Source organism: Mycolicibacter arupensis (genome assembly GCF_002086515.1).
In the GTDB taxonomy this organism is placed as follows: Bacteria; Actinomycetota; Actinomycetes; order Mycobacteriales; family Mycobacteriaceae; genus Mycobacterium; species Mycobacterium arupense.
Window position 1 is genome coordinate 57672 of sequence record NZ_MVHH01000009.1, and the last position, 57248, is coordinate 114919.

Genomic DNA, 57248 nt, shown 5'->3' on the forward strand with positions numbered 1-57248 from the left:
GCCGTCGGGTTGGCGCTGCTGCCGCTGCTGGCGTTGCTGGCTTGGTGGCCGGCTCGTCGGCGACGCGATCCCGGCCCGCCCGTGCAGCCCTGGCGGCCGAGTCGCAATGTGGCGGCAACCGGTGCGCTGACGGTCGGCTTCCTGATTGCCGGGGTCGTCGGAGCTGCCGTGTTCGGGGCCGCACTGGTTCTGCTGCTGACGTTGCGGAATCGGCAGCGCGCCTTCGATGCCGCACGACTCGGGTTGAGCTCCGGTGGCCTGATTTTCGCGGGCACGATGTTGTGCCGGCATCCCTGGCGGTCGGTGGACGGCTACGCCGGCCACTCCGCGGGGGTACAGCTTGCGGCGCTGGTGTCCGTGGCTGTCCTGGCTGCCACGGCGGTGGTCGCAAGCCCGACGGAGTCGGGCGACGCGGGCCAGCGCCCATAGACACGGCGGTGGTCACAAGCGGTGGTCGCAAGCTCGACGGAGTCGAGGGCAGCGAGCCACCGCCCTAGGCCAAGCCCGACGGAGTCGAGGGCAGCGGGCCACCGCCATAGGCCGAGCCGACCGCGATCGAGCTACTGCGCAGCCTCGAGCTTCTCGATCTGCGTGTTGAACAGCTTGACCAGGTCTTCTGCCTGTGCCTGCTCGTCCGATTCGCCGTCCTCCATCCGCAGACCGACGTTGTTGCTGGTCGCCACGACCAGCACACCGCGGTAATAGCCCGAGATGGTGGCGGCCGTGATCGAGATCGGCAATCGGCTAGCGGCCTTGCTCGCGCTGGTGATCACCGTCGCGACCGCCCAGGGCGGCACTCCCTCCGCATCGAGAGTGTTCAACTGGATGTCGGTGGTCACCGACCGACCGCCCTGCTCGAACGTCTGGGTGAACGTCTTGCACTTGTCCACGAATCGCTTCAGATTCGGGTGGTCCGGCGTGAGTGCCAGGCGCACCCGCATGGTGCGCAAGCCGCCGGGCTGCAGCTTCGCCAGCGTCGCCGTCGCCGTCTGCGTGGCGGTCGACGGACTGGAGTAGAAGTCCGCGCATTCCGGCGGGTCGACGGTCAGGTTGGGCATGTCCGGCGGAGCGTCACCGGCGCTGTCCACCCCGCTGATCCACTTGCCGCCGGTCGGGTCCGGGAACGCGGCCCGCTCGACCAACATCTCCGACGTCAAAGTCGTGATGTCGGGCTTGCGGGACGGCTTGTCCTCGGCGGTGAACCGGCCGCCGAGGCTCAGCACCAGCCCCAGTGCCACCACGATCGCCACACCGGCGGCCCCCAGCGACAGCCACAAACCCCTGCGCGACCTGGGCTCGGGGCCCGGAGGTGGCCACGGCGCGCCATAGGGCGGGTACACACCCGGGGGAACGTCGGCGCCGTCTTGCACCCACAACTGCCAGCCGGGCGGCGGGGGCGGCCACGTCGGATCTGGCGCCCAGTTAGCGTCCGGCGCCCAGCCAGGTGGCGCGGGCGGCCAGTTGGGCGGTGGGTTGAAACGCATCAGGCAACTCCCGTGATCGATCTAGTGACCCTGGCTCGTCGCGAGCCTACGCGGTCAGAAGATGGCAGGCTGGACATGCAGTCGTCCTATCGCAGCACCCCGTAGGAGGTTCCGCGTGCCCGCCACACCCATCGCCACCACCAACCCGGCCACCGGCGAGACGGTCAAGACGTTCCCCGCCGCCAGCGACGCGGAAGTCGACGCCGCGATCGCCCGCGCGGCGCATCGCTTCCTCGAATACCGGCGCACCGATTTCGCGCAGCGCGCCCGGTGGATGCACGCCGCGGCTGATCTGTTGGAGTCCGAAGCCGATGACGTCGCCGCCCTGATGACGCTGGAGATGGGCAAGACCCTGGTCTCGGCCAAAGCCGAGGCGCTCAAGTGCGTCAAGGGCTTCCGCTTCTACGCCGACCACACTGCGACGCTGCTGGCCGACGAGGAGGCCGACGCGTCGAAGGTGAACGCGTCCCGGGCATTCGCCCGCTACCAGCCGCTCGGGGTGATCCTGGCGGTCATGCCGTGGAACTTCCCGCTGTGGCAGGCGGTGCGGTTCGCCGCACCTGCCCTGATGGCCGGCAACGTGGGACTGCTCAAGCACGCGTCGAACGTGCCTCAGACCGCCCTCTACCTCGCCGACGTGCTGGCCCGCGCGGGTTTTCCCGACGGCTGCTTCCAGACCTTGCTGATCTCCTCGGGCGCCGTCGAGCGCGTCCTACGCGACCCCCGAGTGGCGGCGGCAACCCTGACCGGCAGCGAACCCGCCGGACGCTCGGTCGCCGCGATCGCCGGAGACGAGATCAAACCCACCGTGCTGGAGTTGGGCGGCAGCGACCCGTTCATCGTGATGCCCTCAGCCGACCTGGACTCCGCGGTACGCACCGCCGTCACCGGGCGAGTGCAGAACAACGGCCAATCCTGCATCGCGGCAAAGCGATTCATCGTCCACACCGATATCTACGACGAGTTCGTCACCGCATTCGTCGCCCAGATGTCCGCGCTTCGGGTCGGCGATCCGACCGACCCGGACACCGATGTCGGGCCGCTGGCCACCGAAGGGGGCCGGGACGAGGTCGCCCAGCAGGTCGATGCGGCGGCCGCCGGTGGCGCGGTGATCCGGTGCGGCGGCAAGCGGCTGAACCGGCCTGGCTGGTTCTATCCGCCCACCGTGATCACCGACATCACCCGGGACATGCCGATCTTCACCGAAGAGGTCTTCGGCCCGGTGGCATCGGTGTACCGCGCCCGCGACATCGACGAGGCCATCGCGATCGCCAACGACAGCCCGTTCGGGCTGGGGTCCAACGCCTGGACCCGCGACGAGGCCGAGATCAGCCGCTTCGCCGAGGAGATCGAAGCCGGTCAGGTCTTCATCAACGGGATGACGGTGTCCTACCCGGAGTTGCCGTTCGGTGGCATCAAGCGTTCCGGATATGGCCGAGAGCTCTCGGCGCACGGGATCCGCGAGTTCTGCAACCTCAAGACGGTGTGGGTGGGCTGAGGCCGGCGATCAGCCCGCCGTGAGTTTCGCGGCAACGCCCACCACCCGGGTGGCCAGGTGGTCCAGTGCTGCCAGGGTGGCATCGTCGAGCGAATTCTGGTTGTCCGGCCCGGTGATGTGCCCCACGCCATAAGGGTTGCCGTCGGCGAACTTGATCGGGTCGGTGTAGCCCGGCGGCACCAGAATGCCCCCGAAGTGCATCAGGGACACATAGAGGTTCAACAGCGTGGCTTCCTGCCCACCGTGAGCGGTCTGACTCGAGGTGAACCCGGCATAGACCTTGTCGGCGAGTTCGCCCTTGGCCCACAGCCCACCCAATCCATCGAGAAAATTGCGGAACTGCGCTGCGGGGGAACCGAACCGGGTGGGCGATCCGAAGATGACGGCGTCGGCCCAGACGATGTCGTCGCCGGTGGCCGCGGGCAGATCCTTGGTTGCCGCGTGGTTGGCGGTCCACGCCGGGTTTCCGGCGAAAGTCTCCGGATCGCGGGTCTCGGCGATGTGCCGCACCCGGACCTCCGCACCGGCCGCCTCGCCGGCCTGAGCCACCCGCTGCGCCATCGCGGTGCCGTGGCCGGTGGCCGAGTAGTAGATAACCGCCAACTTCGTCATTGCCATCTCTCCCTTGTCAGTTGTGTCAGTCAGCGCGTGCCGGTCAGCAAGCCCTGAATCTCGGTCAGTTCATCGGCGAACTGGTCTGGGTGCGGCCGAGGACCGCTCACTCGCACCAGGCGGGCGAAATCTCTTGCTGCGCTGGCGATTCGCTCAGACAACGCCGCTCCGGATCGATCCGCTCCGAAGTCCGAAGTGGCGGCGTACACCCCGGTAGGCGAAACCAGGGCGTGCAGATAGCTGAACATCGGCCGCAGCGCATGGTCAAGCACCAAGGAGTGCCGCTCGGTTCCTCCGGTGGCAGCGATCAACACCGGCAGCCCGTCGAGGGTCTGCTCGGGAAGCACATCGAAGAACGACTTGAACAGTCCGCTGAATGTGGCATTGAACGTCGGCGTCACCGCGATCACTCCGTCACTGCCGGCGATGGCGTCGAACACCTCGGCCAGCTCCGGCGAGGCGAACCCAGTCACCAGCGCATCGGTGATCGCACGGGCCAGCCGGCGCAGTTCGATGACCTCAACGTCAGCCTCGCCGAGCTCGGCACCTACTGCCGTAGCGAGCCGGTCGACCAGCAGTCGGGTGGTCGACGGCTCACGCAGGCCGCCGCTGATGGCAACCACTCTCATGATGCCTCCTGAATCTGTGGTTGCCGCGCCGCGGCGACCAGGGACTGATGCGTGGGCGCACCGGGAACATGCGCGGGCCGACCGACGGCGAATTCCTTGCGCAACACCGGAATGACATGCTCGCCCAGCAGATCGAGCTGCTCCAGAACGGTCTTGAGCGGCAGGCCTGCATGATCCAGCAGGAACAGCTGGCGTTGGTAGTCACCGACATAGTCCCGGAAGCTCAAGGTCTTGTCGATCACCTGCTGGGGCGACCCGACCGTCAGCGGCGTCTGGGCACTGAACTCCTCCAGGCTAGGGCCGTGCCCGTAGACCGGGGCATTGTCGAAGTACGGCCGGAATTCATTCACGGCGTCTTGACTGTTGGGCCGCAGGAACACCTGGCCGCCCAGGCCCACGATCGCCTGGTCGGCACCTCCGTGGCCGTAGTGCTCGAAGCGCTGACGGTAGAGCTGCACCATCGCCTTGGTGTGTGATGGCGGCCAGAAGATGTGGTTTGCGAAGAACCCATCACCGTAATGTGCTGCCAGTTCTGCGATTTCGGGACTGCGAATCGACCCGTGCCAGACGAACGGCGGAACTGAATCCAGCGGACGCGGCGCCAGGGTGAACCCCCGCAGCGGGGTGCGGTACTGCCCGCTCCAGTCGACGACGTCCTCGCGCCACAGCCGGCGCAGCAGCTGGTAATTCTCCACCGTCAGCGGCAGCGCGGCGCGGATGTCCTTGCCGAACCAGGGATAGACGGGGCCGGTGTTGCCGCGCCCCAACATCAGGTCCACTCGTCCGTCGGCGAGATGCTGCAGCACGCTGTAGTCCTCGGCGATCTTCACCGGGTCGTTGGTGGTGATCAGCGTGGTGGAGGTGGTCAGTTCGATCCGCTCGGTCTGCGCCGCGATGTAGCCCAGCAGGGTCGTCGGCGACGACGGCACGAACGGCGGGTTGTGGTGCTCGCCGGTGGCGAAGACGTCTAGGCCCACCTCTTCGGCCTTCTTGGCGATCGTGACGGTCGCCTTGATCCGTTCGGCTTCGGTCGGCACGCGACCAGTGGTGGGGTCGACGGTGACGTCACCGACGGTGAAGATGCCGAACTGCATACCGGTGCTCGTCACGGCGGGGCCTCCTTGGCTCGTTGCTGATCACTGTAGCTGATAGTTGCTAACGCAACTACTTTGTCCGGCATTCCCGACGGTATGCCCTGTTTAAACAGGTGACGCGCCTGGCAGATCGACACGTCGTCAACTATATTTAGGGCATGGCGACCCAATGGCTCAGCGAGGAGGAGCAGCGGATGTGGCGCGGTTACCTCGACAGCACACGACTGCTGCTGCGCAGCCTGGACCGGCAACTGTCCGCCGACGCAGGCATCAGCCTGGCCGATTTCGAGATCCTGGCACTGCTGTCGGAGGCTCCGGCGCACCGACTGCGAATGAACGAGTTGGCCGATATGACCGTGACCACGCGCAGCGGTGTCACCCGCGCGGTCAAGCGATTGACCGATGCCGGCTGGGTCCAGCAGGTCAGGTGCGAGCAGGACAAGCGCGGCTTGTTCGCCGAGCTCACCGGATCGGGCGCCGACAAGCTGCGGGCAGCCGCGCCCGGACATGTGCACGCGGTGCGTGCGGGCCTGTTCGATTCACTGAGTCCCCGCGAAGTGGAGTTGTTCACCCACTCCTACGCGCGAATCCGCGACAACCTGTTGGAGCACTAGGCGATTCTCTGCGAACGCGACCGGCCGTCGGGGATGCTCCCTACGATCGGGCCATGTCGCAATGCCATACCGCGCGCGGGCCGATCGACACCGCAGATCTGGGCGTGACCCTGATGCACGAACACGTGTTCATCATGACCACCGAGATCGCCCAGAACTATCCGGAGGCCTGGGGCGACGAGGATGCCCGGGTGGCCGATGCGATCACCCGGCTCAACGAGTTGAAGGCCGCCGGAGTCGACACGATTGTCGACCTGACGGTGATCGGGCTGGGCCGCTACATTCCCCGGATCGCCCGGGTGGCGGCGGGTACCGCACTCAACATCGTGGTCGCCACCGGCATCTACACCTACAACGATGTGCCGTTCTTCTATCACTATCGCGGCCCCGGCACCCTGCTGGACGGCCCAGAGATCATGGCCGACATGTTCGTTCGCGACATCGAGTCCGGCATCGCAGACACGGGGATCAAAGCGGGAATCCTCAAGTGCGCCACCGACGAACCCGGCGTGACTCCCGGGGTGGAGCGGGTGCTGCGCGCGGTGGCGCAAGCCCATCGCCGCACCGGGGCCCCGATATCCACCCACACCCACGCCGGCTCCCGCCGCGGCCTCGAGCAACAGCGCATCTTCGAAGAAGAAGGGGTGGACCTGTCCCGGGTGGTGATCGGGCACTCCGGGGACAGTACCGACCTGGGCTACCTGGAGGAGCTGATCGCGGCCGGCTCCTATCTGGGCATGGACCGATTCGGCATCGACGCGATCCTGCCGTTCGAGGACCGCGTCAACACGGTGGCGCAGCTCTGCGAACGCGGCCACGCCGACAAGATGGTGCTCTCCCACGACGCAAACTGCTACTTCGATGCGTTACCAGGCGAACTGAGTTCGGTGACCGCCCCGAACTGGCACTATCTGCATATCCACAACGACGTCATCCCCGCCCTTCGCCAACGTGGCGTCACCGAAGCGCAGCTGCACACCATGCTGGTCGACAACCCGCGCAGAATACTGGCGCACAACGGCGGCTACTGACCCCTCGCCGTCACCGCACCGGGGTGCCGGCACGCAACGCCAGCGACCCGGCCAGCGCGTGCAGCCGCTCGCGGGTGGCGGCGGCAGGATCGCGGAGCCGCAACTGCAGGAGTTCGCGCGCGGCCGCCTGCAGCACCCGGGCGGTGTAGTCGGCGTCGGGTTGGTCGGGGTAGCTGCGTAGCAACTCACTGACCAAGTAGGCGTGCACGATCTCTTGGGCCTGCCCAAGTCGCTGGTGCAGTTCCGGCGGCGCGCCTTGGGGCGGGAACAGGAAGAGTCGCCAGGTCGCGGGATGCGCATCGGCGGCCTTGATCACGCTGTCGAATCTGTCGACCAGGTCGTCATCCCCGCCGGAATCCGCCCCCGCGGCGATCACCTCGGCGAACTGGGCGCCCGCCCGAGCGATTTCGCGATCGATCAGGGCGACGAAGAGGCCCGCCGGGTCGCCGAACTGCTGATAGATCAGGGAGCGGTTGATCCCCGCCTCGCCCGCTATCCGATTCGGGGTGGCCGCGTGGAAACCCTCGGCATCCACGATCGCGTGGGTGACGTCGAGAATCTGACGCCGCCGGGCCTCGGCGGTCAAACGCCGCCGCGACTGCCCTGAAGACATGGTTGACATCCTAACTAACAATCTGTTACTTGTGTCACTTACAATGTGTTAGTTATCTGGAGACTCGCGATGCCGACGTACTACCCCGAGCTGGCCCACCGTGTGCGCAGTCAGCGCGAATTGCAGCCGAGTCTCTACGGCGACATCGACTTCGAGAAGCAGCCCTTCCGCACCACCACCGATCCAGCTGACCAGTCCTCACTCCCGGAGTGGGTCGCCGATCGAGCTCCCTACCTGACCGATGAACGGGCCGTCGAGCTGATCTGCACCGCGACCCTGCTGGGCGACGTGGTGGCAGACCCCTACGCGAGCCTGATGTCCGAATACAGCGTCTCTGCCCTGATCGGCATGCTTCAGTCGGCGTGCCGGAACGGCATCGATGCGGTCGCCGACGCACCGCCGGAGTTGGTGGCATTCATCGCCGACATGGAGACGACACCGCCGTGGCTGGACATGGAGCTGGTGCGTGAGGGCGCTCGGCACTCGCGAGTCCCGGCGGCCCTGATCGCGCCGTTCGTCACCCGGGGCGCGTTCATCGCCACCTTCGTCAACACCTACGCTGCGCTGCCGATGGCCCTGACCGGCGCCTTGTCCGGTCGCCGCTCGGCGCGTCGGGTCAACGAGACCGCCAGCTTCTTCGCCGTGACCACGCTGCCCGGAGCCTTGGAGCGCCACGGCCCCGGCTTCGAAGCGGCCGCCATGGTGCGCCTGATGCACTCGATGGTGCGCTACAACGCGCTCAAACGCTCGGAGAAGTGGGATGCCGACGTCTACGGCATTCCGGTGCCGCAGGTCGACCAGATGCCGGCCGGCATGATCAATCTCTACCTGCTGGCCACCGACGCCCAGCGCGCCGGGCGCACCGAATTCACCCCACGTGAGCGCGCCGTGGTCGAATTCACCCGCTACCGGGCGTTTCTTCTGGGCCTGCCCGAGGAGCTGCTGCCCACCACCGCGGGCGAGATCATCCACCTTTTCCACACCCGGGCGGCGCTGCTGCGCGACGACTTCGACGACGCCACCTGCGGGGAGATGGTGCGCTCGACCATGGCCGCCTACCTGCGACCGGTCGACACCCGGTGGGAACGTATCGCCGATGCGGTCGAGAAGAGCTACAGCAAGACAGCATTCACCAAGGCGTTCTGCAACGGCGACCGCGCGGCCGCCAAGACCAAGGGCGTCTCGATAGGCCTGGGCGACTACCTGCGCGTCGGTATCACGGCACCGTTCATCATCGGGCGTCTGATGGTTGTGCGGTGGGCCAACCGGGTCCCTGCGCTGCGTCAGATGACCGACGACTACATGGTGCGGCTCGTCAAACTGCGGCTGAAGACCTACGGCAAGCCCGAATTCACCAGCGACGCAAACGACTACACGCCCGCAGGTCAGCTGGCCTGACGCACCGTCACCAGACCAGGCGGGCGAGGTAGGTCTGCGCGTACTCGCGGACGGCGGCGGTGTCGTTGATGTCGAGGACCCCCGCCCGGTTAGTCAGCAGCGATCCCACCAGGCGCACCAGGATCTCCGCTGCGGGCAGAACCGTGTCGTCGGGCATGGTCACGCCGCACAACCGCAGCGTCGCGGCAACCAGGTGACTGGCACGCAGCAGTGCCTTCTCACCGCTGGGCGTGTTGATGCCGACAAGCAGTTCCGGCTCGGTTTCGATGATGGCGGTCGCCAGCGGGCTCTCGGTGATGCGGCGCATGGCCAGGGTGAAGCACTCCACGATGGCGCCCGCGGCATCCTGCGCCCGGGCGGCCTGTGCCAGCTCGAGGAAGAGGGCCTGGGTGTCGGTCTCCACGAGCTGCTCGAACAGCGCTTCCTTGGTGGGGAAGTGCCGGTACAACGTTCGCCGGCTCACGCCGGCACGCTGGGCGACGGCATCGATGTTGGCTCGGCGAAAAGCATGCCGCGCGAACTCCACGCGGGCGGCGTCGAGGATGGCGCCCGCCGTGCCACTCATGGGCTCACCGACATTGACTGCTGCCGGTCCGGCCATGTCGTTCATCCTGTCATGTTGCGGTTGAGCTGGGCCGACGCGCAGACCGCGGCCGGCTCGCACCCACGTGTTATCGTGGCACAAATACGCGAATTTGTGCCATTGCGCAGAGGATCCGCTCACTACCGGAGGTCTTTGGATGCCCACGCACTACCCCGAGCTCTACGAGCGCGTCCGCCGTCAGGCCGAACTGCTGCCCGAGCTCTACGCGGGCCTGGACTTCGATGTGCAGCCCTACCGCACCACGACCGACCCCAATGACGTCGCGTCGCTGCCGGGCAAGCCCGAAACCCGAGCAAAGCTGCTGGCCGACGAGGCCGCCGTCGAGCTGATTACCACGGCCACCTGGCTGGGCGACGTGGTGTCGGATTCCTATGCGGCATTGATGGGCCAGTACAGCGTCAGCACCCTGATCGGCATGCTTAAGCAGGCGTGCCGTCACGGCATCGATGCGGTGCCGGACGCGCCACCGGAGCTGGCCGCGTTCATCGCCGACATGGAGTCCACGCCGGACTGGCTGGACATGGACCTGGTGCACAAGGGCGCCGAGCACTCCCGGCTGCCGATGGCGCTGCTGGCCCCGTTCGTGGTCCGCGGCGCGTTCATCGCGACATTCCTGAACACCTATGCCGCGCTGCCCATGGCACTGACCGGTGCACTGTCGGGTAAACGCGCGGCCGGCCGGGTCAACGAGACCACCAGTTTCTTTGCCGTCACCACCCTGCCCGGCGCGCTGGATCGGTACGGACCCGGCTTTGAGGCCGCGGCCATGGTGCGGCTGATGCACTCGATGGTGCGGTTCAACGCGCTCAAGCGCTCCCCGAAGTGGGACATCGGCATCTACGGGCTACCGATTCCGCAGATCGACCAGATGCCGGCCGGGATGATCAACCTCTTTGTGCTGGCGATGGACGCCCGCCGCCAGGGACGTACGGAGTTCACGTCGAGCGAGCGCGCGCAGGTCGAGTTCACCCGCTATCGCTGCGTTCTGCTCGGGCTTCCCGAGGAGATGCTGCCGACCACACCCGACGAGATCATCCGCGTGTTCAGCGCACGCGCCGCGCTGCTGCGCGACGACTTCGACGACTCCACCTGCGGAGAGCTCGTCCGCTCGACGATGGCCGCCTACCTGCGGCAAGAGCACACCGTGAGCGAGCGCATTGCCGACGCGGTCGAAAAGAGCTACAGCAAGGCCTTCTTCGTCAAGACCTTCTGCGGCGGCAAACGCGACGTGGCCGCCAAGATGAGCGTCACCCTCAGCGCGGGCGACTATCTGCGGATCGCCCTGACGGCACCGTTTGTCACCGGCCGCCTGCTGCTGGTGCAACAGGCCGTACGCATCCCCGGCCTGCGCGGCCCGACCAACGCCTACGTGCTCCGGCTGCTCAAGAAACGGCTCAAGGCCTACGGAACGCCCGAATTCACCAGCGACGCGGCCGAGTACACCCCGTCCGGCAAGGCCGCCTGAGCGCCCTGGCCGCCTGCTTTCGGGTGGCGGGTCTCCCAGCCCCGCAACTTCTCGCGGCAGGGCTGCTCCACCAGGGCGTAACTGACCGCGGCGATCGCGACGGTGAACACCATCGTCAGCGCCAGCACCACCGCCATGTCCCCGGTGAAGGCAAATCTGCCGATCACCGGGAACACCATGTCCAGGGCCGCCAGGTGCCAGATGAAGATCCCATAGGACCATCGACCCAAGGTCACCATCGGCGCGCTGGCTAAGAACCGGTGCCGCGCGTCGGGTCGGTCCAGCACCAGCGGGGCCAACAGGGACCACGCCAGCACACCGCCCATGGCGGTGCGCACGATGAACTGGCCCACGGTCGCCGAGGTCAGCCCCTCGGGCCCCGCCAAGGGTGACGCCGCCACGACGAACGCCACCAGGGTCACGCATGCCATCGGCAGCCGTCGACGCGCCAGCCGGTGCACCCAGCCGACCGGGGTGTAGACCCACTCGGCGAGCAACATGCCTGCCCCGAACCAGCAGCCGTATGCCGGTGCCCAGTTCAGCGGGTTCACCCCGACGGGTGTGTGGATCCGCAGGAACCCCCACCCCAGGCTCAGCAGCGCCAATCCCGCGATCGCCGGTATCCGGGCACGAACCGGTAGTCGCCGTGCCCCCCAGGCCAGCAGCGGCAGCATCAGGTAGAAGCTGACCTCGACCGCCAGGCTCCACATCTGGGTCAGTCCCGGTGTCAGCGTCAGCGGCACGTATATCTGCGTCAGCGTCAGATTCGCCAGCCAGACGGTCAGGCTGGCCCCGCCCGCATCGGGCAGCAGCGCCAGGATCACCACCACGGCCACCAGGTAGGCCGGCAGAATTCGCACCACCCGCGACCGCAGGTAATGCCCGGCGGCCGGGGCGGGGCGCAGACCGCGGGCGGCCGCGGCATGCCCGCGCCACAACAGGAATCCGCTCAGCGCGAAGAACACCGCCACCGCCATGTCGAAGCGGCCCCACAGCCGTCCGCTGATGCCCGAGGAATGCCCGGTCTGAAACGCCACGTGGGTGATGACCACCCCGATCGCCGCGCAGGCCCGCATACCCTCGACAGCAGGCAGGAAGCCACGTGCGCCACCCACCTGCTGTTTCATCTCATTTCCGACCGGGGCATCGATGGACACACAGTAGCTGCTTCACCTAGTGCTGTTAGGGTCGAACAGATTTAGGTACGGATTGAAGGAGGAAGCGGCGACGTGAACCGAGCAATCATGATGCGTATCGCGGCATGCGCAGTCATGGGCCTCGGCGCCGCCCTGATGGTCGCGGCACTGTTGCTGTCCACCTACACGGTGGGCAAGATCGCGAAGATCCCGCTGGATATCGACGTCACGCTGATCGGCAACGGCAGCGGAGCGGCGTTGGACCCGGAGTCCCTCGGCGGCGAACACGCCATCGTCGACCAGGACGTCCCGCTGGTGTCCCAGCAGCAGATCACCGTCGAGTCGCCCGCCAATGCCGACGTCGTGACCCTGCAGGTCGGCTCCTCGCTGCGGCGCGCGGACCGGCAGAAGGACTCCGGCCTGCTGTTGGCGATCGTCGACACGGTCACCTTGAACCGCACGACCGCGCAGGCCATTTCGGACGACACCCACCCGGGTGGCTCGGTGCAGCGACCGCGCAATTTCGAAGACGAATCGCCGCCCACCAACATCGCGCTGCCCCACGAGGGGTTGACCTACCGGTTCCCCTTCGACACCAAGAAGCAGTCCTACGAGTACTTCGACCCGATTGCGCAGAAGGCGTACGAGGCCAACTATGAGGCCGAGGACGACGTCAACGGGCTGACCACCTACCGATTCGTGCAGAACGTCGGCTATGACAGTGACGGCAGCCTGGCCGAGCCGGTGCGCTACCCCTCGCTCTACGGCCACGACGAAGACGGTGAGATCACCGCCCCGGGCAGGATCTGGAACATCGAGGGCGCCGACCCCGACGAGGACGTCACCATGACGCGGTACTACGCCGCGCAGCGGACCATGTGGGTGGACCCGGTCTCGGGCACCATCGTGAAGTCCAAGGTGCACGCCAACCACTACTACGCCCGCGACCCGCTCAAGCCGGAGGTCGCGCTGGCCGACTACACGGTCACCAGCGCTGAAGAGACCATCGAAGCGCAGGTCAACGCGGCCCGCAACGAACGCGACCGATTTGCTCTGTGGTCGCGCATCCTGCCGATCACCTTCACCGCCGCGGGGTTGATCTGCCTGATCGGCGGCGTGCTGATCGGCTGGTTCAGCCTGCCCGCCGAGGCGGCACTGGGTCGTGCCGGGCGGGACGACGGTGGATTCTTCGGCGGTTTCGCACCCAAGGCACCCACGGCCGAACGTCCTTCGGGCGCTGAGGCCGAGACCGAAAAACTGCCGACGCAACGTCCCCAGCTGGACCGCCCGGCGGGGCCACCGGAGTCGAGCCCCCCGGATCGCGGAACCCCGGATTCGGCTCCCGACCAGCCGTAGTTCCGCGGTGGTGCGAGCCAGGCGCTGGGCTCCGCCGTGCTATGCACTTGGACTGACTCTGCTCATCCTGGCGCCCCTGCTGCGCCCGGGTTACCTGCTGCTGCGCGACGCCGTCTCGACACCGAGGTCGTATCTGACCGGATCGGCCCTGGGTCTGGGCGAAGCGGCGCCGCGCGCGGTGCCGCAGGACTTCGCGGTGGCGCTGGCATCGCGGATGTTCGACGGCGGCTCCGTGGTCAAGGCGTTGCTGTTCGCGGGCCTCTGGCTGGCCGGCTGCGGTGCCGCTCGGCTGGTCGCGGAGACGCTTCCCGAGGCCGGGCTACCCGGTCAACTGGTGGCGATCACGGTGGCGATCTGGAACCCCTATGTGGCCGAGCGCCTGCTGCAGGGCCATTGGAGCCTGCTGGTCGGGTACGGCTGCCTGCCCTGGGTGGCGGTGTGGATGCTCAGGCTGCGCTCCGGCGCCTCCGGACTGTGGGGATTGGTCTTCTTTCTGGCACTGGCCGGGCTGACCCCGACCGGACTGATTCTGGCCGCGGTGGTGGCGCTGGTCTGCGTGGCAGGGCCAGGCTGTGGACCGCCACGCTGGTGGTGCGCGGTGAGCACGGTCGCGATCGCGGCAACGGCCGCGCTGCCCTGGCTGATGGCGTTGGCCCTGAGCTCGGGGTCCGCGCGCGGCGAGGCGCTCGGGGCGACGGCGTTCGCGGCCCGTGCCGAACCCGGACTGGGCACGCTGGGCAGTCTGGCCGGGCTCGGCGGGATCTGGAACGCCGAGGCCGTGCCCGGCTCACGGCGAACGGCTTTCGCACTCGTGGCGACGGCAGTGTTCGTCGGCGTGCTGGCTGCGGGGTGGTCGGCGGTCCGAGACCTGCCCGCGGTTCGCCCACTGCTGATCCTGGCGGGCTCGACGGTGCTGCTGTTCGCGCTGTTGGCCACCGGGCCGGGCCTGGTCCTGCTGCGCTGGGCCACGGACGTCGCGCCCGGGCTCGGGATGCTGCGCGACGGCCAGAAGTGGGTTGCGCTGGCGCTGCCCGGCTACCTGCTGGCCGGGGCCGGCGCGGTCCTGCGACTGCGGGATCGGTTGCCGCCGGCGCGGGCGGCCCTGGTGTGCTGTCTGGCTCTGATCCTCGTCCTGCCCGACTTGGCCTGGGGAGTGGCAGGTCGAGTCGCTCCGGTGCACTACCCCCCGGGGTGGGCAACGGTGGCCGCCACGATCAACGCTGATCCCCGGCCGGTGGCGGTGTTGCCGGCCGACACCATGCGCCACTTCTCCTGGGCCGGAACGGCTCCGGTCCTCGATCCCTTGCCCCGCTGGGTGCGCGCCGAGGTGCTCAGCACCGGTGATCTGACGGTCGGTGACCAGAGGGTGCCCGGCGAGGGCACGCACGCCCGCGAGGTGCAGGAAGCACTGTTGTCGGGGGCCGACCCCGCCACGCTGGGCGTGAAGGGGGTGGGCTGGGTGGTCAAAGAGACGGATGTGGACGGCCAGATCGGCTCGGCGGCCAAGACACTGACGCGACTGCCGGTGTCCTACCGCGACGCCGACCTCACCGTGTACCGGGTCGGTGGTCGCGCGCCCAAGGCCGCGGCCGGCGCGCGCCGGGCCGCGATCGCCGCCCACCTGGTGTGGCTGGCCATGCTGCTGGTGGGCGCGGGAGGTCTGGCGGTGACGTCGATACGCCGACGCGTACGCGACTGGAACTAGATGCGAAGTTCGCCGCGCAAGACGGTCACGGCGCGCCCGATCAAGATGACCCGATCGCCGTCACACCGAACCCGCAGCTCCCCGCCTCGCTCGGAGGCCTGCTCGGCCGAGAACTCCTCGACACCCAGACGCTGCGCCCACAGCGCGGCAAGGGTGCAGTGCGCCGAGCCGGTGACCGGATCCTCGGGCACTCCGAAGCGGGGCGCGAAGACCCGGCTCACGATGTCGGCCCCGCCGTCACCGGCGGCCGTCACCACGACCGCGCGTGCCTCGACCTTCGCCAGCGACGCCGTGTCCGGCCGCAGAGCACGGACCTCGGCGGCCGATCCGGCCTCCACCATCACGTCCAGGCCGCCTCGCCACACCGACCGGATGCTCACCCCGGGCAAGCCCGCCACCAGCTCCGGCGTCAGCGACTCGCTGCGCACCGGGTCCGCCGGAAAGCCCATGCTGATCGCACCGTCAGCACCCGTCGTGCAGGACAGCAGCCGGGAGCCCGCCTGGAAGCACTGATCCCCACCCAGGACATGAGCACTGGCCAAGGTGCCCGAACCGCACAATGCCAGTTCGGCAATCGGGCTGAACCACCGCAGCACCCGTGGACCAGCCTCAGCGTTGACCGGACCGATGAAAGCTGTTGCCGGCTGGTTGAACTCCGCTGCCAGCGCCTGCATCCATGAGGTGTCGGCCGGACCGTCCAGCAGCACCACCCCGGTGGGGTTCCCCCGGAACCCCACCGCGGTGAACGTGTCGACTAGATATGCCGCGACAGGCACCTAGGCGTCCAGGAAGCGGGCACGCACGCCGGGAGCCGGCAGCGGGCAGGTGTCATGCCTGCCGCCGAGCCGGTAGCGGATCGCCGCGAAGCGGTCATAGAGCCGGTCGCGCAGTCCTGCCGGAATGAGGCGCAGCGCCAGCAGCAGCCGGAAGGAACCACCGAGATAGCTCAGCACCTGCAGAGCCGCCGCCGAACGCACATCGATCCGCTCATCGGGCCAGCCTGGATTCTGGACGAAGACCATCGAATCGAGATCCTGCAGCCCCGGATGGCGCTCAATGACGGCGCGTGCGAAGTCGCTGTCCAATGCCGCGAATCGCAGCGTGCCGCGCCGGTCGAACCGCAGAATCGTCTGGACCGATCGATTGCAGATTCCGCAGACGCCGTCGTAGAGCAACACCGGCGTGGCCTGATCGTCGGGCATCGATGCACCTCCCGCTGTCTGCGCACTTTTGGGCCAGTATGCCCCGGTCCGACGCCCGAGGCCGAGATAGGGTCACGGTGTGGAGCACACGGCGACCGAGATCGCGGCTGCGGTTCACCGCGGAACGCTGACGGCCCGAACCGCGACGGAGCAGGCGCTGCACCGCATCGAGCAGACGCAGCCGGAGTTCAATGCGTGGCAGGTGATCCGCCATGACGCGGCGTTGGCCGAGGCGGATGCCGTCGATGAGCGCGCGGACCGCGGTTCGCTCCCGCTGGCGGGCGTTCCGATCGCCATCAAGGACAACATCGCCGTCGCCGGCGAACCGATGCGCGACGGCTCCCTGGCCACGATCGCCACACCGCAGACCTCCGATCACGAGATCGTTCACCGACTCCGCGCGGCCGGTGCAGTGATCGTCGGTCTTACCCGCGTCCCCGAGCTCTGCGTTTGGGGCGCAACCGATTCCGCCTTCGGCGTCACCCGAAATCCGTGGAACCTCCAGCGCACCCCCGGAGGCTCTTCCGGCGGATCCGCGGCCGCGGTCTCATCGGGGGCGGTGCCCATCGCCCACGGAAACGACGGCATGGGCTCGATTCGGATCCCCGCGGCGTGCTGCGGCTTGGTCGGCCTCAAGCCCGGTCTGGGGGTGGTGCCGGTCGGCGATCCACAGGCCTCGTGGGGCGGCATGTCGGAGAACGGACCGCTGGCGACCACGGTCGCCGACGCCGCACTGATGTTCTCGGTGATGGCCGATGACCCCGGCGCGGCGGTACTGAGCGAACCGTCCGCGCTGCGCATCGCCGTGTCGACGTCGGCTCCCGGACCGGCGACGCCGGTGGCGCGCGCGTGGGCCGAGGCGGCCCGTCGCAGCGCTGATCTGCTGCGCGCCGTTCACGTCGTTCGGTCGGCGACCCCGCGTTACCCGGCCACGCTGATGAGTACCACCGCCCTGGCGTTGTGGACCGCGGGCGTCGCCGCCGACGCACATGCATCGACCGATGTCTCGCAACTGGAACGGCGCAACCGTGTCCATGTGCGGATCGGCGATGCGGTCTACCGGCGCGGCCTTGCCCACCCCAAGGGACGCGAGGTGTGGCGGCGCCGCGCGCTGGATTTCTTCACCGACACCGATGTCTTGATCACACCGGCCCTGGCTCAACCTCCGATCAGGTCGCGACGCTGGTCCGAGCGCGGCTGGCTCGCCTCCATACTCGCCAATGCGCGCTACGCCCCCTTTGCCGCGCCCTGGAACATGGTCGGGTGGCCCGCAATGACGGTGCCCGCCGGACTCGATCATCACGGCCAACCCGTCTGCGTGCAGTTGGTCGGCAGACCAGGATCGGAACGGACTCTGCTGGGCCTCGCCGCCCAACTCGAGCAACTCCAACCCTGGCCGCGCACGCCCTGAGGAGACGTCCCGGGCTGGTCATGGGGCTCGCGCGTCAGATCACGCCGTTGACGTAGCGGCGCTCCCGGACGGCCTCCAACACCGTGTACAGGCCCTCGGCGCTCTGGCGCCAGGAGAATTCGGCGCTGCGATCCTGCGCCTTGGCGCCGAGCTGCTCACGCAGCACCGGATCGGTGAGCAGCCGGTGCAGTTGGGCGACCAGCTCGTCGCGGTCATCGACCAACACCCCGGTGACACCGTCGACAATCGAATCGGTCAACCCTCCGGAGGCCCGGTAGCCAATGGTGGGGACGCCGTGTTGGCCCGCTTCGATGACCGCCAGGCCCCAGCCCTCTTTGCGAGAGGGCAGCACGTGCACCCACGCCCGTTGCACCAGTTCATGCTTGGCGACCTCGTCCACGTGGCCGTGGAAGGTGACCGCGTCGGTGATCCCCAGCTCCGCGGCGTGCTCCCCCAGGCGTTCATCCCACCAGCCGCCGCCGATCACGTCGAGATGCAGGCCGGGCACCCGGTCCCGCAGCGCGGCGACTGCGTCCAGGGCGTCCTCGATCTGCTTGTGCGGCACCAACCGCGACAACACCACCACGCGCGGCGTCGGCGAGCGAGAGGAGGTCAGGGTGGCCGACGGCGCCTCGTCGAGGCCGTTGCGCACCACCGCGATGCGTTCGGCGCCCACCCCCAACTCGATCAGGTCACGCACCGAAGGCAGCGAGACGGTCAGGTACTGGTTGCGCCGGTTCAGCCGGGGCGACAACCGTGACTCCACCAGCCAGCCGATCCGGCTGAGCACCGGCCCGGCCACCGGCCACTGCTCACGGTGGCAGTGGTGCACCAGCACCGCCACCCGTCGGCCGTAGGCCAGCCGCGCCAGGAATGGAAGGCCGTTCTGAGTGTCGATCACCGCGTCGGGCCGTACCGCCCGCAGCGACCCGAGACCGACCCGGGCGGCGACCATGGCCGCGCCCGCCCAGAGGTACACCGTGTACGGGCCGCCGCGGCGGCTGATCCGCACCCCGTCGACGACTTCGGTTCGGGGGGCTCCCGGATAACGCGCGGTGCGCAAGGTGACCGCGACGCCGGCGGCGGCCAGCTCGGCACCGATGCGCTGCAGGTAGGTCTCGCTGCCGCCGCCCTGTGGATGCCCGGTGTCACGCCAGCACAGCAGCAGGACCGAACGCACAGCAGACACGCCCACCAGGGTAGTCGGCCGTCTCCCCTCTCCGCCGAGCGTGAAGCCAGCTGCACGTTCGGCCCGCCGGCGTGAAGCCACGTTCACGTTGGGCGGCCGACATCTAGGCTGGCTCGGTGGCCGCCACCGATTTGTTCGCGCGCCGCGCGACACTGACCCGGTCGGTGCGCCTGCTGTCGCAGTTCCGCTACGAGCAGACCGCTCCGGCCCGGTTTTACGGCGCACTGGCCAGCGACACGGCCACCATGATCACCGACCTGTGGCGGGGCACGCGCAGCGACGACCCGGCCGGCAGGACACTGCTGGACGTCGGCGGCGGGCCCGGCTACTTCGCCAGCGCGTTCGCCGCGGCGGGACTGCGCTACATCGGCGTGGAGCCCGACGCGAACGAGATGCACGCAGCGGGACCTCGACCAGCCGACGCCACCGGCAGTTTTGTCCGGGCCTCGGGTATGGCGCTGCCTTTCGCCGATGCCAGCGTCGACATCTGCCTGTCGTCCAACGTCGCCGAGCATGTGCCGCGGCCCTGGCAGCTCGGCGGCGAGATGCTGCGCGTCACCCGGCCGGGCGGGCTGGTGGTGCTGTCCTACACGGTGTGGCTGGGTCCGTTCGGCGGCCATGAGATGGGCCTGACGCACTATCTGGGTGGGCGGCGCGCCGCCCGGCGTTACACCCGCCGCCATGGCCATCCGCCGAAGAACAACTACGGCTCGTCGTTGTTCGCGGTGTCGGCCGCTGAGGGGCTGGACTGGGCCCGCCACACCGGCGCCCTGGTCGCCGCTTTCCCCCGCTATCACCCGCGATGGGCATGGCCGATCACTTCCGCGCCGGGCATTCGCGAGTTCGGCGTGAGCAATCTGGTGCTGGTTCTGCAGCCCAACCGAACCCATTGACTGCAACGTGTTCTAATCCGCCCGTCCGCTAGGTAGGGTGACGCCCATGGACTCCAGCATCACCGAATACGACACCCTCTTCATCGGCGGCAAGTGGACCGCCCCCGCGACCGATCAGGTCATTGAGGTGCACAGCCCGGCCACCGGCAAGTACGTCGGCAAGGTGCCGCTGGCCACCAAGGCCGACGTCGACAATGCCGTCGCCGCCGCCCGCGTCGCCTTCGACTCCGGACCGTGGCCGTCCACGCCGCCGGCCGAACGAGCCAAGGTCATCGCCGCCGCCATCAAGCTGATGGAAGAGCGCAAGGACCAGTTCACCGCGTTGCTGGGCGCCGAGACCGGCCAGCCCCCGCTGAGTGTCGAGACGATGCACTGGATGAGCTCGCTGGGCGCGCTGAACTTCTTCGCCGGCCCGGCCGCCGACGAGGTCACCTGGGAAGAGATCCGCACCGGCGCCTACGGCCAGACCATCGTTCGACGCGAACCGATCGGCGTGGTCGGTGCGATCGTGGCGTGGAACGTGCCGCTGTTCCTGGCGGTCAACAAGCTGGGGCCGGCGCTGCTGGCCGGGTGCACGGTGGTGCTCAAGCCGGCCGCCGAGACGCCGTTCAGCGCGAACCTGCTGGCGCAGACGTTCGCCGACGCGGGCCTGCCCGAAGGCGTGCTGTCGGTGGTGCCGGGCGGCGCCGAGACCGGCCAGGCCCTGACCTCCAACCCGGACGTGGACATCTTCTCCTTCACCGGCAGCTCCGGGGTGGGCAAGGAGATCGGCAAGCGCGCCGCAGACCTGCTCAAGCCGTGCACGCTGGAGCTCGGCGGCAAGTCGGCCTCCATCGTGCTCGAAGACGTCGACCTGGCCTCGGCCATCCCCATGCTGGTGTTCTCCGGGATCATGAACACCGGGCAGGCCTGCGTGGCACAGACTCGCATCCTGGCGCCGCGGTCCCGCTACGAGGAGATCGTGGAGGCAGTCAAGAACTTCGTCACCGCGCTGCCGGTCGGCCTGCCGGATGACCCGGGCGCCCAGATCGGTTCGCTGATCAGCGAGAAGCAGCGCGAGCGGGTTGAGGGCTACATCGCCAAGGGCATCGAGGAAGGCGCCCGGCTGGTGTGCGGCGGCGGCCGGCCCGAGGGACTGGACAGCGGCTTCTTCGTCGAGCCGACGGTGTTTGCCGACGTCGACAACTCCATGACCATCGCCCAGGAGGAGATCTTCGGGCCGGTGCTGTCGATCATCGCCTACGACACCGTGGACGACGCGATCGCGATCGCCAACGACTCGGTGTACGGACTGGCGGGCAGCGTGTGGACCGCCGACGTCCCGCGCGGGATCGAGATCGCGAGCAAGATCCGGACCGGCACCTATGGAATCAACTGGTACGCCTTCGACCCGTGCTGCCCGTTCGGCGGCTTCAAGAACTCCGGCATCGGCCGGGAGAACGGCAAAGAGGGCGTCGAGCACTTCACCCAGCAGAAGAGCGTCCTGATGCCGATGGGCTACACATTGCAGGGCTGAGAACGTCGCTCAAGGAGCAAGGCCACCGGCGGCGCGGGAGAGATCTCGATCGCGCCCGCCGGTGGCCTTACCTTTCGGCGGTGCTCAGAAGGCGTCCTCAGCCAGGTCCATCACCGCGAGGTCCTCGCTCTCCACGATGAGCCGATCCGACCCCAGCCGGGGTAGGACGTTGGCTGCGAAGAACCGTGCCGCGGCGACCTTTCCGCGGTAGAAGTTCTGTTCGTCGCCGGATGCCCCTTGGTCCAGCGCGGTCATCGCGATCTCGGCCTGCCGCAGTAACAGCCAGCCGATCACCAGGTCACCGACCGCCAGCAGAAACCGCACCGAGCCCAAGCCCACCCGATAAAGCTCACGGGGTTCCTGTTGCGACCCGAGCATGTATCCGGTCATAGCTGCCACCATGGCTCGCGCGTCGTCGAGCGCGGTCGCCAGCAGTTTGCGTGAGTCGGCCAGTTCCGGGTGACCGTCGGCGCTGTCCAGTAAGGCCTCTATCTGGCCGACCAGATGAGCCAGCGCCACACCACGATCGCGGGCGATCTTGCGAAAGAAGAAATCCTGCGCCTGGATCGCGGTGGTGCCCTCGTAGAGCGAGTCGATCTTGGCGTCGCGGATGTACTGCTCGATCGGGTAGTCCTGCAGGAAGCCCGAGCCACCGAACGTCTGTAGTGACTCGGTCAGGTATTGATAGGCCCGTTCCGAGCCGACCCCTTTGACGATGGGGAGCAGTAGGTCATTGACGCGTTCGGCCATCTCGGAGTCGGCGCCGGACACGTGCATGGCGACCTGCGGGTTCTGGTGGGCCGCGGTGTAGAGGTACAGCGCACGCATGCCTTCGGCGTAGACCTTCTGCATCATCAGGGCCCGCCGCACATCCGGGTGGTGGATGATTGTCACCCGCGGCGCGGTCTTATCTGTCATCTGCGTCAGGTCGGCCCCCTGGATGCGGGTCTTGGCATACTCCAGAGCATTGAGATACCCGGTGGACAACGTGGCGATTGCCTTGGTACCGACCATCATTCGCGCGTACTCGATGACATGGAACATCTGCGCGATCCCGTTACGGGTGTCGCCGACCAGCCACCCCTTGGCCGGGACGCCGTGCTGACCGAAGGTGAGTTCGCACGTGGTCGAAACCTTCAGCCCCATCTTGTGTTCCAACCCGGTGACGAACACGCCGTTGCGCTCGCCCGGCTCCCCGGTCTCGGGATCGGGCAGGTACTTGGGCACCAGAAACAGGCTGAGGCCCTTGGTTCCCGGCCCGGCGCCCTCGGGGCGGGCCAGGGTCATATGCATGATGTTCTCGAAGAGGTCGTCGGTGTCACCGTTGGTGATGAAGCGCTTGACACCGTCGATATGCCAGCTGCCATCGGGCTGCTCGACGGCCTTGGTGCGGCCCGCACCGACGTCCGAGCCCGCGTCGGGTTCGGTGAGCACCATGGTGGCGGCCCAGTTCCGGTCGATCGCCATGGCGGCCCAATGCCGCTGCTGCTCGTTACCCAGGTGGTAGAGGATGTTGGCGAAGATCGGGCCGGCCATAAAGATGAACACCGCGGGGTTGGCGCCCAGCGCCAGTTCGTTGATGGCCCAGGACACCATGGCAGGCGCCGGCACTCCGCCGACCTCTTCGGCCAGCCCGATTCGGAACCATTCACCCTCCTTCCAGGCCCGCAGCGATTCTTTGAAGGGCTCGGGCAGTGTCACGTGGTGAGTGGCCGGATCAAACACCGGTGGATGGCGGTCGCTGGCGGCAAAGGATTCGGCCACTGGCCCCTCGGCCAGCCGGGCGGCTTCGGCCAGCATCTGGCGAACCGTGTCGCCATCGAGATCTCCGAACGCACCGTCAGCCAGGCATTGCTCCAGCCCCAGCACTTCGAACAGATTGAATTCCAGGTCGCGCACATTGCTCTTGAAGTGACCCATCATTCCAGCATGCACCTAGTTGAAGCGCTGGTAGCCGGAATCGCGACGTTCTAACGCACCACGTGCAAACCCCACTGCCGCAGGAACGGATCCAGCAGGACGAAGTCGGTGGAATAGTCGTCGTCCACCGGTCCGCCCATCAGCAGACCGACCGCACTGACGGTGCCATCCGGATTGACCACATAGCCCGGACTGCCGCTGTCTCCGATGGTGCTGTAGACGTCGGTCTCCACAAGGTTGCCGACGATCGCCGAGACCGGCCCGCAGGTCTCACCGGTCTGCGCGCCGATCTTGCAGATCGTCATCCCCACGTGAATCTGATCGGCGGTCAACACATTGGCCACCGGGTAGCGCCCGGCGATCCTGCCGTTGGGCTGGCCGGCGGCCGGGTCGAGCCGGATGATGGCGGCGTCGCGGTCCTCGCCGTTGTTCTCGCTTGCAGTGATCCGACCCAGGGGTGTCTCGAAGACATCGGTCCACTCCGAGCCGTCATGAGAGTCGCAGTGTCCGCTGGTCAACAGGAAGTAGTCGCCAGCGTTGTTTTGAGTGACGAAGCCCGCCGTACAGCTGCTGTTGTCGTCCAGCAGCTCGATCCCGGGCATCGGCGCGCCCGACACGGGGCCGGCGAACGCCAGACCCGCGGCCGTGAGCAGTCCGGCCAGCACTGTTCTGATCATCAGGTGTCCAAGACCGCGGCCACCTTGGCCTCCACGTCGCCCAGGCCGGTCAGGTCGATGCCGAACCGGTCGGTCAGCGCCACGCACACCTGCGCGGCATCGTCGAAGCGCACCCGCTCGGTACCGCCACCGGCGTGGATGGCCAGGTGCCGCCCGCGCAGATTCCAGCGGGCGTCATCGGTCACCAGCGCCGCACTGAGGCCCACGACGAAGTTCGACTCGGGGTAGGTCGACACATACCAACTGCCCACCTGCATGTCGATCAGCGGCCGGGGCTGCATACCCAGGATGTAGAGCGGCCGCCAACGCTCACCGATCAGCGTCTCGACCACCCACTGGTCGGAGTCGCTTCCGCTCTGAAGAAGCCGAAACGGCTCGTGGGAGGTCTGCTGAACAAGATCGGAGACCATCGGGAGGGGTGACGGCGGCGTCTGCCCGCCGAAGCCGACGTCCACCAGATACCGCTGATCTGCTCCCGGGATCGTCACCGCCAGCGCCTGGTGGGTCTGCGGGCTCGGCGGGCCGTCCACTCCGTGCGGGGTCATCCACACCACCCGGGCAGCCAGCCGCTCGGCACCGTATCCGAGCTCGCAGAGCACCTCGCGCATCAGGTTGTTGTGCTCGTAGCAGTAGCCGCCGCGGGCTCGCGCCACCAGCTTGGCAGTCAGCGCGCCGGCACTGAGGTCGATCACCGGCACACCCATCAACGGATCGAGATTCTCAAAGGGGATGCGGCGGACGTGCGCGGCCACCAGGGCGGCGAGCGTGTCATGCGTGGGTTCGGTACCCCCGCGATAGCCGATGCGGTCGAAGTACGCCTGCAGGTCGATGCGGAACTCCCCTCGCTCTGGAGAACAGTGCGCTGATGGTATCCATCGCCGGGCCTGAGCCGGTAACATGGGCAAAACTAGAACACGTTTCAATTGAGGGGGCCGCGGTGGACACGCCTGACAACGACTGGTCGGACGAGGTCCCGCGGCCCATCACCAAGTGGGATCCGGGACTGACCGAACGGGTCATGGGCCTGCTACGGCCGTTCATCAAGGGCTACCACCGCTCCGAGGTCCGGGGCCTGGAAACATTCCCCGCCGGCGGCGCCCTGGTGGTCTCGAACCACTCCGGCGGCCTGTTCGCAATGGACGTCCCGGTATTCGCCACCGGCTTCTACGACACCTTCGGCTACGACCGTCCGGTCTACACGCTCAGCCACGACCTCATCTTCACCGGATTCACCGCCGACTTCTTCCGCAAGACCGGCTTCATCCCGGCCAACCACGCCAATGCCGACGAAGCGCTGCGCTCCGGTGGCGTGGTGGTGGTGTTCCCCGGCGGCGATTACGACGTGTATCGGCCCACCCTGGAAGAGAACACGATCGACTTCGGAGGTCGTAAGGGCTACATCCGCGCCGCGATCAACGCGGGCGTTCCGCTGGTGCCGACGGTCGGCATCGGAGGCCAGGAGAGTCAGTTCTATCTCTCCCGCGGCACCGGCCTGGCCAAGGCCCTGAGGCTGGACAAACTGATGCGGGTCAAGATCCTGCCGATCTCGTTCGGTTTCCCGTTCGGGCTCTCCGCGGTGCTCCCGGTCAACCTGCCGCTGCCCACCAAGATCGTCATGCAGGTCTGCGAGCCCATCGACATCATCGCCGAGTTCGGTGAAGACCCCGACATCGACGCCGTCGACGCCCACGTCCGTGCCGTCATGCAGGAGGCGCTGGACCGGCTCGCCCGCGAGCGCCGTCTCCCGATCCTGGGCTGAGCGGGATGGAACTGTTCGACTCGATCAACCGGGTTGGCTCGATGCTGGCGACCTTCAGCCGGGCCGGGCTACTGGCACCACTGCGCCCCGACAAGTACGTGCGGATCATGGCCGCGGCAGCAGCTGAAGGCGGCACCACCACTGTCGGGATCGCCATTGCGGCAAGGCGATGCGGCGACCGGACGGCGATCATCGACGAGCGGGGAACCTGCACCTACGCCGAGCTGGACCGCCGCTGCGACGCGCTGGCCGCCGGTCTGCAACGCCTTCCGGGCCGGAAGCCGCGGGCGATCGCGCTGATGTGCCGCAACCATCGCGGCTTCATCGAGGCGCTGGCGGCCGCCAACCGGATCGGCGCCGACGTTCTCCTGCTCAACACCAGCTTCGCCGGGCCGGCACTGGCCGAGGTGGTAGCCCGCGAAGGTGTCGACCTGATCTTCTACGACGAAGAGTTCACCGCCGCAGTCGATCTGGCCGTTCCGGCCGACTCGGGGTGCACGCGCGTGGTGAGCTGGACCGACGGTAAAGTTCCCGGCCTGACGGCGGATGAGTTGATCGATGCCAACGCCGGACGCCGACCGGCCAAGGCTTCGCGCAGCGGCAAGCTGGTCATGCTCACCTCCGGAACCACCGGAACACCCAAGGGAGCGCGCCGCTCCGGCAGCGGCGGCGGCGGCGTGGCCGACCTGAAGGCGATCTTCGACCGGATCCCCTGGCACACTGAGGAAACCGTGGTCATCGCCGCGCCGATGTTCCACGCCTGGGGGTTCTCACAGTTGGCGCTGGCGCTCACCATGGCCTGCACCATCGCCACTCGGCGCAAGTTCGACCCAGAGGCCACCCTGGCACTGATCGAGCACAACAATGCGGCCGGACTCTGCGTGGTACCGGTCATGTTCGACCGGATCATGGCACTGCCGGAGGACGTTCGTGCCCAATACCCCTGCACCTCACTACGGTTCGCCACGGCCTCCGGCTCACGGATGCACCCCGACGTGGTGACGGCATTCATGGACACCTTCGGCGATGTGGTCTACAACAACTACAACGCCACCGAAGCCGGCATGATCGCTTTGGCGACACCGCAAGACCTGCGCTACTCCCCCGACACCGCCGGCCGCCCGGCGCCGGGCACCGAGATCCGGATCCTGGATGCCGAGCTGGCAGAGCTTCCGGCCGGATCGACCGGCCAGATCTTCGTCCGCAACTCCTCACAGTTCGACGGCTACACCGGCGGCGACTCGAAGATGTTTCACGACGGCTTCATGGCCTCCGGCGACTTGGGCTACTTCGATGACACCGGAAGGCTCTTCGTGGTCGGCCGCGACGACGAGATGATCGTCTCCGGCGGCGAAAACGTCTATCCGATCGAGACGGAGAAGGCGCTGATCACCCATCCCGCCGTCGCCGAGGCCGCGGTGATCGGGGTCGACGACGCCGACTACGGGCAGCGCTTGGTGGCCTTCGTCGCGTTGGCCGCGGGCTGCTCGGCCTCCCCTGACGAGCTCAAGGCGCATGTCCGGGACAATCTGGCCGGCTACAAAGTCCCGCGCGACATCACCATCATGGACGCGTTGCCGCGCAACAACACCGGCAAGGTCTTGCGCCGTGCACTGCAGGAGCTGGCGGAACCGACCGCGAGCTAGGCCGGCGCCATCGCCGTCTCGACGGTGGTCAGCTTCTCGGAAAGTCCAGCCGCACGGCGGATCTCGATAAACTCGTTAACCAGTGCACTGGTCACCTCGTGCGGGTCTTCGAAGGTGGCGCCGTCGGTGAGCACGGAAATGTTGAGCTGGTCCACGTAACTCCACACGGTGATGTTCAGCCCGCTGCCTGCGGTCAGCGGACCCACCGAATAGATCTCGGTGACCAGCGCGCCGCCAACCCTGCCGCGCTCCCGCGGGCCGGGAACATTGGAGATGTTGAGGTTCAGGACCTTGTTCTGGCCGTCCTTGCCCGACAGCCACCGGAACAGCGACTCCGCCGGGGCCGGCGGAAAGTAGGCCGACCATCTGCTGACCAGTTCCGGCCCCACCAGATGATGGGCCTCCTTGGCCAGATTGGCCGCCTCCCGAGCCTGAACCACCCGTTGCCGGACGTCGGCCACGTCAACCGGCAGGGCGACCAGGACTCCGGAGAATCTGTTACCCGAGATCCGGTCCGGGGAGAAGTCAAAGCTCATCGGCACCGAGGCCAGCAGGGGATGATCTGCTTTGCCGTCGTACCGCAGCAGCAGGGAGCGTAAGGCGCCCGACGATATGGCCAGCACCAGGTCATTGATGGTGACCCCCAGCTGTTTGCTGGTCGCCTTGATGTCGGCCAACGCCAGAGTGGCCGTGGCAAACCGCCGCTCAGGAGTCAGCACGTGGTTGAGGAAACTCGGCGGCGGGGTGAACGGGCGGGTCAGGTCTGCGGAGAGTTTGCGGGTGCTGCGCCGAACCCGGCCGATCCCCGCCGCGGTGTAGCCGATGGTCGCCGGAATCTTGCCCATCTGCCGGAAGTGGTCTTTGAACGCCGAGCGAACCAACTGTCCTCTCGTGGGCGCTGGGTCTGTCTCGTAGGAATCCCGGTCGAACTGGGGGCCGGCCAGGAGATCCATTCCGCGCGCCATCAGATTGGCCGAGGCGATACCGTCGGCCAGGGCGTGGTGGATCTTGCCGACCACCGCGATCCTGTTGTTGGCCAGGCCATCGACGAAGTACATCTCCCACAGCGGGCGGCTCCGGTCCAGCGGGGTGCTGCCGATCTCGCCGATGGCCTCGTCGAGTTCGCGGCGCCCACCGGGAGCAGGCAGTGACCACGGACGGATGTGGTAGGCCAGATCCAGCTCGCAGTTCTCCCGCCACATCGGGTGGTGGAACTTACCCGGAATGTCGACCAGCTGATAGCGGAACGGGTCCAGCTTGTAGAGCCTGCCGTGGATCACCCGACGGAAGGCCTCAACATCGAAGCCCTGCCGATCGGCATCCAGCTCGATCACTGCGATCTTGAGGGTGTGCATGTGCACGTTCGCGGTCTCGCTGTACAACAGCATGGCATCCCAGCCGGAAAGCCGCTTCACCCCAGATCACTCTCCATGCACGGACCATACCGTGACGCCACGGCCCGCGGGTTCAGATGATCTGTTTGTTGCCCACCGTCGCGCGGTCACGGTGAATCTGGTTGAGGAACAAACCGATTGCCGTACTCATCGCCCCAGTACGGGCCCCGTCGGTCATATCGAAACCGTGACCTGCACCCGGTAGCTCCAAGTATCCGACCTTGGACCGCGAGACCGCCCGTAACCGGTCGGTGAAGCTGCGGGCCTGCTGCACCGGTATGACGGTGTCGGCGCTGCCATGCACGACCAGGAACGGCGGAGCATCCGGATGAACCCGAGCGATCGGGGAAGCCTGTTCGTAGATATGCCGATGCCTGCCCAATGAGCGGCCGACGACCACGCGCTCCAGGAAGTCGACGAACGCGATGCGTTCGGGGGTGGAACGGTCCTCCCAGTCGTATCGACCATAGATCCCGACCACCGCATCCACCGAGGTGTCGCCTCCGGCGGGCAGCTGGTCGGAGAATTCACGGTCATCGACGGCGCTGCCGGTCAATCCCGCCAGAGCAGCCAGATGCCCGCCGGCCGAAGCGCCCGCCACGGCCACGAAGTTGCGGTCGCCGCCGAACTTGTCGACGTTCGCGCGCGCCCAGGCGATCGCGGTCTTGACGTCGATGATGTGGCTCGGCCACCGGTTGTGCGGCGCCACCCGGTAGTCGATAGACAGGCACACCCAGCCCCGCTCGGCCAGGTGTGACAGCAGCGCGTAGCCCTGCAGCATGCGACTGCCGTGCACCCAGGCTCCACCGGGAACGTAGATCAGGACCGGCGCAGGTCCGTCGGGCAGCTCGCGCGGCCGCCACACATCGAGTACCTGGGCCGGGTGATTGCCGTACTGCACGCCGGAGCGGTGGATGAATCGCCGGTGCTGCAACGCCTTGACCACCGGCGGGGCCTGCTCGGGCTCCGGCCAATCGATGTCGAGGTCAGCCGCCGAGACGACACCGCGCAGCGCGGCGTCGCTGACCACGTGGGTCTGCTCGCGGTCCTGTCTGCGAGTGGTGGCCGCCCCCGGCGCCAGCCAAGACTTGGCGGCGTTGGAGAAGAACTCCGGCATGTGGCGCGTGCCCCAGACGCTCATCGCGGTCATTCCGCCGAGTGGTTCCAGGTGTTTGCCCACCAGCGGCAGCGAGGCGGAGGCCACGCTCATCGCCAGCAGGTAGTCGGCGGTGCGGGCTCGCTTGAGCCAACGCAGCCGGGCGGCCAGCTTGAGTCCGGTCTCCGGGGTCTGCGATCGTCCGGTCATTGACGCAGGGTAGCGCGCACGGGGGCCATGTCGGCAGTGATCGGGTGGGTTGGCAACGCGACGTTTACGGCGGCGGTAATACTGGCCCGATGGTGAGCAGCGGTTTTCATCCAGATCTGCGCAGAACTGCCCGGTTCCTACCGCGTGGCGGGGTCGGGCCCCGGCTCCTGCCGGTGCTGCAGGCGCTCGGCGCAGTTCAGGGGCGGCGCATTCCGGCCGACGTCCAGGTCGTGTCGCTGCCCTCGGGAGCCACCGTCCGCGTCTTTCGGCCGCCGCAGCAGCCCACCGCCGACTCACCGGCACTGTTGTGGATCCACGGTGGCGGTTACATCATCGGCACGGCCGCTCAAGATGACCGGCTGTGCCGCAGGTTCAGCGCCGAACTGGGTGTCACGGTCGCCTCGGTGGATTACCGTCTGGCGCCCCAGCACCCCTACCCCGCCGCGCTGGAGGACTGTTGGGCAGCGCTGACCCGGCTCGCCGAGCTGCCCGGCGTCGATCCGGCCCGCATCGCGATCGGCGGCGCCAGTGCCGGCGGCGGGCTGGCCGCCGCCCTGGCGCAGCTGGCCGTCGACCGCGCTGAGGTCTCCCCGGTGCTGCAACTGCTGGTGTACCCGATGCTCGATGACCGCAGCGCCGCACTGGAGCCCAATCGCGGTTACCGGTTGTGGAATCCGCGGAGCAACCTGTTCGGCTGGACCTCCTACCTCGGTGGAGCCGATCCGCAGGTCGCGGTGCCGGCCCGGCGCACTGACCTAGCCGGTCTGGCGCCTGCCTGGATCGGGGTGGGCACCCTGGACCTGTTCTATGACGAAGATCTGCTCTATGCGGAGCGGCTCCGCGAAGCCGGGGTGTCGTGCGCGGTCGAGACCGTTTCCGGAGCATTCCACGGGTTCGACCAGTTGGTGCCCAAAGCGGCTGTGTCGCAAGCGTTCTTCGCCAGTCAATGCGCGAGCCTGCGGGGCGCGTTCACTCTCGCGCGGGAAGGCTGATCCGTGGCCGGCTCCAGCTCAGATGAATTGCGGGCGCTGCGCGGCACTGTCGCAGAGTTGATGACAAAACGGTCACCCGACGACGAGGTCTGGTCGGAGTTGGCGGCGATGGGCCTGCTCGGTCTGTTGGTGCCCGAGCACTACGGCGGTGCAGGGGCCGGGTTGATCGAGGTTGGCGTGGTGGCAGAGGAGCTGGGCCGGGTTCTGTACCCCGGGCCTTATCTGTCGACTGCGGTGCTTGCGGTCAATCTTCTTCTGGCCGCTGATGATCCGGACCAGTGCGCCGAGGTGCTGCCGTCGATCGCTGCCGGACATACCCGTGTCGCGGTCGCCTTCGCGGAGGGCGATTCGACCCGCCCACCCGCGAAGTCGGCCACCGTCGCCGGCGGCGGTGGTGCGACCCCACTGCTCTCCGGCGAGAAGCGGTTCGTCCTGGACGCGGACACCGCCGACCTGATCTATGTGCTGGCCGACAGCGAGCACGGGTCCCGGATCTTTGCCGTCGACCCAGCCGGGCCGGGCGTCACAGTTGAGCGGCTGACCAGTGTCGATACCTCTCGTCGGTTGTGTGGCGTGCGGCTGGTCGACGCCCCGGCGACGCCGGTGGGCGCGGCCGGCGGCGGCGGAACCGCGCTGGCCAGCGCACTGGACCGTTCGGCGGTGGCGCTGCTCGGCGAGCAGGCCGGCGCTGCCCGCTTCGCCATGGAGATGGCCCGCGATTACGCCAAGACCCGTTATCAGTTCGGCCGCGCCATCGGCAGCTTCCAGGCGGTGAAGCACATGTGCGCCGACATGCTGCTGGAGGCCGAGTCGGCAGTGTCGGCGGCCCGCCATGTGGCCGCTGCCGGTGCCGACGGCTCTGCCGGCTGGGCCGCGGATCTGGCACTGGCACAGGCCTATTGCTCGGATGCCTTCGTCTATGTCGGAGCCACCAACATTCAGGTGCACGGTGGAATCGGTTTCACCTGGGAGCACCCCGCCCACCGGTATCTGCGCCGGGCCCGCAGCGACGCACACCTTTTCGGCAGCCCAGCCTGGCACCGTGAGCGCTACCTCCAAGAGATCGGAACGTGAGATGACGCTGCCCGAGACAGACGATGAGGCACTCCGTCACGAAGTGCGGGAATGGCTGGCCGCCAACTGGTCACCCGGGGTCGAGCGGGCCACGTTCGCTGCCGCGGTGCTCGCCGCCGGGTGGACCGTCCCGAGCTGGGAACCGGACTGTTATGGACGCGGGCTCACCGACCGTCAATCACGCTTAGTGGCAGCGGAGTTCGCTGCTGCGGGGGCACCGGGAAGCGGGCATGACCGGGGCGACCTGTTCGCGTGCACCATCCACGATCGCGGTTCCGACGAGCAGAAGCGCCGCCTGCTGCCCCCGGCGCTGCGTGGCGAGACCAAGTCATGCCTGCTCTACAGCGAGCCCGGTGCCGGATCGGATCTGGCCGGTCTGCGTACCCGGGCCGAGCGCGACGGGGACGAGTGGATCATCAACGGGCAGAAGGTCTGGACCTCATTCGCCACCACCGCCGACTACGGCATGCTGGTGGCGCGCACCAATCCTGACGTACCCAAACACGACGGCATCACGTTCTTCATGCTTCCGATGCGCCAGCCCGGCGTCGAGGTCCGGCCTATCCATCAGATCACCGGCGAGTCGGAGTTCAACGAGGTGTTCCTGACCGACGCCCGGGTGCCCGACGCCAATCGAATCGGTGAGCCCGGTCAGGGCTGGTCAGTCCTGCAGGTGGCGCTGGGCTACGAACGCCGCCTGATGGGTGATGTCGCCCGCACCGCCAGACGCAAGGAGAAGTCCAGCGGCCTCGTCGAATTGGCACGCGAGGCCGGGCGCATCGAGGATGCGCACATCCGCCAGCAGATCGCTCGTACGCAGGCGCTGGCCACGGTGAACCGTTGGAACAATCAACGGGCCAAAACCAGCACCGACCGCAGCGAGTCGGCGACCCTGCTGGCGCTCGGAAAGATCGCGATGTCACGGATCCTGCATGAGACGGCCCGGGTCCAGACGGAGATAATCGGCGCTGAGTCCATGCTCAGCGGTCCGGAAAATCCGGTCGGTGACGCCGTGACGTTCCGCGCACTCAACGCCTATTTCACCTCGATCGGTGGTGGCACAGACCAGATTCAGCGCAACATCATCGGCGAGCGAGTGCTGGGGCTGCCCAAGGAGCCGGACCCCTATCGCGACGCCCCGTTCCGGGATCTGCCGCACTAACCGCGCCCACACACTTCTCGCGAGCGCAAATCGGGAGCCGGGGCGCTAGAACTGCAGAGCGGTGAAACGCCAATCCAGGACCTGGCGATCGTCCTCACCAGCGGCGCCGGCGGCGTAGACCAGCGATCGCAGTTCCAGGACGTTGCCGTGGGCGGACTCCACCCGCAGCTCGCTGTACAGCGTGTCACCTTCGTGGACCGGTGCGGTGTGATCACACGACTGCCAGCTCAGTACCGTCGCCAGATTCGGCAGCATCCGTGATGCCTGCGCCAGCGCCAGCCCGATGGTGTGCCCGCCGTAGACAAGCCGCTGCCCGGCGACCCGCGAATCATGATGAGTCGCTGCAACATTGAGGGTCAGCCGAGCAAGCTCCGGGGCGGAGGAGACCACGTCGCCGGTGCTGGTCAGGACGGTACCCGCGAGATCCGGGTCGAAGTGGGGACCCGGCACCCGTTGCCGAAATTCGGCGCCGTCCCAGTTCGCGGTCACGTCCGCAGGAGCAGCGAGTCCTGCACCGATGGCAGAAAGGTCATCGCCGTGGCCGGTATGCGAGGCCTCCGGACTCAGCGGCAGCATCGCGCAGCGATAGAAGTCGAGCACCGGCCGGTCCACCTGGTCGATGGTGGTCACCCGCAGCGCCGCAAGCCCGGTCAGATCACGCCCCGGCCTCGCCGTGTTCTGTTTCATGCCAACGACTTCCGTGCGGGTGAACAGGGTGTCGCCAATCACCGGGTAGCGAAAGTAGGCCAGGCCACGGTAGAAGAGATTGGCTTTCACGCGGCGAGTCACACACGTGGACTGTCCGATCGCGACATCGCAGACCAGCCCGGGATGCACCAGTGGCGCCGTGAACCCGGTCACCGCTCGGGACAACTCGGCGTCCAGCGGCAGCCGCAACCGGTCTCCGAGGATCGCCTGGTGCAGCGCCGCCGCACCGGACGTCAGGGTCATTGCCGGGGCGGCGTCGAACACCTGGCCGACGTGGAGCTCATCGAAGTAGGGGCCGTCGGTCATGGGAAAATCCTGGCATACGGTGAACTGGTGAACCGCGAAGAATCGATCTTGGTGGAAACCGTGCGCCAGTTCATCGACCGAGACGTGAAGCCGACGGTCCGCGAGGTCGAGCACGCCAATACCTATCCACAGGCGTGGATAGAACAGATGAAGCATCTCGGCATCTACGGTCTGGCCGTTCCCGAGGAGTACGGCGGCACCCCGGTCTCGATGCCGTGCTACGTGTTGATCACTCAGGAGCTGGCCCGTGGCTGGATGAGCCTGGCCGGTGCGATGGGCGGGCACACCGTCGTAGCCAAGCTGTTGACGCTGTTCGGCACCCAGGAGCAGAAGCAACGCTATCTGCCGGCCATGGCCACCGGGGCACTGCGGGCAACCATGGCCCTGACCGAGCCGGGCGGCGGCAGCGACCTGCAGAGCATGACAACGACGGCCCTTGCGGCCGGTGACGACCTGGTGATCAACGGCGCCAAGACCTGGATCTCCAACGCCCGGTACTCCGGATTGATCGCGCTGCTGGCCAAGACCGATCCCCACGCCGAGCCCAAGCACCGGGGTATTTCGGTGGTGCTGGTAGACAAGCCCCACCCCGGCCTCAGGGTCTCGCGCGATCTGCCGAAGCTGGGCTACAAGGGCGTGGAGAGCTGCGAGCTGAGCTTCGACGGGTGCGAAGTGCCCGCGTCGGCCGTGCTCGGGGGCAAGCCCGGCAACGGTTTCGCCCAGATGATGAAGGGCCTGGAGACCGGACGTATCCAGGTGGCGGCCCGGGCGCTGGGCGTGGCAACGGCCGCCCTAGAGGACGCCCTTGCCTACGCCCAACAGCGGGAGAGTTTCGGCCAGCCGATCTGGAAGCACCAGAGTGTGGGCAACTACCTCGCCGAGATGGCCACCAAGCTGACGGCGGCCCGCCAGCTCACCCGGTACGCCGCCGAACGCTATGACAGTGGTCAGCGCTGCGACATGGAGGCCGGCATGGCCAAGTTGTTCGCCTCGGAGGCCGCGATGGAGATCGCACTCAACGCGGTGCGCATCCACGGCGGCTACGGATATTCGACCGAATACGACGTGGAGCGCTACTTCCGCGATGCGCCGCTGATGATCGTCGGCGAGGGCACCAACGAGATCCAGCGCAACGTGATCGCGGCGCAGCTGGTGGCCCGCGGTGGGATCTAGCACGCCCGCGGACCGGGTCTGCTACGCCGAATACTTGGCCACCAGTTCGTTCTTGTAGAGCTTGCCGGTGTCGGTCCGCGGCAGCTGCTCTTCGAATGCGATCGATCGCGGACACTTGTAGTGCGCCAACCGATCCCGTACCCACGCCAGCAGTTCCGCAGCAAACTCGGGTGTGGCGTCGGCGGGGTCGACGGTCTGCACCGCCGCCTTCACACTCTGTCCCATATCCGCGTCGGGGATGCCGAACACCGCGGCGTCGAGCACCTTTGGGTGGGTGATCAACAGGTTCTCGGCTTCCTGCGGATAGATGTTCACACCGCCGGAGATGATCATGTGGTGGCGTCGGTCGGTGAGATACAGGTAACCCTCGTCGTCGAGGTAGCCGACGTCGCCGACCGTGGTCCAGCCCTGGGGATGGCGGGACTTGGCCGTCTTGTCCGGATCGTTGAGGTATTCGAAGGCGTTGCCGCCCTCGAAGTAGATCTCGCCCGGCTGGCCGGGCGGCAGCTCATTGCCGTCCTCGTCGAGGATGTGCACGGCACCGAACATCGCTTTGCCGACCGAGCCGGGGTGCTTCAGCCATTCGTCGGCACTGATGAGCGTGGAGCCATGCGCCTCGGATGAGGCGTAGTACTCATCGACGATCGGGCCCCACCACTCGATCATCTGCTGCTTGATCTCCACCGGGCACGGCGCTGCAGCGTGCATGACCCGCTTGAGGCTGGACACGTCATAGGAAGCGCGCACGTCGGCGGGAAGTTTCAGCATCCGGGTGAAGTGTGCGGGCACGAACTGGGCGCGGGTGACGCCATAGCGCTCGATTGCGTCCAGTGCGGACTCGGCGTCGAATTTCTCCATGACGACAGTGGTCAGCCCGGCCGCCTGCACCTGCATCGACCAGACCGAGGGCGCGGTGTGATACAGCGGCGCGGGGCTCAGGTAGACCGAGCCTGGGCCCATCCATACCGAGACCAGCATGGCCATCAGTCCCGGCACCTCGCTCGGAGGCAGGTGCGGCAGCGGACGCTTGATGCCCTTCGGACGGCCGGTGGTGCCCGAGGAGTACTGCAGCAGATCGCCCTCGATCTCGTCGTCGATGGGCGTGACGGGTTGGTCGGCGACGCATTGCGGGTAACTCTGCCAGCCGTCCAGGTCCCCGTCGGCGATCAGCAGCAACCCGGGCAGGCCGCCCGGCAGATTCTCGGCCAGGCCCGCGCAGGTCTCCTGCAGTGCGGCCGAGCCGATGATCGCCTTGGCGTTGCTGTTGTCGATGATGTACGCGGCCTCGGCGGCGGTCAGGTGGGTGTTGATCGGTACGTAGTACAGACCGCTGCGTCGGGCACCCCACATCGCGGCGTGGATGTGCTCGTTGTTCTCCATGAGGATCGCCACGACATCGCCCTCGACCAGACCTGCGGCGCGGAAGAAGTGCGCCAGCCTGTTCGCCCGCGCTTCCAGCTCACCGAAACTGACGACGGTGCCCGAGGGGTGCAGGATGATGGCCGGGTTGTCAGCGTCGACGTGCTCGCGAATCTGCATGGGCTGACTGTACCGCCCAGATTTTGACAGGTGTCAAGTGGGCGAGTCGGCGGCCATGAGGGTGCACAGCGGTACAGCTGAACCCGGCGTGTCGTGCACAGACACGCACGCTCGCGCAGAAGGGGGGCTCGCGCAGAAGAGGGGCTTGTTAGCCCAGGCGCTGCTTGAGGGCGTCGAACTCGTCGCGCAGGCCGGTGGGCAGCTTGTCGCCGATGAACTCGAACCACTCCTCGATCAGCGGCAGTTCCGCGCGCCACTCGTCGGCGTCAACGATCAGCGCCTGGTCCACGTCGGCGGCGTCTACGTCCAAGCCGTCCAGGTCAAGGTCGGCCGCGCTGGGCACGGTTCCGATCGGGGTCTCCTGGCCGCCGGCGTTGCCTTCGACGCGCTCGACAATCCACTTGAGCACCCGGCTGTTCTCACCGAAGCCCGGCCACAGGAAGCGGCCATCCTCACCGCGCCGGAACCAGTTGACGAAGAACACCTTCGGCAGCTTGGAGGCGTCGGAGTGCTTGCCGGTGTCGATCCAGTGCTGCATGTAGTCGCCGGCGTTGTAGCCGATGAACGGCAGCATCGCCATCGGGTCGCGGCGCACCTTGCCCACCGTGCCCTCGGCCGCGGCAGTCTGCTCGCTGCCCATGGTGGCGCCGATGAAGACACCGTGCTGCCAGTCGCGCGCCTGGCTTACCAGCGGCACGGTGGTCTTGCGGCGGGCGCCGAACAGGATCGCCGAGATCGGCACGCCCTGCGGGTCATCCCACTCCGGGGCCAGGATCGGGCACTGCGACATGGGAGTGCAGTAACGCGAGTTCGGGTGCGCGGCGGGGGTTCCCGACTCGGGCGTCCAGTCGTTGCCCTTCCAGTCGGTGAGGTGTGCCGGAGTCTCCCCGTCGATACCCTCCCACCAGATGTCGTTGTCGTCGGTGTGGCCGACGTTCGTGTAGACGGTGTTGCCGCGCTCGAGGGTGATCATGGCGTTCGGGTTGGAGCTGCGGCTGGTGCCCGGGGCGACGCCGAAGAACCCCGCCTCCGGGTTGACCGCGTAGAGCCGGCCGTCCTCGCCGAACCGCATCCACGCGATATCGTCACCGAGGGTCTCGGCCCGCCAGCCCGGGATGGTGGGCTGGATCATCGCAAGGTTGGTCTTGCCGCACGCCGAGGGGAACGCCGCGGCCACGTAGTAGGCCTTGTTCTCCGGCGAGATCAGCTTGAGGATCAGCATGTGCTCGGCCAGCCAGCCCTCGTCGTGGGCCATCGCCGACGCGATACGCAGTGCATAGCACTTCTTGCCCAGCAGGGCGTTGCCGCCGTAACCCGAACCGTAGCTCCAGATCTCGCGGGTCTCCGGGAAGTGGGTGATGTACTTCTCGGAGTTGCACGGCCACGGCACGTCCTGCTCACCCTCGGCGAGCGGAGCGCCGACGGAGTGCAGGCCCTTGACGTAGGCCCCGTCGGTACCGATCTTCTCCAGGGCGGCGGTGCCCATCCGGGTCATCACCTTCATCGAGGCGACCACATACGGCGAGTCGGTGATCTCGACACCGAGCTTGGGGTCCTCGGCGCCCAGGGGGCCCATGCAGAACGGGATGACATACATGGTGCGACCGCGCATGCTGCCGCGGTACAGCTCGGTCATGGTGGCCCGCATCTCGTCCGGATCCATCCAGTTGTTGGTGGGGCCGGCATCTTCCTGGGTGCGGCTACAGATGAACGTGCGCGACTCGACCCGCGCGACGTCGGCCGGGTCGGAGAGGGCCAGGTAGGAGTTGGGCTTCTTCTCCTCGTCGAGCTTGACCGCCGCGCCGGACTCCACCAGCAGGGCCATCAGGCGGTTCCACTCCTCCTCGGAACCGTCCGACCACTCCACTCGGTCGGGCTGCGTGAGCTCCGCGACCTCCCGCACCCAGGCCAGCAACTCGCCATGCTTCGTCGGGGCGGTGTCCAGACCGGGAATGGTCGCTGAGGTCATTGAGCTCTCCTGTGTAACCTGTGTCACTCGGTGGCGTTGTCGCAGCTGCGCGCCGCTGTCACCTCTTATACCGTCATTAAATAAGAGATTACCGTGAATAGCTAAACGGATCGAAACAATCGCAACGCAGGCTACTCGTCCGCCGTCGCCGCGGCGCCGACCGGGTCTGATTCACCCAGCTCAGCGAGCACCTTCGCCCATGCCCGCCGGAGTCCGGGCAGCTGCCGATCACGCACCACGGCGGCGCGGGCCGTCGCAGCGGCATGCTCGTGCAGCTCGCAGTCCAGCCCGGCAACCCGATCGGCCGCGCGGGCAGCGTCGGTCTCATTGCGACCCGCGAGCTCGGCGGTCAGCGCCGACTCCACGGACAGCACCCGCAGCGCAACCCGCTCCTGCACCACCGAACGGACGCTGTTGGTGGCCTCCCCCACCCAGCGGTCGAGCACTACCCGGTCGCGCAACAGCCCCCGGATGCGCACCACCCAGACCGTGGCAGCCACTCCGACGCCCACACAGCCCGCCACCCCGATCGCCGCCAGCCCGGGCGCTAGGTGGGCGAGCGTGCGGCTCAGCGTCAAGGCCACACCCAACCCGAAGCCGACGCCCAGCACCGTCATCAGCTGGGTCTCCAGCCTGCGCGACGCCAACGGTGGCCGTCCGATGTCGATCTGCGGCAACGCAGCCGCCCATCCGGCGCATGGATCGCAGGACAGCCCGAGCTCCAGCGCCACATCGGCCAGATAGTCGGTGACGCCCTGGTCGACCTCTGCCACCACCGCGTTCAGCCGGTCGTGCACCGAGGCCTCGAATTCGGCGAACCGGCGCCGCGACACTTCCGCCGCATCCTCGGCCAGCTCCCCGCGCACCGAGGCGCAGCGCTTGCGGGCGAAGTGGGACAGCTGCACCCTGGCCTGCGCGATACGACTGCGCAGCGCGATCACCCGTTCCGACTTCGACATCCGCCGCTGCCGCACCAGCTCGTCACGCTGTTCCTGCAGGTGCATCACCCTGACCCGCCGGCCTTGCGCGCGAGCGTTACGATCGATGCGCTCGGCATCGGCACGCAACTGAAACTCCCAGGAACGCAGCCGGTTGCGGCGGTCCGCGTCGCCCCCGTCGAGCTGATCGACCAATTCAGCGATCACGTCGTCGACGCAGGGAACGCCACGCTGTGGCGCCGCGGCCGCGCCCACCCACGGCACGCCTCGGTAACGCGGGGCGTACTCGGTGAGCGTCTGGCGTGCCGCTGCCCGCATCTGGCGCCAATGCCGGTGCGCGTCGATCTTGGAGACCACGCCGACCACCACATCGGTGTGGGCCGCCACCGCATCGAGCAGCGCACAATCCGACTCCGTCAACGCCGCAGCGGCCGACACCACAAACACCACCGCCAGGGGCACCTCCCCGGGCGCCAGCTCGGTGGCTTCCATGACGAGCCGGCCCGGCAGGCGTTCGGCCAGGACGGCCGCCATCGAGCTGACCCCGGCCAGCCAGGGGCCGGTCACCACCACCACGTCGCACCGCCGCACCGCCGGCGGTCGCACGCCGGGGGCGGCCTCAGCCACCAGAGCGTCCACCTGGGCAGCCGGGTCCGAACGCGCCGCTGCCGCATCGGCGGCCGTCATGACCGTGCCGCCGCCCATGCCCGCAGCGATCCCCTGACGATGTCGGTGGCGCAGGACCGGGCCGCCGGTCCCACCGGCGCGCTGCGGTAGGCCTGCCACCGGCGCGCGCGCTCGAGCGGGGGTTCCTCGGGCAGGCCCATGGCGGCCACCGCGGCGCCAAGCCGGGCGGCGACCGTCGCGTCACGCACCAAGAACGCATCGATACGCGAGTCCGCGACCGCCATGGCCTCCAGGCGGGTCAGCGCGTGGGTCATGCGCCGGTGGTAGGCGGCGGCACCCATCACCTGCAACCGGGCGAGGACGCCCTCGACGCCGCTGAGCGCCACCAGCCGGGCGCGCGCCTGCGCCAAAGTCCCCTCCCGCCTGGCCAGGTCGAGCAGTGCCGCGATGCCGGACACGTCGACGGTGTCGCACAGCCGCTGCCTGATCTGCTGTGGAACCGGGTGTACACCGCTGACGAACCGTTCGGCCGAGCTCAGGTCGGCCGGCCGCGCGGCGAGGCACCGCAACGCCTGCCACAGGCGATCGTCGAGTCCGCCGCCGAGTCCGGCCAGCGCGAACAGAGCCGACATCGGTTCGGCGGCCGCCTTCGAGGCGGCAACGCCGTCGCGGCCCAGCAGGTCGGTCTTGTTCAGCACCACCAGCACCGGACGGGACCGGGCGGCACGCAGCGCGGCGCTGTCTTCTGGCTTACGCGCCTCGGCGACCACATGTACGGACAGTTCGGCGCTGTGCACATCGATCCCGCTGGGTATCCCGGCGGCGGCCAGCGCCGCGACCATGGTCCGCCGGCCCACACCGCGCCTCCCGGTCACCGCGATCTGCAGCGGCGCGGTGATGGCCGCAGCGATCTGAGACAGTCGGGGATCGGCGTTCTGCGCGGCCAGGACGGCCAGTTCGTCGGCGAAGAGCTGGTGCCCCTGTGTCACGACGCTGCCTCCCGCGCAATCGGCCCTCGCGGTCATGGTGTCAGCTGGCCCGCCGTGGCGCGAGTCACCTCTGAGGTCTGTTGCTAGGCAACTGTTGGGTATCAATGTGGACCGCAAAGTGGGTACACGTGGGTCCATGGGCCACCATGGACTGCATGCATGCGCCGCGCGACGTCGAAACATCATCAGACGTCCCTGGCGTCGACACCCCGGCTCCACGCCGATTTCGCAACTTCAGCGTCCGTTACCGGCACTCCGCGCTGTCGGCCGGCCAGCGCCAGACCTGGGAACGCCTCTGGCCGGGCCTTGGCGCCGACGTGGCGCGGCCGGATGGACCCGACCGCCCCCAACCGCTGGATCCGCAACGCTGGTTCGGCCGCGACGCTCCCCTGATCCTCGAGATCGGCTGCGGGGCCGGTACCTCGACCGTCGCGATGGCGCAGGCCGAGCCGAACCTGGACGTCATGGCGGTCGAGGTCTACGAGCGCGGCCTGGCGCAGCTGCTGTGTGCGATCGACCGCGAGCAGCTGGGCAATATCCGGCTGTTGCGAGGCGACGGCCTCGACGTGCTGGAATACCTGATCGCCCCGTCATCGCTGACCGGGGTCCGGGTCTTCTTCCCCGATCCGTGGCCCAAAGCGCGACACCACAAGCGTCGGCTGCTGCAGCCCGCGACCATGGCACTGATCGCCGACCGGTTACGGCCGGGCGGGGTGCTGCATGCCGCGACCGACCACGCCGACTACGCGGTGCAGATTGCCGAATCCGGGGACGGCGAGCCGGCTCTGCGCCGGGTGTCGGACCTCTCCCAGGGCGCTGGTCTGCCGATCTCGATCGCCCGCCCCACCACCAAGTACGAGGCCAGGGGCCGCAACGCGGGCAGCGTGATCAACGAGTTCGTCTGGGAGCGGGTCTGATGACCAGCCCCGATCTGAAGGCCGCGCCGGGCGGCGCCGACCCGACGGGCGAACCTGCCCCTGCGCAGCGGGTGTTGCTCGTGTGGGATGCCCCGAACCTGGATATGGGCCTGGGTGCGATCCTGGGCCGCCGCCCGACCGGCGTGGAGCGGCCCCGCTTCGATGCCCTGGGACGCTGGCTGCTCAATCGCACGGCCGAGGTCGCGGCCGCTCACCCCCAGCTTCGGGTCGAGCCCGAAGCCACGGTCTTCACCAACATCGCACCGGGCAGCGCTGACGTGGTTCGCCCCTGGGTCGAAGCCCTGCGTAACGTCGGTTTCGCGGTCTTCGCCAAGCCGAAGATCGATGAGGACAGCGATGTCGATTCGGACATGCTCGAACACATCGCGCTGCGCAAAGAGCAGGGACTGGTCGCGGTGGCGGTGGCCTCCGCAGACGGTCAGGCTTTCCGTGAACCGCTCGAAGAGCTGTGCTACGCCGGGGTAGCTGTTCAAGTGCTCGGATTTCGCGAACATGCGAGCTGGGCGCTAGCCTCGGATACCTTGGAGTTCGTCGACCTGGAAGACATCCCTGGTGTGTTCCGGGAGCGGCTGCCGCGGATCAGCCTGGATTCGCTGCCGGAACAGGGAGCATGGCTCCAACCGTTCCGGCCGCTGAGCTCCCTACTGAACTCGCGAGAGTGACAACTGGAGAGCCCGAAGGCAAGGGCGCGCGAGTCCAGAAGATATCTCCACAGACCTTAGTAAGGAGCGTATAGGTGTTCGCCTGGTGGGGTCGAACTGTATACCGCTACCGGTTCATCGTAATCGGTGTGATGGTGGCGCTCTGCCTGGGTGGCGGGGTTTATGGGATGAGCCTGGGTGAGCACGTGACCCAGAGCGGTTTCTACGACGAGGGCAGCCAGTCGGTCCAGGCGTCGATCGTCGGTGACGAGGTCTACGGCCGGGACCGCACCAGCCATGTGGTGGCCGTCTTCACCGCCCCCAAGGGCGAGACGGTGGACGACCAGCAGTGGTCCGACGGGATCAAGAACGGGCTCAACAAGGTCAAGGACGACCATCCGGACCAGATCATGAGCTGGGTCGGTTACTTCACCAACCCCGAGGCGCTGGCCAACATGGCCGACCCGGAGAAGAAGCACGCGTTCGCCTCGATCCAGATCAAGGGCGACGACGACGACACCATCTTGAAGAACTACCAGGCGGTCGAATCCGACCTGCAGCAGCTCGACGGCGGCAAGGTGGAACTCGGCGGTCTGCAGCCGATCGCCAGCGAGTTGACCGGCACCATCGCCACCGACCAGCAGCGCATGGAGGTGCTGGCACTTCCGCTGGTCGCGGTGGTGCTGTTCTTCGTATTCGGCGGGGTGGTCGCGGCCAGCCTTCCGGTGATCGTCGGTGGGCTGAGCATCGCCGGCGCAACGGGCATTCTGCGATTCGCCGCCATGTTCGGCCCGATCAACTTCTTCGCTCAGCCGGTGGTCTCGCTGATCGGCCTGGGCATTGCGATCGACTACGGCTTGTTCGTCGTGAGTCGATTCCGGGAGGAGATCGCCGAGGGCTACGACACCGAAGCGGCGGTCCGCCGGTCGGTGATGACGGCCGGCCGCACGGTGGTGTTCTCGGCGGTGCTCATCATCGTCTCGGGAGCGAGCCTGCTCGTGCTGCCGCAGGGATTCGTCAAGGCGATCACCTACGCGATCTTCGCCTCGGTGGGCCTGGCCGCGCTGTTGTCGATCACCCTGCTGCCCGCCATCCTGGGTGTGCTGGGCAAGAACGTGGACGCGCTCGGCGTACGCACGCTGTACCGGGTTCCGATCCTGCGTGACTGGGATCTGCACATTCGCGTCATCGACTGGCTCGCGGAGAAGACCCAGAAGACCAAGACCCGCGAAGAGGTCGAGGCCGGATTCTGGGGCAAGCTGGTCAACTACGTGATGCAGCGTCCACTGGCGTTCGCGATCCCGATCGTGATCGCGATGGTCTTGCTGATCATCCCGCTGGGCAAGCTGACCTTCGGCGGGATGAGCGAGAAATACCTGCCGCCGGACAACACCGCGCGGGTGGCCCAGGAACACTTCGACGAGATCTTCCCCGGATTCCGCACCGAGAAGCTGACCCTGGTGATCAAGAGCACCACCGACAAGCCCGTCACCGACCAGCAGGTTGCCGATGTCCGCAACCGCGCGATGGCGATCAGCGGCTTCGTCGTGCCCGACGACGATCCCACCGAGATGTGGAAGCAGCGGCCCTATCTGCCCGGCGCCTCCAAGGACGAGTCGGTCAAAGTCATCGAGAACGGTTTGATTAACCGCAACGACGCCGCACAGAAGATCAAGGCGTTGCGTGCCATGAGCACCCCCAAGGGCCTGGAGGTCCTGGTCGGTGGGACTCCCGCACTCGAACAGGACAGCATCCATGCCCTGGTCAGTCAGGGGCCGCTGATGCTGGTGATCTTGCTGATCACCACGACGCTGTTGATGTTCCTGGCATTCGGGTCGCTGGTGCTGCCGTTGAAGGCGGCGGTGATGAGCGCGCTGACGTTGGGTTCGACGATGGGCATCTTGACCTGGATGTTCGTCGATGGGCATGGCGCCGGCCTGCTGAACTTCACCCCGACACCACTGATGGTGGTGGTGATCGCGTTGGTGGTTGCCGTGGGCTGGGGGCTGGCCACCGACTACGAGGTGTTCCTGGTCTCGCGCATGGTGGAGGCTCGAGAATCCGGGATGTCGACCACCGAGGCCATCCGGATCGGCACGGCCACCACCGGTCGTCTGATCACCGCGGCCGCGCTGATCCTGGCCGTGGTTGCCGCGTCGTTCGTGTTCTCCGACCTGGTGATGATGAAGTACCTGGCATTCGGCCTGATGGCGGCGCTGCTGCTGGACGCCACCGTGGTCCGGATGTTCCTGGTGCCGGCGGTGATGAAGCTGCTTGGCGACGACTGCTGGTGGGCGCCGCGCTGGATGAAGCGTCTGCAGAACCGGATCGGGCTCGGCGAGATCCGGTTGCCCGACGAGCGGCGCCGGGTGACCCGCCGCCCGGCGACGGCGACCGTCGCGCCCGCCCCGGTGGGTGCGGCCGCGCCGCGCCCGACGCACGACCCCACTCACCCCGCCCCGGGCCGCGCGGCCCCGGCCCGGCCGCGCGTCACCGAGCAGTTGCCGACTCGTCCGGTGAGCGGCAATCCTTCCAACGCCCGGACCAACCGGATCAACACCGGACCGACCGAGCCGCCCACCACCCGATTCTCGTCAGGTGAGCCGGCCACCGAGCGTGTGACGTCTCCCGGCGCGGAGCCGGCGGGCGCCGGCGAGAAGGACCGCGAGATCGAGTCATGGTTGGGCGAGCTGCGCGGCGGTCGTGACGCGGCGCAGTCCCGGCGCGGCCGGCCGGGAGACACCGACCCGGACTCCTCCGACGAGCGGACCCGGTCACTGCCCAAGCCCCCGGCGGGAGCCGCGAGCAACACCGAGAATGCCCCGACCACGGCGATCCCGGCCCCGGGCTCGGCGCCGGATCCCGACAACCCTGCCACCGAGAAGTTCACCGCGGTCACTGAGCAGCCCGGTGAGGACGCAGACGGCAAGCCGCAGAGCCCGCAACGGCGCGGCTCCGCCGGTGGCCTCAGCGCTGCTGAGCTGCTGCGGCGGGAGGGCCGTTACTGACGTCGCCGGATTCCGGGTCCGCCGGATCGTCATCGTTGACGTCCGGCGGGCCGCTGTCCGAAGAGCCGACGAGCACGCGGACCGCCCGGTCGATGAAGGCGATCAGCGGGACCGCAAGGAGGGCGCCGACGATGCCCGCGAGGATTACTCCGGTGGAGATCCCCAACACCACCGCGAGCGGGTGGATCGAGACGGCACGTCCCATGAGCAGTGGTTGCAGCACATGGGCTTCCAGCTGGTTGACGGCGATGATCAGCCCCAGGGTGACGAGCCCGTAGATCCAGCCCTTGGCGATCAGTGCGACCAGCACCGCCAGCAGGCCGGTGAGCACCGCACCGACCAGCGGGATGAAGGCTCCCAAGAACACCAGCGAGGCCAGGGGCAGCGCTAGCGGCACGGCCATCACCGCCAGGCCGATACCGATGCCGAGGGCATCGACCAGCGCCACCAGGAACGTGGCCCGAACGTAGCCGATCAGTGATTCGAATCCGGCGACACCGGCGGCGTGCACGGTCTCACGGACGTTGCTCGGGAAGAACTTCACCGTGAACCGCCAGATGTCGCGGCCGCCGTAGAGGAAGAAGATCAGCGCGAACAGCACGACGAAGGCGCCGGTGAAGATCTTGGTGATGGTCTCGGCGGTCGAGAGCGCCCCGCTGGTCAGTTTGGCCTGGTTGTTGCGCAGGGCGGTGACCACCGTATCGCCGGCACTATCGATCTGCTCGCTGCTCAGGTGTAGCGGCCCCTCGACCAACCAGTGCTGCGTCGAATTGATCACCTGGGTGACCTGTTCGACCAGTTCGGGCACCCCGTCGATGAACTGGTCGATCACGAAGCTCAACAGTCCCGCGAGCACTGCCAGGCCGCTCAGTAGGAGCAGGAACACCGCCAATCCACGGTGCACGCCGTGCCGCGACAGCCAGTCCACACCGGGCAGCAGCAGCGCGGACATCATCATCGCGATCGCGACCGGGACGACGATCACTTCGAGACGCCGCATGACCAGCAGCACCACCAGCGCCGCGCCGAACAACAGCAGCAGGCGCCAGGCCCAGGCGGCTGCCTTTCTTACCGTGGGATGGACGGATTCGTCTGCGCTGGCTGACATTCCGGTAGCGTAACGATGCCGCAGCGGGTGTACATCACGTAGCCGAATATCGCTGTGCCGCGGCTAACCTCTGAATTCATGTCCCCCGCACCCTGTTCTGCCGATTGCGTCACGCGCGACGCAGTCGAGCAACACGGCGGCGGCAGGTATCGGTGGATCCGCTCGGTGCTCATCGGACTGGTCGCGGTGGTGCTCACCGCCGAGATCGCACTGGTGTGGGACCAGCTCTGCGCCGCCTGGTGCAGTCTGTGCCGCGCAGACGGTCGCTGGTTGGTGGGGGCGGTGGTGGCCGCGGCCGCGTCCATGCACAGCTTCGCGCAGATCCAGCGAACCCTGCTGAGCTCGGCCGGGGTGCACGTGACACAGCGGAGGTCCGAGGCCGCCTTCTACGCCGCCAACTCGCTGAGCACCACGCTGCCCGGCGGCCCCGTGCTCTCGGCGACATTCTTGTACCGACAACAGCGTCGCTGGGGGGCTTCCCCGGTGGTGGCGTCCTGGCAATTGGTGATGTCGGGAGTGCTGCAGGCGGTAGGCCTGGCGGTACTGGGTCTGGGCGGGGCGATTCTGCTCGGCGCTCGCAGCAACCCGTTCTCGCTGTTGTTCACCCTCGGTGGATTCGTCGCACTGCTGCTGCTGGCGCAGGCGGCCGCGTCACGACCGGAGCTGATCGACGGTATCGGCGTGCGGGTGCTGACCTGGGTGAACGCCGTGCGCTCCCGGCCCGCTGACACCGGGCTGGCGCCCCTACGCCGGATGCTCGGTCAATTGGAGTCGGTGAGCCTGGGACGACGCGCCGCATCGACGGCTTTCGGCTGGTCTTTGTTCAACTGGGTCGCCGACGTGGCCTGCCTGGCCTGCGCGGCCTACGCCGCAGGCGGGCGGGCGTCGGTGGCCGGCCTGACGGTGGCCTACGCCGCCGCACGCGCGGCAGCGACGATCCCCCTGATACCCGGGGGTCTGCTGGTCGTGGAGGCAGTGTTGGTGCCCGGGCTGGTATCCAGCGGGCTGAGCCTCCCGGACGCCATCTCGGCGGTCCTGGTCTATCGGCTGATCAGTTGGCTGCTGATCTCCGCCGTCGGCTGGGTGGTGTTCGTCATGGTGTTTCGCACCGACACTGCGGCCGATCACGACGCGGATCCGCCCTTGGCAGCGCTCAGCGAATCGCTACCGGTTGGGTCACTGCCCCGGCCGGCGGTCCGCTCACTGGCAGGCCGTTCACCGGGAGGCCGCCGACGCCCGGCAAGCCGCCCTGCGCCTGTGCGGCCTGCAACAGTCCGAGCACCTGCGGCACGCTGACCGCCAGCTTGCACTGATCGCTGACCTCCTGCACCGGCGCGATGATCTTGGCCAAGTCGTCCTGAACCTTCGGGTTGGCCTCGAAGTGCGACTTCAGGTTGGCCAGCGTCTGGGGACCGGGCTGTTGCTGAAGCGCGCCGGTCATCACCTGATTGGTGTCCGGGTGCGAGTCCAGGTAGTCACCGGTCGAGATGACGGCCTTGCCCACGGTCCGCGCGATCTCACTGGCCACGCAGGGGTCTTTGGCCGCGGTCGCCGAAGGCGCCGACGGCGTCACGAGCACGGCCGCGGCGGCGGCCCCACCCAGCACTACCGACAGGGAGGCGAGGGCGCCCGTGCTCGACAGGCTGCGGCGCACGGTGGCACGAATGAGGTTCACGAGTTTCTCCTGACAACAGACGAGATTTCCGATCAGCCCCTACGGCGCCCCGCCACAGTGCGGACAGGCGATCACAGGGTTGGTCTGGTGTGCTGGTGCGATGCCCCCCGGCAGCAACGGCAGATCGAAAGACGGCCTTTTCCCCATCCTGACAGTAACCACCTAAGGCCGCCACCCGAGCGCAGGTCAGCCTGGTCACAGTGCGGTTCCCAGCTGGCATCAGAGCAGCTCAGAGGCGAGAGAAACGGCCGGCGTGAGACGTTGCTGCGGTAGGCTCGCAGCACGGTTGCGGGCGAGAGCGGAGAGACGAAATCCAGCAGTTCATGATGCGCTTCAGCAGCAACCTGCGCAGATTCCGCTGGGTGGTCTTCACAGGGTGGCTACTGGCTGTCATCCCCTCGCTGTACCTGGCCGGTACCCAGTCCGGACACCTGACCGGCGGCGGTTTCGAGGTCCAGGGATCGCAGTCGCTGCACGTCCAGTATCAGCTCGAGGATCACTTCCCGGAGCAGGGTGCGTCACCGCTGGCTCTGGTGGCCGCGCCCCGCGCCGACGCCACTTACCGCGACATGAAGGATGCGGTCGCGCTGCTCCAGCAGGCCGCCGGCGAGGTTGCCAGCGTGACGGTGCTGCCCGACACGACGCAGCCGCCGCCCCGGCCGGACCGGCCCTACGTGGTGTCCCTGCGGGTGGACTTCAACAACACCGGCGCGGTCGACGTCGCCAAGAAGTTGCGCACCAAACTGGGCGTGGAAGGCGAGCACCCGGGCCGGATCGAGAACGGTTCGGTGAACCTCTACGTGATCGGGCAGGGCGCGCTCGGCGCCGCCGCGTCTGCCAAGACCAAGCAGGACATCGGTGCCGCGGAGCGCTGGAATCTGCCGATCGTGCTGATCGTGCTGCTGGCGGTGTTCGGTTCGCTGGCGGCCGCCGCCATCCCGCTGGCGCTGGGAATCGGCACCGTGATCGTCACGATGGGGCTGGTCTATCTGCTGTCGATGTTCACCGCGATGTCGGTGTTCGTCACCTCGACGGTCTCGATGTTCGGTATCGCTCTGGCGATCGACTATTCCCTGTTCATCCTGATGCGTTATCGCGAGGAGCTGCGGGCCGGCCGCCAACCGGAGGAAGCCGTCGATGCCGCGATGGCGACGTCCGGCCTGGCGGTGGTGCTGTCCGGTCTCACCGTGGTGGCCTCCCTGACCGGGATCTACCTGATCAATACACCGGTGCTGGTCTCGATGGCCACCGGAGCGATCCTGTCCGTCTCGGTCGCGGTGCTGGCCTCGGTCAGCCTCACCCCGGTGGTGCTGGCCGTGTTCGGCCGGGCGGTCGCCAAGCGGTCCGCGCTGCTGCACTGGACGCGGGGCCCGCAGGCCCTGCAATCGCGCTTCTGGACCCGCTGGACGGCATCGGTCATGCGCCGCCCGTGGGCATCGGCGCTGGTGACCGCGGCGTTTCTGCTGGCGCTCGCGGCACCGGCGCTGTCGCTGTCGCTGGGCAACAGCATGCTTCGCCAGTTCGACTCCTCCCATGAGCTCCGGGGCGGGGTGGCCGCGGCGGCTCAGGCCCTGGGACCGGGAGCGCTGGGACCCATCCGGGTCCTGGTGACCATCCCGGGCGCGGATGCCTCAGCGCCGTCGCACGCCGCGACGTTCGCCGCCATCCGCCAGGAGATGTCCCAGGCTCCCAACATCGCCTCGGTGTCTCCCCCGGTGTTCGGCGATGACAACAGCAGCGGCCTGCTGTCCGCGGTGCTGTCGGTGGATCCCGAGGACATGGCTGCCCGGGACACCGTCGACTGGATGCGCGAACACCTGCCGGCGGCGGCCGGTTCGCCAGCGATCCAGGTGGATGTCGGCGGACCGACTGCGTTGATCAAGGACTTCGACGACCGCGTTGCTGCTGCCGAACCGATCGTGTTCGTGTTCGTGGCGCTGATCGCCTTCCTGATGTTGCTGGTCTCGATTCAGTCGGTGTTCCTGGCGCTCAAGGGCGTCGTGATGACGGTGCTGTCGGTGGCCGCCGCCTACGGAAGCCTGGTCATGGTGTTCCAGTGGGGCTGGCTGGAAAGGCTCGGTTTCGCGGCGACCGGATCCATCGACACATTCATCCCGCCGCTGGTCCTGGCGATGACGTTCGGCTTGTCGATGGACTACGAGATCTTCCTGCTGACCCGCATCAGAGAGCGGTTCCTGCAGACCGGAAATACCCACGATGCCGTCGCCTACGGGGTGTCCACCAGCGCCCGGACCATTACCAGCGCCGCCCTGATCATGATCGCGGTATTCATCGGTTTCGCGTTCGCCGGGATGCCGCTGGTTGCCGAGCTGGGTGTGGCCTGCGCGGTCGCGATCGCGGTGGACGCCACGGTGGTGCGGCTGGTGCTGGTTCCGGCGCTCATGGCGATGTTCGCCGAGTGGAACTGGTGGCTGCCGCGGTGGCTGGCCCGGATCCTGCCGTCAGTGGACTTCGAGAAGCCCCTGCCCACGGTGGATCTGGGCGACGTCGTGGTGATCCCCGATGACATCTCCGCCCTGATCACCCCCAGCGCCGACCTTCGTGTGGTGGTCAAGTCGGCGGCAAGGCTCAAAGACCTGGTCCCCGACGCCGTCTGTGTCAGCGATCCGTTGGCGCTGCGCGGCTGCGGCGTGACCGACCTGGCGACCAGCAAGATCGAGGCGGTTCCGGTCAGCTCCGGATCGGCAGGATCGTCGCAGGCAGGCCCCCGAGGGGTGAGCCAGGCGCTGGCCAGGCTGACCGGCAGCTGGCAATCCCGCTCCGGGACCGACCGGGCTCAACCGCGCACGGTGCGGCCGGTGCACCCGGTGACGGTGTGGCGGCGGCGGCTCGCGGTGGCGCTGGACGCACTGGAGACCGAAACGTGGGCGGCCAACGAGATCGGGCTGGAAGGACCGTCGCTGACCCGGCGCCTGCCCATGGAGACCGCCGCCGTTCAACTGCCCACCGGCGATCGACTGCAGATCCCCACCGGCGCCGAGACCCTGCGACTGGCGGGCTACCTGGTGCTCGCGCGCAATAGCCTGCGGGACTACGCGGGACTCGCCGAGCTTGCCGGCGCACTCGGCCCCAAAACCGTCGCTGAGGCGCTCGGCGAGATCGACAGGTATTACTCTGGTCAACCAGTCGACGGACGATGGATGGCCAGCCAGCTGGCCTGTCGGCTCGCCGATCCGGAACCCACCGCACGCGGCGACTACGCTTCCGGCGAGGACGCTGCGGAGGCGAGCACGGACTGGGACGAAGTCCAAGGGCGCTGCCTGGCAGTTGCCGTAGCGATGCTGGAGGAGGCGAGGTGACGTTGGCCGCGGACCGCCGTCGTGGGTCGCTGCCCTGGCAGCCGGCCGGCGACACCGACCGGCCGGTCGAGTTCTGGCCCACCTCGGCCATCCGTTCTGCGTTGCAGAGCGGCGACATCGGCACCTGGCAGCTCATCGTGGTCGCGCTCAAACGCGACCCCTACGGCCGCACGGCCCGCCAAGTCGAAGAGGTGCTGGACGGCAGCCCGTCGTTCGGTATAGCCAAGGCGCTCGCAGAGGTCCTGAGCCGCGCTCGCGCGCACCTGGAGGCCAACGAACGCGCGGAGGTGGCGCGGCACATGCGGGTGCTCATCGAACGATGCGGCCTGAGCCAGCAGGAGTTCGCCTCACGGATCGGCGTTCCGGCCGACACGCTCGGCGAATACCTCAGCGCCGCCGTGAGTCCGCCGGCGTCGCTGATGGTCCGGATGCGTCGGCTGTCGGACCGTTTTGTCAAACTGCACACCCGCGACACGCCCGACGTCCTCTGACGCCGGGCCTGCCGCTTGGGCTCAGCGCGCGTGGATCGGTGACATCTCCAGGACCAGCCATTGGTTGTCTCGCTTGGTCAGCGTGACCCGGACCGGGACCACCGACTGCTTGACCTGTTGATTGGCCACAGTCTGGACGCTGCGCATCACCACAGCCACCCGGGCGGCCGACGGCCCAAGCGCCTCGACACCGGCACTGAGTGTGTCCGCGTCGACCGCGATATTGCGGCTTGCCATGTCGTTGGCGGTCCGGCCGATGCTCTCCCGGAAGGCAGCGACGCGGTCGGGAACCATGAAGGAAGCCGCCTTGTCGATCGAGGCTTCGGGGTCGGCCGGCGAGACCGTGGCGGCGGCTTCTGCCATGCCCACCGCGGCCGCTACCACCGCATAGGAGTCGGCCTCCAGATCACGGTCTGGCACCGTCCAGCGCAGATAACCCAGCACCGCCGACGCGACCAGTGCCGTGGCAGCCAGTGCGACAACCCCGAAGCGCAGGCCCGGCCGTTCGTTGTCGGTGCCGACCGTGACTTTGTCGCGGCGCAGCAGCACGAAGTTGATCACCATGCCCTCGACGATCAACAGCACCAGCACCGAGCACAGCGACACGTACCACAGCGGCCAGGCCAGGGTCAGGCCCACCAGCAGCAGGCCGCCGACGGCAGCCAGTGGTGCGACGACGTCGACGGCCACGACCCGCCAGAGCGGCGGCGATTTCAGCAGTTCCAGCTTGCTCATCGAATCGACCTCAATCGGGAGATCATCAGGTCATCGCCGACGGCGGTGACGTCGAGGTGCAACGCCCAGTGCACGGTCTGCGGCCTACCGCCCACGTTCTCGGCGATCGAGGTGGCGATCACCATCACCGGGTCGGTGCGGCCCGGGCTCGACGGCTCGTCACTACCCACGCCGGAGGACCCGTCGAGGTCGTGGTGCTCCAGTTCGATGGCGACCGCTTCGATCCTGCCGCTGCTGCGCGACTGGATCCGCTGCACCACATCACGGTAGGGCGCCAAGGCCGCGTCGAACTCGCGATTGAGTCCGCCCACCGTCTTATCGCGCAGTCGCGCCATGCCCTTCTCGACGTTCTCGGCGTTCAAGTTGATCAGCACACTGGTCCAGCTGGCGGCGGTCTGCAGCACTTGGCTGCGGTGCTCGCGCTCCTTGACGTCTTTGTGGTGCAACTCCCAGGTGAACAGGCTGAAAACCAGCGCCGCCACCGCGACCACACCCAACGCCACCGATCCCCAGCCGTATCCGGACAGGCCACCGCCCGGAGCTGCCGCGGGCGGCTTGCCGCCGGCGCTCTTCTTGGCCTTCTTCGCTTTGGGTTTGGGGGTAGCGTCCTGGTCCTTGGCACTGTCGGTAGTGCCGTCGCCGGGTTCGCTGATTCCGTCGTCCACCTCGGTGGAGACGTCGGGTTGCTCCTCGTCAGGCATGGCGGTGACGCTACAGCAGAGCCGCGGCATCCGTCGTGGAAGGATGGGCTGGGTGACCTCATCAGCCACCCGCTCCGGCGTCGATCTCACCCATGTGGACAGTGCGGTTCGGCCGCAGGACGATCTGTTCGGTCATGTCAACGGCCGTTGGCTCGACGAGTACCAGATGCCACCGGACCGTGCCACCGACGGCGCCTTCCGCACTCTGTTCGACCGGGCCGAGATCCAGGTCCGTGACCTCATCACTGAGGCCGCGGCGAGCAGCGCCCCCGTCGGCACCGATGAGCGCCGGATCGGCGACCTCTACGCCAGCTTTATAGACGAGCAGACCGTGCGTGAGCGCGGTGTGGAGCCGTTGCTCCGGGAGTTGGCCGGGATCGACGATGCCGGCGACCGTGTGGCCCTGGCGGAGGTACTGGGAGCGGTTCAGCGCACCGGCGTCGGCGGGGGTGTGGGCCTTTATGTGGACACCGACTCGAAGAACTCGACGCGTTACCTGCTACACCTGAGCCAGTCGGGCATTGGACTGCCGGACGAGTCCTATTACCGCGATGAACAGCACGCGGCGGTCCTGCAGGCCTACCCCGGCCACATCGCGGCAATGTTCGCGCTGGTCTTCGGCGGGGACCCGGTCGACTACGCCGGCAGGGCGGAGCGCATCGTGACGCTGGAGACCAGGCTGGCGGGCGCGCACTGGGATGTGGTGAAGCGCCGCGATGCCGATCTGACCTACAACCTGCGCACCTTGGCCGGCCTCCCCACCGAAGCGCCCGGCTTCGACTGGGCCGGCTGGGTGGGCGCCCTGGGCGTGCGGCCCGATACCGCCGATGAATTGGTGGTGCGCCAGCCGGACTTCCTGAGCGCCTTCGCCGCGTTGTGGGACAGCGCGGACTTCGCCGATTGGCAGGACTGGGCGCGGTGGCGGGTCATTCATGCGCGCGCGGGGCTGTTGACCGAGGAGTTGATCGCCGAGGACTTCGCGTTCTACGGGCGGCGCCTGTCGGGCACCGAACAGATCAGGGACCGCTGGAAGCGCGGCGTTTCCGTGGTGGAATCACTACTGGGCGATGCCGTCGGAAAACTGTACGTCGAGAAGCACTTTCCGCCCGACGCCAAGGCGCGCGTCGATGAGCTGGTCGGTAATCTGCGGGAGGCCTACCGGGTCAGCATCACCAACCTGGACTGGATGACCCCGGCCACCCGGGAGCGCGCGCTGACCAAGCTGGACAAGTTCACTGCCAAAGTCGGCTACCCCGCGACGTGGCGGGACTACTCGGCGCTGGCCACCGACCCCACCGATCTGTACGGCAATTACCTGCGCGGCTACGCGGTCAACTACGACCGTGAACTGGCCAAGTTGGGCCGGCCGGTGGACCGCGACGAATGGTTCATGACGCCACAGACCGTCAACGCCTACTACAACCCGGGGATGAACGAGATCGTCTTCCCGGCGGCCATCCTGCAACCGCCGTTCTTTGACGCCGAGGCCGACGACGCCGCCAACTACGGCGGTATCGGCGCGGTGATCGGCCATGAGATCGGCCACGGGTTCGATGACCAGGGCGCCAAGTACGACGGCGACGGCAACCTGATCGACTGGTGGACCGACGCCGACCGCGCCGAATTCGGTTCTCGCACGAGCGCGTTGATCGCCCAGTACGAAACCTACGTCCCGCGTCAGCTCGATGGCGACCGGCACGTCAACGGCGCGTTCACCGTCGGGGAGAACATCGGCGACCTGGGCGGTCTGTCGATTGCGCTGCTGGCCTACCAGCTGTCGCTGGCCGGCGCGGAGGCACCGGTGATCGACGGCCTGACCGGCACCCAGCGGGTGTTCTTCGGCTGGGCGCAGGTGTGGCGGACCAAGTCCCGCGATGCCGAAGCCATCCGGCGTCTGGCCGTGGACCCGCACTCACCGCCGGAATTCCGGTGCAACGGGGTGATCCGCAACATGGACGCGTTCTACGACGCGTTCGCGGTCACACCGGACGACGCGCTGTACCTGGAGCCCGCTTCGCGGGTCCGCATCTGGAACTGAGTTCCGGCCTTCAGCGGCCGCGTCAGCGGATGAGGGTTGGCGCCGGCCTGCCCTAAAGCTGCCAGTCCTGCGATCCGTCGTTCTTGGTGTAGGTACCGACGGAGTTCTTCACCACGACGGGGTCGCCGCTGCCGAAGTTCTCGTAGAACCACTTGGCGTTGGCCGGGCTCAGGTTGATGCAGCCGTGGCTGACATTGCGCTTGCCCTGATCAGCCACTGACCACGGCGCACTGTGCACGAATCCGCCGCTGTTGTCGATCCGGACGGCGTCCTGCACGGTGAGCTTGTAGCCCCAACTGGAGTTCACCGGGACCCCGTAGGTGGACGAGTCCATCACCACGGTGGGGAATTTCTCCAGCACGTAGTACGTGCCGTTGGGGGTCTCATGACCGCCCGCGCTCATTCCCATCGACATCGGGAAGGTCTTCTCCACCTTGCCATCGCGGGTGATCGTCATCTGATGCGTCTTGTCGTCGGCGGTGGCCACCAGCGAGTCCCCCACCCGGAAGCTCGACTTGGTCCCGGCTGCATCGATGTTGACGACGGTGTGGGCGGGCCAGAAGTTCAGCGGGCGCCACCGCACCTGACTGGGGGTCATCCAGTAGAACTTGCCGGACACCGGCGGGTTCGACGAGATGTGGATGGCCTGCTCGGCCATCGCCTTGTCGGCGATCGGACGCTGGAAGTCAATGATGATCGGCTTGGCCACGCCCACCATCGAACCGTTGACCGGGTTGAAGGACGGTGGCAGGAACGGCGGGGTACCGGTGAACGGCTCCGGGTTCTGCCCGACGACCGGTCCGGCTGCCACCGCCGGAACCGCGCCCGGCTCCACCGGGGCGGCTGGATCTGTCAGGACGGCCTGCGCGCCGGGATCAGCGGGGGCACCCTCGGGGGCGCCGAGCGGTGCCGGCAGACCGGGGTCGGGTGGCGGCGGGAAGGCAACCGGCTCACCCGCCGGGGG

General features: G+C 67.7%; 48 protein-coding genes and 1 pseudogene (1 of these 49 only partly in view). 24 read left to right on the forward strand and 25 right to left on the reverse strand.

The genetic code is table 11. The features are described from left to right. A protein-coding gene (locus tag BST15_RS06630; protein ID WP_046188681.1) for an alpha-(1->3)-arabinofuranosyltransferase crosses the window boundary here: on the forward strand, positions 1 to 429 show its 3' end. The gene continues 3810 nt to the left of window position 1, outside the view; only the last 429 of its 4239 coding nucleotides appear in the window; its start codon lies off the left edge, out of view; the stop codon is at positions 427 to 429. A 131-nt stretch (positions 430 to 560) separates the two neighbouring features. Here BST15_RS06630 and BST15_RS06635 read toward each other — a convergent pair whose 3' ends face one another. After that, the gene (locus BST15_RS06635; protein WP_046188682.1) at positions 561 to 1484 is read right to left on the reverse strand and encodes a hypothetical protein; all 924 of its coding nucleotides are present in this window, start codon (positions 1482 to 1484) and stop codon (positions 561 to 563) included. A gap of 115 nt (positions 1485 to 1599) precedes the next feature. Here BST15_RS06635 and BST15_RS06640 point away from each other — a divergent pair, with 115 nt between their 5' ends. Continuing rightward, a complete protein-coding gene (locus tag BST15_RS06640; RefSeq protein WP_046188683.1) occupies positions 1600 to 2982 on the forward strand; it encodes an NADP-dependent succinic semialdehyde dehydrogenase in 1383 nt (460 codons plus the stop codon). A gap of 9 nt (positions 2983 to 2991) precedes the next feature. On the opposite strand, the gene wrbA is transcribed toward BST15_RS06640, so the two are convergent. Genes wrbA through BST15_RS06655 form a run of 3 tightly spaced genes read right to left on the reverse strand, consistent with a single transcriptional unit; the run spans position 2992 to position 5317 of the window. After that, entirely contained in the window at positions 2992 to 3594 is a 603-nt protein-coding gene (wrbA, locus tag BST15_RS06645; protein ID WP_046188684.1) for an NAD(P)H:quinone oxidoreductase, read from the reverse strand. 29 nt (positions 3595 to 3623) lie between these two features. After that, positions 3624 to 4223: a CE1759 family FMN reductase gene (locus tag BST15_RS06650; protein ID WP_046188685.1), complete on the reverse strand. Its 600-nt coding sequence runs from the start codon at positions 4221 to 4223 to the stop codon at positions 3624 to 3626. Further along, on the reverse strand, positions 4220 to 5317 hold the full coding sequence (locus BST15_RS06655) for an LLM class flavin-dependent oxidoreductase (protein WP_046188700.1): 1098 nt from the start codon (positions 5315 to 5317) through the stop codon (positions 4220 to 4222). Before BST15_RS06655 ends, BST15_RS06650 begins: the two co-directional genes overlap by 4 nt. 158 nt (positions 5318 to 5475) lie before the next feature. On the opposite strand from BST15_RS06655, the gene BST15_RS06660 reads away from it, so the two are divergent. Both BST15_RS06660 and BST15_RS06665 read left to right on the forward strand, forming a co-directional pair. Then, positions 5476 to 5931 carry a MarR family winged helix-turn-helix transcriptional regulator gene (locus BST15_RS06660; protein ID WP_046188686.1) on the forward strand — a complete coding sequence of 152 codons (456 nt, stop codon included), beginning with the start codon at positions 5476 to 5478 and terminating at the stop codon, positions 5929 to 5931. 53 nt (positions 5932 to 5984) lie between these two features. Beyond that, positions 5985 to 6962, forward strand: a complete 978-nt coding sequence (locus BST15_RS06665) for a phosphotriesterase family protein (protein ID WP_046188687.1) — start codon at positions 5985 to 5987, stop codon at positions 6960 to 6962. Between the two features lie 10 nt (positions 6963 to 6972). Here the strand turns inward: BST15_RS06665 and BST15_RS06670 are convergent, their stop codons facing one another. Then, positions 6973 to 7584 (reverse strand): TetR/AcrR family transcriptional regulator, encoded by a 612-nt coding sequence (locus BST15_RS06670; protein WP_046188688.1) that lies wholly within the window; start codon positions 7582 to 7584, stop codon positions 6973 to 6975. Between the two features lie 60 nt (positions 7585 to 7644). On the opposite strand from BST15_RS06670, the gene BST15_RS06675 reads away from it, so the two are divergent. Beyond that, positions 7645 to 8973 carry an oxygenase MpaB family protein gene (locus BST15_RS06675; protein ID WP_046188689.1) on the forward strand — a complete coding sequence of 443 codons (1329 nt, stop codon included), beginning with the start codon at positions 7645 to 7647 and terminating at the stop codon, positions 8971 to 8973. Positions 8974 to 8980: 7 nt separating this feature from the next. Here the strand turns inward: BST15_RS06675 and BST15_RS06680 are convergent, their stop codons facing one another. Beyond that, positions 8981 to 9574 (reverse strand): TetR/AcrR family transcriptional regulator, encoded by a 594-nt coding sequence (locus tag BST15_RS06680; protein ID WP_046188701.1) that lies wholly within the window; start codon positions 9572 to 9574, stop codon positions 8981 to 8983. Positions 9575 to 9713: 139 nt separating this feature from the next. Between BST15_RS06680 and BST15_RS06685 the strand changes: the two genes are divergently transcribed. Further along, positions 9714 to 11042 carry an oxygenase MpaB family protein gene (locus tag BST15_RS06685; protein ID WP_046188690.1) on the forward strand — a complete coding sequence of 443 codons (1329 nt, stop codon included), beginning with the start codon at positions 9714 to 9716 and terminating at the stop codon, positions 11040 to 11042. On the opposite strand, the gene BST15_RS06690 is transcribed toward BST15_RS06685, so the two are convergent. Further along, positions 10979 to 12169 carry an acyltransferase family protein gene (locus BST15_RS06690; protein ID WP_234708208.1) on the reverse strand — a complete coding sequence of 397 codons (1191 nt, stop codon included), beginning with the start codon at positions 12167 to 12169 and terminating at the stop codon, positions 10979 to 10981. The two genes, BST15_RS06685 and BST15_RS06690, sit on opposite strands and share 64 nt — an antisense overlap. A gap of 102 nt (positions 12170 to 12271) precedes the next feature. Between BST15_RS06690 and pgfA the strand changes: the two genes are divergently transcribed. Beyond that, positions 12272 to 13534, forward strand: coding sequence for a cell envelope lipid trafficking protein PgfA (gene pgfA / locus BST15_RS06695; protein ID WP_052751372.1), 1263 nt, complete (start codon positions 12272 to 12274; stop codon positions 13532 to 13534). Between the two features lie 7 nt (positions 13535 to 13541). Continuing rightward, positions 13542 to 15239, forward strand: coding sequence for an MmpA family trehalose lipid delivery protein (locus tag BST15_RS06700; protein WP_046686358.1), 1698 nt, complete (start codon positions 13542 to 13544; stop codon positions 15237 to 15239). Here BST15_RS06700 and BST15_RS06705 read toward each other — a convergent pair. Both BST15_RS06705 and BST15_RS06710 read right to left on the reverse strand, forming a co-directional pair. Continuing rightward, complete coding sequence (locus BST15_RS06705) at positions 15236 to 16015, reverse strand: PhzF family phenazine biosynthesis protein (protein WP_046190768.1); 780 nt, start codon at positions 16013 to 16015, stop codon at positions 15236 to 15238. The two genes, BST15_RS06700 and BST15_RS06705, sit on opposite strands and share 4 nt — an antisense overlap. Further along, on the reverse strand, positions 16016 to 16441 hold the full coding sequence (locus tag BST15_RS06710; RefSeq protein WP_046190767.1) for a thiol-disulfide oxidoreductase DCC family protein: 426 nt from the start codon (positions 16439 to 16441) through the stop codon (positions 16016 to 16018). Between the two features lie 79 nt (positions 16442 to 16520). Between BST15_RS06710 and BST15_RS06715 the strand changes: the two genes are divergently transcribed. Continuing rightward, positions 16521 to 17852 (forward strand): amidase, encoded by a 1332-nt coding sequence (locus BST15_RS06715; protein ID WP_046190766.1) that lies wholly within the window; start codon positions 16521 to 16523, stop codon positions 17850 to 17852. Between the two features lie 34 nt (positions 17853 to 17886). On the opposite strand, the gene BST15_RS06720 is transcribed toward BST15_RS06715, so the two are convergent. After that, a complete protein-coding gene (locus tag BST15_RS06720) occupies positions 17887 to 19041 on the reverse strand; it encodes a glycosyltransferase family 4 protein (protein ID WP_046190772.1) in 1155 nt (384 codons plus the stop codon). A gap of 116 nt (positions 19042 to 19157) precedes the next feature. On the opposite strand from BST15_RS06720, the gene BST15_RS06725 reads away from it, so the two are divergent. Then, the gene (locus BST15_RS06725; protein ID WP_046190765.1) at positions 19158 to 19934 is read left to right on the forward strand and encodes a class I SAM-dependent methyltransferase; all 777 of its coding nucleotides are present in this window, start codon (positions 19158 to 19160) and stop codon (positions 19932 to 19934) included. Positions 19935 to 19980: 46 nt separating this feature from the next. Next, positions 19981 to 21450 (forward strand): aldehyde dehydrogenase, encoded by a 1470-nt coding sequence (locus tag BST15_RS06730; RefSeq protein WP_046190764.1) that lies wholly within the window; start codon positions 19981 to 19983, stop codon positions 21448 to 21450. An 84-nt stretch (positions 21451 to 21534) separates the two neighbouring features. On the opposite strand, the gene BST15_RS06735 is transcribed toward BST15_RS06730, so the two are convergent. Genes BST15_RS06735 through BST15_RS06745 form a run of 3 tightly spaced genes read right to left on the reverse strand, consistent with a single transcriptional unit; the run spans position 21535 to position 24946 of the window. Further along, positions 21535 to 23370 (reverse strand): acyl-CoA dehydrogenase, encoded by a 1836-nt coding sequence (locus BST15_RS06735; protein WP_046190771.1) that lies wholly within the window; start codon positions 23368 to 23370, stop codon positions 21535 to 21537. A 50-nt stretch (positions 23371 to 23420) separates the two neighbouring features. Then, positions 23421 to 24047, reverse strand: a complete 627-nt coding sequence (locus tag BST15_RS06740) for a S1 family peptidase (protein WP_052751373.1) — start codon at positions 24045 to 24047, stop codon at positions 23421 to 23423. Further along, positions 24047 to 24946, reverse strand: a complete 900-nt coding sequence (locus BST15_RS06745; RefSeq protein ID WP_083070873.1) for an arylamine N-acetyltransferase family protein — start codon at positions 24944 to 24946, stop codon at positions 24047 to 24049. Before BST15_RS06745 ends, BST15_RS06740 begins: the two co-directional genes overlap by 1 nt. Positions 24947 to 25065: 119 nt before the next feature. Between BST15_RS06745 and BST15_RS06750 the strand changes: the two genes are divergently transcribed. Further along, complete coding sequence (locus BST15_RS06750; protein WP_234708209.1) at positions 25066 to 25806, forward strand: 1-acyl-sn-glycerol-3-phosphate acyltransferase; 741 nt, start codon at positions 25066 to 25068, stop codon at positions 25804 to 25806. 5 nt (positions 25807 to 25811) lie between these two features. Next, on the forward strand, positions 25812 to 27452 hold the full coding sequence (fadD12, locus tag BST15_RS06755; RefSeq protein ID WP_046190761.1) for an acyl-CoA ligase FadD12: 1641 nt from the start codon (positions 25812 to 25814) through the stop codon (positions 27450 to 27452). On the opposite strand, the gene BST15_RS06760 is transcribed toward fadD12, so the two are convergent. Next, on the reverse strand, positions 27449 to 28867 hold the full coding sequence (locus BST15_RS06760) for a WS/DGAT/MGAT family O-acyltransferase (RefSeq protein ID WP_046190760.1): 1419 nt from the start codon (positions 28865 to 28867) through the stop codon (positions 27449 to 27451). The two genes, fadD12 and BST15_RS06760, sit on opposite strands and share 4 nt — an antisense overlap. 52 nt (positions 28868 to 28919) lie before the next feature. Beyond that, positions 28920 to 30152, reverse strand: a complete 1233-nt coding sequence (locus BST15_RS06765) for an alpha/beta hydrolase (protein ID WP_046190759.1) — start codon at positions 30150 to 30152, stop codon at positions 28920 to 28922. Positions 30153 to 30241: 89 nt separating this feature from the next. Here BST15_RS06765 and BST15_RS06770 point away from each other — a divergent pair, with 89 nt between their 5' ends. The 3 genes from BST15_RS06770 to BST15_RS06780 are packed head-to-tail and all read left to right on the forward strand — an operon-like array spanning position 30242 to position 33380. Then, positions 30242 to 31144, forward strand: a complete 903-nt coding sequence (locus BST15_RS06770; RefSeq protein WP_046294658.1) for an alpha/beta hydrolase — start codon at positions 30242 to 30244, stop codon at positions 31142 to 31144. Between the two features lie 3 nt (positions 31145 to 31147). Continuing rightward, the gene (locus BST15_RS06775) at positions 31148 to 32218 is read left to right on the forward strand and encodes an acyl-CoA dehydrogenase family protein (protein WP_046191126.1); all 1071 of its coding nucleotides are present in this window, start codon (positions 31148 to 31150) and stop codon (positions 32216 to 32218) included. A 1-nt stretch (position 32219) separates the two neighbouring features. Continuing rightward, positions 32220 to 33380, forward strand: a complete 1161-nt coding sequence (locus BST15_RS06780; protein WP_046191127.1) for an acyl-CoA dehydrogenase family protein — start codon at positions 32220 to 32222, stop codon at positions 33378 to 33380. Between the two features lie 45 nt (positions 33381 to 33425). On the opposite strand, the gene BST15_RS06785 is transcribed toward BST15_RS06780, so the two are convergent. Beyond that, on the reverse strand, positions 33426 to 34394 hold the full coding sequence (locus BST15_RS06785) for a MaoC family dehydratase (protein WP_046191131.1): 969 nt from the start codon (positions 34392 to 34394) through the stop codon (positions 33426 to 33428). Between the two features lie 24 nt (positions 34395 to 34418). Here BST15_RS06785 and BST15_RS06790 point away from each other — a divergent pair, with 24 nt between their 5' ends. Next, positions 34419 to 35567: an acyl-CoA dehydrogenase family protein gene (locus tag BST15_RS06790; protein WP_109370892.1), complete on the forward strand. Its 1149-nt coding sequence runs from the start codon at positions 34419 to 34421 to the stop codon at positions 35565 to 35567. 21 nt (positions 35568 to 35588) lie between these two features. Here BST15_RS06790 and fadD4 read toward each other — a convergent pair whose 3' ends face one another. The 4 genes from fadD4 to BST15_RS06810 form a co-directional block, all read right to left on the reverse strand. After that, a complete protein-coding gene (fadD4, locus tag BST15_RS06795; protein ID WP_046191128.1) occupies positions 35589 to 37106 on the reverse strand; it encodes a fatty-acid--CoA ligase FadD4 in 1518 nt (505 codons plus the stop codon). A gap of 148 nt (positions 37107 to 37254) precedes the next feature. After that, on the reverse strand, positions 37255 to 39075 hold the full coding sequence (locus BST15_RS06800; RefSeq protein WP_046191129.1) for a phosphoenolpyruvate carboxykinase (GTP): 1821 nt from the start codon (positions 39073 to 39075) through the stop codon (positions 37255 to 37257). A 131-nt stretch (positions 39076 to 39206) separates the two neighbouring features. Continuing rightward, entirely contained in the window at positions 39207 to 40700 is a 1494-nt protein-coding gene (locus BST15_RS06805) for a hypothetical protein (RefSeq protein WP_052751532.1), read from the reverse strand. After that, on the reverse strand, positions 40697 to 41629 hold the full coding sequence (locus tag BST15_RS06810) for a hypothetical protein (protein WP_234808412.1): 933 nt from the start codon (positions 41627 to 41629) through the stop codon (positions 40697 to 40699). Before BST15_RS06810 ends, BST15_RS06805 begins: the two co-directional genes overlap by 4 nt. 155 nt (positions 41630 to 41784) lie before the next feature. Here BST15_RS06810 and trmB point away from each other — a divergent pair, with 155 nt between their 5' ends. From trmB to mmpL3, 3 genes are all read left to right on the forward strand, one after another. Beyond that, a complete protein-coding gene (trmB, locus tag BST15_RS06815; protein WP_046191408.1) occupies positions 41785 to 42546 on the forward strand; it encodes a tRNA (guanosine(46)-N7)-methyltransferase TrmB in 762 nt (253 codons plus the stop codon). Further along, positions 42546 to 43229, forward strand: a complete 684-nt coding sequence (locus BST15_RS06820) for an NYN domain-containing protein (RefSeq protein ID WP_046191406.1) — start codon at positions 42546 to 42548, stop codon at positions 43227 to 43229. Before trmB ends, BST15_RS06820 begins: the two co-directional genes overlap by 1 nt. A gap of 74 nt (positions 43230 to 43303) precedes the next feature. Continuing rightward, positions 43304 to 46216, forward strand: coding sequence for a trehalose monomycolate exporter MmpL3 (mmpL3, locus tag BST15_RS06825; protein ID WP_083070874.1), 2913 nt, complete (start codon positions 43304 to 43306; stop codon positions 46214 to 46216). On the opposite strand, the gene BST15_RS06830 is transcribed toward mmpL3, so the two are convergent. After that, positions 46176 to 47324, reverse strand: a complete 1149-nt coding sequence (locus BST15_RS06830) for an AI-2E family transporter (RefSeq protein ID WP_046191050.1) — start codon at positions 47322 to 47324, stop codon at positions 46176 to 46178. The two genes, mmpL3 and BST15_RS06830, sit on opposite strands and share 41 nt — an antisense overlap. A gap of 78 nt (positions 47325 to 47402) precedes the next feature. On the opposite strand from BST15_RS06830, the gene BST15_RS06835 reads away from it, so the two are divergent. Then, positions 47403 to 48620, forward strand: coding sequence for a lysylphosphatidylglycerol synthase transmembrane domain-containing protein (locus BST15_RS06835; RefSeq protein WP_046191051.1), 1218 nt, complete (start codon positions 47403 to 47405; stop codon positions 48618 to 48620). A 16-nt stretch (positions 48621 to 48636) separates the two neighbouring features. On the opposite strand, the pseudogene BST15_RS22570 reads toward BST15_RS06835, so the two are convergent. Continuing rightward, a pseudogene (locus BST15_RS22570) lies at positions 48637 to 48999 on the reverse strand (hemophore-related protein); the annotation flags it as partial. Positions 49000 to 49322: 323 nt separating this feature from the next. Here BST15_RS22570 and BST15_RS06845 point away from each other — a divergent pair. Both BST15_RS06845 and BST15_RS06850 read left to right on the forward strand, forming a co-directional pair. Then, a complete protein-coding gene (locus tag BST15_RS06845) occupies positions 49323 to 52319 on the forward strand; it encodes an MMPL family transporter (protein WP_046191053.1) in 2997 nt (998 codons plus the stop codon). Further along, a complete protein-coding gene (locus BST15_RS06850) occupies positions 52316 to 52810 on the forward strand; it encodes a helix-turn-helix domain-containing protein (protein ID WP_046191054.1) in 495 nt (164 codons plus the stop codon). The genes BST15_RS06845 and BST15_RS06850 overlap by 4 nt, the downstream gene beginning before the upstream one ends. 21 nt (positions 52811 to 52831) lie before the next feature. Here BST15_RS06850 and BST15_RS06855 read toward each other — a convergent pair whose 3' ends face one another. Continuing rightward, the gene (locus BST15_RS06855) at positions 52832 to 53545 is read right to left on the reverse strand and encodes a hypothetical protein (RefSeq protein WP_046191055.1); all 714 of its coding nucleotides are present in this window, start codon (positions 53543 to 53545) and stop codon (positions 52832 to 52834) included. Beyond that, positions 53542 to 54246 carry a hypothetical protein gene (locus BST15_RS06860; RefSeq protein ID WP_046191056.1) on the reverse strand — a complete coding sequence of 235 codons (705 nt, stop codon included), beginning with the start codon at positions 54244 to 54246 and terminating at the stop codon, positions 53542 to 53544. Before BST15_RS06860 ends, BST15_RS06855 begins: the two co-directional genes overlap by 4 nt. A gap of 43 nt (positions 54247 to 54289) precedes the next feature. On the opposite strand from BST15_RS06860, the gene BST15_RS06865 reads away from it, so the two are divergent. After that, on the forward strand, positions 54290 to 56284 hold the full coding sequence (locus BST15_RS06865; protein WP_046191057.1) for a M13 family metallopeptidase: 1995 nt from the start codon (positions 54290 to 54292) through the stop codon (positions 56282 to 56284). A 52-nt stretch (positions 56285 to 56336) separates the two neighbouring features. Here the strand turns inward: BST15_RS06865 and BST15_RS06870 are convergent. Further along, positions 56337 to 57248 (reverse strand): L,D-transpeptidase (locus BST15_RS06870; RefSeq protein WP_207572047.1); only part of this gene is annotated, 912 nt, incomplete at its 5' end.

Coding starts and splice junctions, on each gene's coding strand:
- BST15_RS06635 (WP_046188682.1), bottom strand. CDS start 1,484: ATGCGTTTCAACCCACCGCCCAACTGGCCGCCCGCGCCACCTGGCTGG.
- wrbA (WP_046188684.1), bottom strand. CDS start 3,594: ATGACGAAGTTGGCGGTTATCTACTACTCGGCCACCGGCCACGGCACC.
- BST15_RS06650 (WP_046188685.1), bottom strand. CDS start 4,223: ATGAGAGTGGTTGCCATCAGCGGCGGCCTGCGTGAGCCGTCGACCACC.
- BST15_RS06655 (WP_046188700.1), bottom strand. CDS start 5,317: ATGCAGTTCGGCATCTTCACCGTCGGTGACGTCACCGTCGACCCCACC.
- BST15_RS06660 (WP_046188686.1), top strand. CDS start 5,476: ATGGCGACCCAATGGCTCAGCGAGGAGGAGCAGCGGATGTGGCGCGGT.
- BST15_RS06665 (WP_046188687.1), top strand. CDS start 5,985: ATGTCGCAATGCCATACCGCGCGCGGGCCGATCGACACCGCAGATCTG.
- BST15_RS06670 (WP_046188688.1), bottom strand. CDS start 7,584: ATGTCAACCATGTCTTCAGGGCAGTCGCGGCGGCGTTTGACCGCCGAG.
- BST15_RS06675 (WP_046188689.1), top strand. CDS start 7,645: ATGCCGACGTACTACCCCGAGCTGGCCCACCGTGTGCGCAGTCAGCGC.
- BST15_RS06680 (WP_046188701.1), bottom strand. CDS start 9,574: ATGGCCGGACCGGCAGCAGTCAATGTCGGTGAGCCCATGAGTGGCACG.
- BST15_RS06685 (WP_046188690.1), top strand. CDS start 9,714: ATGCCCACGCACTACCCCGAGCTCTACGAGCGCGTCCGCCGTCAGGCC.
- BST15_RS06690 (WP_234708208.1), bottom strand. CDS start 12,169: ATGAAACAGCAGGTGGGTGGCGCACGTGGCTTCCTGCCTGCTGTCGAG.
- BST15_RS06710 (WP_046190767.1), bottom strand. CDS start 16,441: ATGCCCGACGATCAGGCCACGCCGGTGTTGCTCTACGACGGCGTCTGC.
- BST15_RS06730 (WP_046190764.1), top strand. CDS start 19,981: ATGGACTCCAGCATCACCGAATACGACACCCTCTTCATCGGCGGCAAG.
- BST15_RS06735 (WP_046190771.1), bottom strand. CDS start 23,370: ATGGGTCACTTCAAGAGCAATGTGCGCGACCTGGAATTCAATCTGTTC.
- BST15_RS06740 (WP_052751373.1), bottom strand. CDS start 24,047: ATGATCAGAACAGTGCTGGCCGGACTGCTCACGGCCGCGGGTCTGGCG.
- BST15_RS06745 (WP_083070873.1), bottom strand. CDS start 24,946: ATGTTACCGGCTCAGGCCCGGCGATGGATACCATCAGCGCACTGTTCT.
- BST15_RS06750 (WP_234708209.1), top strand. CDS start 25,066: ATGGGCCTGCTACGGCCGTTCATCAAGGGCTACCACCGCTCCGAGGTC.
- fadD12 (WP_046190761.1), top strand. CDS start 25,812: ATGGAACTGTTCGACTCGATCAACCGGGTTGGCTCGATGCTGGCGACC.
- BST15_RS06765 (WP_046190759.1), bottom strand. CDS start 30,152: ATGACCGGACGATCGCAGACCCCGGAGACCGGACTCAAGCTGGCCGCC.
- BST15_RS06770 (WP_046294658.1), top strand. CDS start 30,242: ATGGTGAGCAGCGGTTTTCATCCAGATCTGCGCAGAACTGCCCGGTTC.
- BST15_RS06780 (WP_046191127.1), top strand. CDS start 32,220: ATGACGCTGCCCGAGACAGACGATGAGGCACTCCGTCACGAAGTGCGG.
- BST15_RS06785 (WP_046191131.1), bottom strand. CDS start 34,394: ATGACCGACGGCCCCTACTTCGATGAGCTCCACGTCGGCCAGGTGTTC.
- fadD4 (WP_046191128.1), bottom strand. CDS start 37,106: ATGCAGATTCGCGAGCACGTCGACGCTGACAACCCGGCCATCATCCTG.
- BST15_RS06800 (WP_046191129.1), bottom strand. CDS start 39,075: ATGACCTCAGCGACCATTCCCGGTCTGGACACCGCCCCGACGAAGCAT.
- BST15_RS06805 (WP_052751532.1), bottom strand. CDS start 40,700: ATGACGGCCGCCGATGCGGCAGCGGCGCGTTCGGACCCGGCTGCCCAG.
- trmB (WP_046191408.1), top strand. CDS start 41,785: ATGCATGCGCCGCGCGACGTCGAAACATCATCAGACGTCCCTGGCGTC.
- BST15_RS06820 (WP_046191406.1), top strand. CDS start 42,546: ATGACCAGCCCCGATCTGAAGGCCGCGCCGGGCGGCGCCGACCCGACG.
- BST15_RS06830 (WP_046191050.1), bottom strand. CDS start 47,324: ATGTCAGCCAGCGCAGACGAATCCGTCCATCCCACGGTAAGAAAGGCA.
- BST15_RS06835 (WP_046191051.1), top strand. CDS start 47,403: ATGTCCCCCGCACCCTGTTCTGCCGATTGCGTCACGCGCGACGCAGTC.
- BST15_RS06845 (WP_046191053.1), top strand. CDS start 49,323: ATGATGCGCTTCAGCAGCAACCTGCGCAGATTCCGCTGGGTGGTCTTC.
- BST15_RS06855 (WP_046191055.1), bottom strand. CDS start 53,545: ATGAGCAAGCTGGAACTGCTGAAATCGCCGCCGCTCTGGCGGGTCGTG.
- BST15_RS06860 (WP_046191056.1), bottom strand. CDS start 54,246: ATGCCTGACGAGGAGCAACCCGACGTCTCCACCGAGGTGGACGACGGA.
- BST15_RS06865 (WP_046191057.1), top strand. CDS start 54,290: ATGGGCTGGGTGACCTCATCAGCCACCCGCTCCGGCGTCGATCTCACC.